The sequence below is a fragment of the Geodermatophilus tzadiensis genome, from assembly GCF_003002915.1.
Taxonomy (GTDB): Bacteria; Actinomycetota; Actinomycetes; order Mycobacteriales; family Geodermatophilaceae; genus Geodermatophilus; species Geodermatophilus tzadiensis.
Genome location: NZ_PVTG01000005.1, coordinates 1 through 57268, shown reverse-complemented (window position 1 = coordinate 57268; position 57268 = coordinate 1). Strand labels below are relative to the sequence as shown.

The following is a 57268-nucleotide window of genomic DNA, read 5'->3' as shown; positions in this document are numbered from 1 at the left end:
GAAGGCCCGCCGGTGGTGCGGCACGTTGTCGTAGGCGTGCCGCAGCGACCACTGCAGCCGCTCCAGCTGCAGCGCGCGCAGCTCGTCGACGGACAGGCGCTCCGCCGGGTCGAGGATCGCCGGGTCGGGCGCCGTCCCCAGGCGCCGGGTGGTCTCGCTGGTCGCAGCCGTCATGGCCGGTGCCTCCGTGGTGCAGCGTCGTCGCCGGGCGGTCGGCGCGGGCGTCCCACCCAAATACCGACCAGATGGTCAGGTAATCAACTCCTCCGCGCGGGCCCTGTCAAGCCCCTTCGGGAACCCCCGCCCCGGGCTTGTGCTGTGGGGTCGTGTCGTGCACACTCATTACCGACCATCCGGTCAGTAAATGGCTCGAGTCGCACACCGAGGGAACGAGATGTCGGCACCCACACTGGAACGACCTGCCCCCGACGAAACCGCACTGCAGCAGCGGTTCGACGCCACCATCGCCGCCGACCGGCGCATCGAGCCGCGCGACTGGATGCCCGAGGGCTACCGCAGGACGCTGGTGCGCCAGATCGCCCAGCACGCGCACTCGGAGATCATCGGGATGCAGCCCGAGGGCGACTGGCTGCTGGCCGCCCCGAGCCTGCGCCGCAAGGCGATCCTGCTGGCCAAGGTGCAGGACGAGGCCGGCCACGGCATGTACCTCTACTCCGCCGCGGAGACGCTCGGCGCCGACCGCGCCGACCTGACCGACAAGCTCATCGAGTCCAAGCAGAAGTACAGCTCGATCTTCAACTACCCCACGCTGACCTACGCCGACGTCGGCGTCATCGGCTGGCTGGTCGACGGCGCGGCGATCTGCAACCAGGTGCCGCTGTGCCGCTCCTCCTACGGGCCCTACGCCCGGGCGATGATCCGCATCTGCAAGGAGGAGTCCTTCCACCAGCGGCAGGGCTACGAGCTGCTGATGACGATGATGCGCGGCACGCCTGCGCAGCGGGCGATGGTGCAGGACGCCGTCGACCGGTGGTGGTGGCCCTCGCTGATGATGTTCGGCCCGCCCGATGACGACAGCCCCAACTCCGCGCAGTCGATGGCCTGGGGCATCAAGCGGCACAGCAACGACGAGCTGCGGCAGCGCTACGTGGACATGAGCGTCCCGCAGGCGCAGTTCCTCGGCGTCACGCTGCCCGACCCCGACCTGCGCTTCGACGAGGAGTCCGGGCACTGGCGGTTCGGGGCGATCGACTGGGAGGAGTTCAAGCGGGTCGTGTCGGGCCACGGGCCGGCCAACGCCGAGCGCCTCCGCCGCCGCCGCGCCGCCCGCGACGACAACGCCTGGGTCACCGAGGCCGCCACCGCCTACGCCGCCAAGCACGCCGGGACCGCCGCGGGGAGCGCCGCGTGAGCACCGACGTCACCGCCGAGGGCGGGCACGGCGCGATCCCGACCGGGCCGGAGGTGCCGGTGGCCCCGAAGCCGGCCGTCACCCGGCGGGACTGGCCGCTGTACGAGGTGTTCGTGCGCGGCAAGCGCGGGCTCAACCACGTGCACGTCGGCTCGCTGCACGCCCCCGACGACGAGATGGCCGTGCACGCCGCCCGCGACGTCTACACCCGGCGCAACGAGGGCGTGAGCATCTGGGTGGTCAAGGCCGCCGACATCACCGCCTCCAGCCCCGACGAGAAGGACCCGATGTTCGCCCCCAGCGGCGACAAGGTCTACCGCCACCCCACGTTCTACGAGATCCCCGAGAACGTCCCCCACATGTGAGCCGGGCGCCTCGGTAGCGCCATCGGCATCTCAGGAGAGGCAGTGATCTTGCACGAGGAAACCGTCTACGAGGCCCTGGACCACGCGCACGGGGGCGAGGGCCACTGGGCGTTCGGCACCGGCTTCGACGAGCCGTTGGCCGGCGTCGACACCACCGTCCCCGAGGGCATCGACCCGGCCGACCTGGGCGCCTACTGCCTGATGCTCGGTGACGACGCCCTGGTGCTGGCCCAGCGGCTGACCCAGTGGGTCACCGCCGCGCCGGAGCTGGAGGAGGAGGTCGCGATCGGCAACACCGCGCTGGACCTGCTCGGCCAGGCGCGGCTGCTGCTGGCCCGCGCCGGGTCGGTCGGCGTCCTCGGCCGCTCCCGGACGCTCGCGACCGACTCCATCCCCGACGAGGACGCGCTGGCCTACTTCCGCGACCCCGACGAGTTCCGCAACACCGGCCTGGTCGCGGCGGAGAACGGCGACTTCGGGCAGACGGTGGTCCGGCTGCTGGTGGCCTCCACCGTGCGGCTGGCGGTGTTCGCCCGGCTGCGGGAGTCGCGCGACCCGGTGCTCGCCGCGATCGCGGCCAAGGGCGTCAACGAGCTGGCCTACCACCGCGACCACGCCGCCCGCTGGGTGCTGCGGCTCGGCGACGGCACCGCGGAGTCGCACCGCCGGGTGCAGGCCGGCGTCGACGCGGTGTGGCCCCACCTGGCCGACCTGTTCACCGCCACCGACGTCGAGCGGCGACTCACCGAGGCCGGCGTCGCGGTAGACCCCGCCGACGTCCGCGAGGAGGTCGTGTCCGTGCTGACGCAGGTGCTCGACCAGGCGACGCTGCGGGTGCCCGAGTGGCCGGCCGACACCCCGCCGCGGAGCCGGACCGGCGAGCACGGGCCGGAGCTCAGCGCGCTGCTGGAGACCCTGCAGGGCCTGGCCCGCCGGCACCCGGCGGCCACCTGGTGACCGGCGTGCTCACCGACCCCCGCGCCGTGGCCGAGACCGTCACCGACCCCGAGCTGCCGATGCTCACGCTCGCCGACCTCGGCGTGCTGCGCGACGTGCGGACCGAGGACGACGGCACGGTGATCGTGGACATCACCCCGACCTACAGCGGCTGCCCGGCGATGGGCGTCATGCGCGCCGACCTGCTGCACGCGCTGCACTCGGCCGGCTTCGACGACGTCGAGGTGCGCACCGTGCTCTCCCCCGCCTGGTCCACCGACTGGATCAGCGAGGCGGGCCGCCGCAAGCTCGCCGCGGCCGGCATCGCCCCGCCCGGCAAGGCGCCGGTCCGCCCCGCCGGGCCCGTGCCGCTGCAGCTGGGCCCCTCCCGCCGCACCGCGGCCTGCCCGCTGTGCGGCTCGGCCGACACCGTGGAGCAGAGCGAGTTCGGCGCCACCGCCTGCAAGGCCCTCCGCCGCTGCCGCAGCTGCGGCGAGCCGTTCGAGCACGTCAAGGAGATCTGAGCGTGAGCGTTCCGACCAGCACCCGGCGCCGGCCGCAGTTCCACCCGCTGAAAGTGGCCAAGGTCGAGCAGCTCACCGACGACGCCGTCGCGGTCACCTTCGACGTCCCCACAGAGCTCGCCGAGGACTACGCCTTCCGGCCCGGCCAGGCGCTCACCCTGCGCCGGGTCGACGGCGACCGCGACGAGCGGCGCTCCTACTCCATCTGCGCGCCGGTCGGCGAACCACCGCGGGTCGGCGTCCGCGAGGTCCCCGGCGGCTTCTTCTCCTCCTACCTCGTGCACGAGGTGCGGCCCGGTGACGAGATCGAGGTGCTGCCCCCCTCGGGCACCTTCACCGCCGACCTCTCGACCCCGGCCGACCACGTCTTCGTCGTCGCCGGCTCCGGCATCACCCCGGCGATCAGCCTCGCCGGGAGCGTGCTGCGCGACGGCGAGTCGACCGTCACCGTCTTCTACGGCAACCGGCGCACCAACACCGTCATGTTCGCCGACGAGCTCGCCGATCTGAAGGACGCCTACGGCACCCGCCTGCAGCTGGTGCACGTGCTCTCCCGCGAGCCCCGCGACGCCGAACTGACCAGCGGCCGCCTCGACGCCGAGCGGCTGCGCACCCTGGTCGGCACCTTCACCGACCCGGAGCACGTCGACCACTGGTGGCTGTGCGGACCGCACGGCATGGTCACCGAGGCGCAGGAACTGCTCACGGGGCTGGGGGTGCCGCGCGAGAAGGTGCACCAGGAGCTGTTCTACGTCGACGACGTCCCACCCCAGCCGGTGCGCGGGGACGACCAGACCGTCGACGGGCCGAGCAGCCAGGTCACCGTCGTCCTCGACGGCCGCTCCACCACCCTGGCCCTCCCCAAGGACGAGACCGTCCTGGACTCGGCGCAGCGGGTGCGCTCCGACCTGCCCTTCGCCTGCAAGGGCGGCGTCTGCGGCACCTGCCGCGCCCGCGTCACCGACGGCGAGGTCGAGATGCGCCGCAACTACGCCCTGGAGGAGAAGGAGGTCGCGGCCGGCTACGTGCTCACCTGCCAGACCCTGCCGCTCTCCGACGCCGTCACCGTCGACTTCGACGCCTGACGCCCGTGAGCGACCGGGTGCTGCAGGTCGACGTGCGACACGGGGTCGCCACCCTGACCCTCGACTCCCCCGCCAACCGCAACGCCCTCTCGCGGGCGTTGCGTGCCCAGCTGCGATCGGCACTGACCGAGGCGCTCGCCGACGACGCCGTCCGGGTGATCGTCCTCGACCACACGGGCCGGGTGTTCTGCTCCGGCATGGACCTGGCCGAGGCCGCCGGCGGTGCTGCGGAGGACCAGGGCGTCAACGAGTTCCCCGCCCTGCTGGAGCAGATCTGGGACTCCCCCAAGCCGGTGGTGGCAGCCGTCCGCGGCCCTGCGCGCGCCGGCGGCCTGGGCCTCCTGGCCGCCTGCGACGTCGTCGTCGCGGCGGCCACGGCCACGTTCGCGTTCACCGAGGTGCGCATCGGCATCGTGCCGGCCGTGATCTCCGCAGTGGTGCTCCCGCGGATGGTGCCCAACGTGGCGCACCGGCTGCTGTTGACCGGCGAGGTGTTCGATGCACAGGAGGCCCTGGCCGGGGGCCTGGTCGACGTCGTCGTGCCCGCCGACGACGTCGACGCCTGCGTCCGGGAGCAGGTCGTCGCGTTGGGCAAGGGAGCACCGCTCGCCCTGGGGGAGACCAAGCGCCTGCTGCGCGCAGCGCGCTCGGGTCCACTGACCGAGCAGTTCCCGGACCTGCTGACGGTCTCGGCCCGGTTCTTCGCCAGCGAGGAGGGGCAGGAGGGGATCGCTGCCTTCCGGGAGAAGCGGCCGGCCCGCTGGGTCCCCGCGTGATCCCCGTCCCGGTCGGGGCCGAGGCTGAACTGGACGTGGTGGTGACGACGGAGATGACCGTCCGGTTCGACGAGCTCGGACCCGTCCACCCGGTGTATGCGACCTACTCGATGGCCAAGCACTTCGAGGAGGCCGGCCGCAAGCTCCTGCTCCGGCACCTCGAGCCGGGTGAGGCCGGCATCGGGCGCTCGGTGTCGGTCGAGCACCTCGGCCCGAGCTGGGTCGGTGACGCCCTCCGGGTGAGGGCCCGCTGCGTGGAGGTGCGGGGCAATCGGCTCACCTGCGCGTGCAGCGCCGTGGCCACCGACGGTCGGGAACTCGGCCGCGGTACCACCGTTCAGGTCGTCCTCTCCGCGGAGGCCCTGCAGGCCCGCATCGGCGCGCAGGTAGAAGGCGCCACCGACCCGCGGGACCCCGGGGACCCCGGGGACCCCGGCCCCAACACTCCCTGACCCGGCCCCCGGGAACGGACGCTCGACCCGGCCCTCCGGGACGGAGGCGGCGGACACCGGAGGGATGCCTGCCGTCCCTGAGCGCGCGGTAGGCGGTCAGCGCGGAGCCCGGCCGAGGAACGCGGACAGGCGAGCGTAGGCGTCGGCGCCGTCCGGCACCGCTTGCGGGGCGGCGAAGGCCGACCCGGTACCCCGGAGCGTGGTCGGGAGGAGCCGCTCGGTGATGCGCAGAGCCGCCGTGGCGAGCCGCTGGTCGAGGGGGTCGGGGTAGTCGGTGCTGAGGGCCAGGTCATGGGTGTGCACGACCAGCTCGAGGACGAACCCCGACAGTCCGACGGGTCCGGGCAGCATGCCCCAGGGAGCGACGACGTCGGCCGGTGCGGCCGCGTCCCAGGCGTGCCGCGCCTTCGCCGTGGCTGCCCGGAACCGCGAGGCCCAACCGCCGCGAGGATCGACCGCCGCCACCTGCGGCACGGACTCGACCGACCGCCCGCCAGCCACCCGCTCGGCTCGCCGGACCGTGGCCAGCAGATGCCCGAGCAGCGCCTGTACGTCCCACTCGGTGCAGGGCGTGGACAGCGGGAACTGGTCCCGCCCGACCCGCCCGACGACCCGCTCGGCCTGCTGCAGCGCATCGACGAACAGCTGGTGGACGTCTGCGGTCGGAGTCGGCTCCTCACCGGGGCGCGGACCGGCGAGTCCGAACAGGCGTCGGGTGTTGTCCTGCAGCAGGGCCCGCAGCGTCGGCGCGGGGAGCTGCCGGGCCAGCACCAGCAGGCTCTCGTTGTAGTTCTCGGTCATCTCGATGTTCGGCGGCGAGCGGACGAAGTGCACGGGCCCGTCCGTGGCCGCGTCGGACCCGAAGAGGACCCGCTCGGCACCGACCTCGTCGATCAGGCGCCGGACCTCGGCCGAGCGACACCACGACGTCTCGAGGTGCAGGTTCGGCAGCTGCTGGGCGTGGCGCGCCGCGCGCCGGCGCCCTTCCTCGGGTCCGAGGAAGGTGTGGTAGAGCACGAAGGGCACCTGAGGGAACCGCTCGGCCAGCCGGCGGACGAGGTCGGGATCGGAGGGTCCCGGCGCGGTGTGCACCGCCACCGGCACCCCGGCGTCCGCCGCCGCCTGCAGGAAGGGATCGAGCCCGGGGGCGTCCGCGGGGTACTCGTCATAGGTGGGGTGCAGCTTCAGGCCGACAGCACCGCCGGACAGACGACGGCGGACGTCGTCGGGCCCGGGGCCGCCCGGACTGACCCACACCAGCCTGGTGAGCCACGGGACACCGGCGGTCACCTCGTCGATGAAGGCGTTGTCCTGCCACGACACGAGCGCGTGGGTCATGCCTCCCGAGGCCAGGGCCGTCCGGAGGCTCTGGAAGCCCATGCTGTCGGAGCCGCGGGTGCGGGCGTGCACGTGGGCGTCCACCGGATCCAGACCGATCCACAGCCGGAAGTCAGCCCCGCCGTTGTTGTCCCAGTCGTCCTCGGCGGTGGAGACCGCGCAGTCGAGCAGGATGTGGCCGTCGGTGTCGGGGACCTCAGCGGTCCAGCTGCCGTCCTCCTCACGCTCCATGGCGACGTCGAGGAAGGGCGGCTCCGAGCCGTCGAACCCCAGGTGCAGGCTCAGCGGACGGTCGGCCGCAGCAAGGGAACCGCGGTAGCGCACTCGGCCGCTCGGTGTCCGCTCCCCCGCGGGCGACACCCACTCCAGGGGGAGGCCGGCGTTCGTGGAGGCAGGCATGACCAGTCCAATCCCGTGCTGGTGGGCAACTCGTCGAGGCGTCCTGGCCGGGGGCGCCCTCGACCACTACAGCGTCAAGACCCATCCGCTGCCGTCGGCGTAGTCCCAGGTCTCGGTGTCGTCCTCGGGACGCGGACTGCCGGCCCGGACCAGGTGGAAGACATAGCGCAGCTCGGATCCCCGCGGCCCCCACACCAGGCCGCGGAAGACGTGCGGGAGCGGCTGGGCCCGGACGAACTCGTGGATCGGCGCCGGTTCCGGTGGTGCTCCCGCTCCGGCGTCCTCGAACGTCAGGCCGTCCATGGCCGCAGCCGTGTAGTTGGGGGCCGGGGGCTCCGGATCTCCGGGGGTCACTCCCCAACCGATCCCCACGTGGGTCCAGCGCCCGGACTCGTCCGTGTAGGTGACCTCGCGCGCGACGATCTCCTCCGTGACGATCGGCGAGGTGCTCGTCTCGGCGCCACCGACCGCGAAGAAGAAGTGGTGCAGGTGGTAGTCACGGCTCCCGCCGAGCTGCCGCGGGACCTCGATGACCGCCGTCCGCAGTCCCGGTGAGTGCCGACTCGGGGTCAGGACGCGGCGGTCGCCGGCATCCCAGTCCGGTTCCTCACCCGGCCGGGTCCACGCGTAGTGCAGTTGCACCATCTCCAGGCCCGGGGCGGGATCGACCCAGGTCTTGAGGAGGCTGACGAGCTGCTCCGTCTCCGCCCGACGGGCACCGGAGACGGCGGTCGACAGTTCGCTCACGTTCACCTCGCATCCATGGGGGACCAGTGGGGTGGCGCTCGGGTACCTATAGGTGGTGCACCCACCAGTTGGCGCCGGGAGCCGCCCGCCCGTCCGGCCCCAGCCAGAACTCGTCCTTCTCCTCCGGCGGGAACATGCGTCCGACGTGGTACTGCTGGACCAGCGTCGCTCCGCGGGGGCCGTACATGCGCGACTGCCACCGGTGTGGCCGTCCGAGGGCCTGGAGCATGTGGAACTTCTCGCGGTGGAACCGCTCCTTGTCCCAGTACGAGTAGTACTTGGTGGACCGGAACTCCGAGTCGCCGGGGAAGCGGGGATCCTCCATCGGGCTGTAGACCGGAGCACTCCAGTCCCCCACCGACCAGTAGATGCAGATGTTCGTCGCCCACCCGTGGTCGTCGACGTACTCGAGGTCGCGGTAGACGATGTCCTCGCTGAACAGGTCAGTCGTCCACCGGTGACCGTCCTGGAAGACCTCGAAGTAGTAGTGGAACCGGTACTCCGGGGTCGATCGCCCGTGCTCGAGGTCCCACACCGTGCGGGGCATCCGCAGCACCTTCAGCCGGTTCCGCGGGTGCCCGCCCCGATCCTCGAGGACGCGTGACTCGTGGCCCCAGGACCAGTCGGGCCACTGGCCGGGCGGGGTGCAGGCGTAGTGGATGACCACCTGCTCGACGCCGTCCTCCTGATCGGTCCAGCCCTTGGGGTAGTACCAGCTCACCGTCGCCCCCCGACCCGGGCCCCGCTCGTGTCCGGATCGTCTCCCGTCCACCCGGCAGCACCGTCACCGTCGCCGATCACCTGATAGGTGCGGACGCTCGGGCTGCCCATCAGCAGTTCCGGGAGTGCCCGGTAGAACTCCTGGGTGACCTCCTGGTCGAGGTAGCCCTGCATGTCCTCAGCGCTCCGCCAGCTCGACACCGCAAGCACCTGGTCACCGCTGCGGAGGGCCTGGGCGAACAAGGCGCCGGGCGCGGATCCGACGACCTCGTCGTTCTGCCGCACGAGCAGCTCGGCCAGGCGGTCGATGGCGCCCGGACGGGCTTTCGCTTCGAGGATCCGGAAGACGGCCATGGGGCTCTCCAGGTCGGACGTCGACGGGTGAGGACACGGTATGGGTCGTGATCGCCGCCACGCAGGTCGGCGGGGCAGCGCAGATCGCCGGCACCACCGCAGCCCCGAGGCCGGGGGACGGCTTCCGTCCCCCTCCGGCGCCGGGCGGACGGATGCCGAGCCGTCGGGACGACGGATCACTCGGTGCCGAGTGGTCCCCGCCCCTGTCGTCGCAGCGTGCAGGGAGGAGGGCGCCGGGGAGCCGGCGACCGCGCAGGCCCACTGGCCGATCAGGTCGCCTGCGCCGCCGGATGCGGCTCGGCGGAGAACATCGTGACCAGCTCCATGCCACCCCAGGCGGCGAGGTCCTTGCCTCCCGCTGCCCACTCCGGCGTCCGGAAGGCGGCCTTCATCGCCTCGGCCGACTCGAAGACCAGCTCGGCGAGGAGGAAGTACGCCGGCTCCCCGACGAACTGACGGGTCACCCGGTGCACCTTGTTCTCGAGCAGTCCCGGCGTCTTCTCGATCAGCGGCACGTGGCTGCCGAAGTAGTGCGCTTCGAAATCGGCCGGGTCCTCCGGCGTCCGGTACAGCGCGAAGTAGCTGACGGTCATGGTCCGTTCTACCGCCCCGGGCCGACGGGACGACCGGCCACCTCCCCGGTCGGGCGTCCAGGCACAAGGATCGAGCGCCAGGAGACAAGAGCCTCGTCACCTGCGGCCAGCAGTCTGTGCCCTTCGGAGGACCGGTCCGCACCGCTTCGACGGCCACACGGATGGAGTTGGACCCTTGACTGATCTGAGGCTTCACGACGCGCGCGTGATCGTGAGCGGGGGTGCCTCCGGCATCGGCCTGGCGTGCGCCCGGGCCATGCTGGACCAAGGTGCTCGGGTCGGTGTGATCAGCCGGAGCGAGGCGGCGATCCAGAGCGCCCTGTCCAGAGCGCTCACCGGCCACGACGGCCAGGTCTTCACCGCGGTCGCCGACGTCAGGGACGAGACCGCGGTGGCTGGCGCCGTCGGCGATCTCGCGCATCAGCTGGGCGGCCTCGACCACGTCGTGGCCTCCGCCGGCGTGGAGGGCGAGATGGGAGCACCGCTGGAGGAGGTCACCAGCCAGGGCTTTCGCGACACCCTGGACGCCAACGTCCTGGGCACGTTCCTGCTCGTCAAGCACGCGACTCCCCATCTGAAGCAAGGGTCGGCGGCGTCGGTGACGATCATCGGGTCGGACTCGGGTTTCGTCGCGGCCCCGGGCATGCTGGCGTACAACGCGTCCAAGGGCGCGATCGTGCAGCTGACGCGGGCGCTGTCGTTCGAGCTCTACGAGGACTTCGGCATCCGGGTGAACAGCGTCTGCCCGTCGATCACCGACACCCCGATGGCGCGCCGCGGCATGGGTGTCGAGTCCTTCGACGACGTGCCGTTCCCGGTCAACACGCCCGAGGACATCGCGTGGTCGGTCCTCTTCCTGAGCTCCCCGCTGTCGCGCGCCATCAACGGGGTCTCGCTGCTGAGCGACTTCGGGTACAGCAGCCGGTCGTCCTTTCCCGCATAGCCGGGACCGGAGCACGGCCTCGCGGGTCGTGACGGAGCCCATCCGGTACCCCCGGCGCCGTTGCAGGAGGTCTCGGGCGCACTGGGAGATGCAGGGGTCGAGCCGTTGCGTCGGTCCACTCCACACCTCGGTCACGCCGCGCTCCCGGGGCAAGCCCGATGCGCAGGCGTGGCGCGAACGGTCCCGCGGGACGATGCTGCCGAACGCGGTCCTGGCGGGGAACAGCCGCGGCCACCCCGGCCGCCGGCTGCAGTCCAGGAGGAGGAACCGGGTTGGGGACCGCGCATCGACCGGGGCGGCACAGCTGCCCGAGCCCCACTTCAGCCCATGATGCCGGCCTCCGCGGAGACCGTCGTGTCGTCGCCGTGCCCGGTGTGCACGACGGTGTCGCCGTGCAGGGTCAGCAACTCGCTGCGGATGGACCGCACGATCGTGGGGTGGTCGCCGAAGGAGCGGCCGGTGGCGCCCGAGCCGCCGCCGGTGACGATGGCGGTCCGATGGTCTGCGTTCACGAGCTCCGTGGCTGCTCTCCTCGCTGCCGGTCCGGCTGTTCCACCAGATGGGCCGTGTCGTTGAAGGTGCGCAGGCGCCACCTGCCCTCGTCGGTGCGGAGCAGCGTCGTGATCGATGCGTTCTCGACGTGGACGAAGGCGAACCGGTCGCTGCCGGTCACCTGGTGGCAGAGCTCGGCGACGACGCCACCGTGGACGATGGCCACGGCGGCCGCGTCCGGTCCGACCACGTCGGCGACCCGCTTCAGGCCGCGGCTGACCCGTTGGGCGAAGGAGTGCATCGACTCGGCCCCGGGGATGACGTCCCACCGCTGCTCGGCGAAGGCACGCGCCAGTACGGGGTCACCGGCCTGACGGCGCCGCTCGAACTCGTCACCCTCCAACTCGCCCAGCGAGATCTCGCGGAGGTCGGCGACGACCTCCGGCTCGAGCCCGAGCGCCTCGGCCAGCGGCGCGGCGGTCTGCTGGGTGCGACGGAGGGAGGTCACGAAGACGCCGTCGACCGCCATCTGCCCCAGCCGCCGTGCCACGGCCTCCGCCTGGGCCGCACCGGCCGGCGTCAGCGGCGGATCTGCCTGACCCTCGAGCACGTCCGGGCCGTCGGGCGAGGTGAGGCCCTGATGAGCCGCCGACCCGTGGCGGACGAGCAGCACCTCCGTCGCGCCGGCTGGCCGGGTGAACGGCGCCTGCAGGTCACCGGGGAGGTGGGAGCGGAGGTCACGGGTCACTGGAGGGCTCAGCGCCGTGCCCGCTGCAGCAGATCACCGAAGTCGTCGGCATCCAGAGCAGCTCGCAGTCGCCTGCGACTGCTCGCCAGCTCGCCCGCGTAATCGTAGTCGTCGTTGGTGTCGGCCATCGAGAGCGCGACCTTCCACAGCCCCACCGACGCCCAGTTGGCCGCGATGGCGCACAGCCGCGTCCGTGCCACGGTCCGCTCGTCGACCGCCCCGACGTAGGACTCGCACAGCCGGTTGATCTGGTCGAGGTCCATCTCACCGTAGGCGGACGCGAAACCGAGGTCGTAACAGCGGTCCCCCATGCCCGAGAGGTCGTAGTCGATCAGCCGGAGTGCGCCACCGCTCTCGAGGATGTTGGCGCCGTAGAGGTCGTTGTGGCAGGGCACGAACTCGTTGACCCGGAGGTCGAGGACCTGTTCGACGCGAGCGATCTCACGCTCCAGGTCGGGGAAGTCGTCGGGGGAACCGACTCCGCGATGGTGGGCGACCGCGAACATCTTCCGGCTCTCCGCGAAGGGGTTGTAGTCGTTCGCGAACCGCACGCCCGAGTCGTGCAGTTCGCGGGCCTTGGCCGCGAGCCGCGGGATCCAGTTGTCGCCGCTCTGGTCCATGACCTGGCCCGGCAGGAAGTCGATGACCAGTGCCAGTGGCTCCTGGATGACGGCCACCACGGGGGCTCCCACGCCCACATCCCCGGCGAGCCTCGTATTGTGGAACACGATGGGCGCCGGCGGGACGACCGCGACCCCCTCCCACATCCGGTTCCAGAGCTTCACGACCACCTGCTCGCCACCGGCCCTGACGAGGAAGTTCTTGTGCGCCCCTCCCCCGCTGAGCCACCTCCAGACCGTGTCCGGCCCGTCGAAGCCGGGCAGCTGCGCCAGGACCGCGCGGATGTCCGATTGGGCCTGGAGTTCCTCGGCAGAGGCCTCGCCCACCGTGCCGGACGGGGCCGCGACCTCGTCCGGCGTCGGAGGGGTCAGGGTCGCGTGGTCCATGGGCTTCTCCTGTGCGTCCACGGTGGTGAGGGGTGGGCTGCCGGCGGTCAGGCGGTGACCGGGGTGATCTCGAAGCGGGTCGACTCGAACAGGGCGAGGTCGGGGCGAGTGATCCCCTCGGAGAGGTCGGCGAGGACCTGGCCGACCACGGGGGCGTAGCGGAAGCCGCGTCCGTTGCAGGCAGCCGCGTACGTCACCCGCTCGCTGTCGGGATAGCGGCCGATGAGCCAGTGCCCGTCGGTCGCCTCCGTCCACATGCAGACCGTCGTCCGGAGCGGTTCACCGGTGATCTCCGGGACGCGGTCACGGAGCACGGCCAGCACCCGGTCGAGGTCGGCGGACGTCACGTCCTGGGACAGGTCCTGCGGCTCGATCACGTCGCCCTTGCCCACGACGCTGAACTTGAAGGTCCCGTCGGGCTCGGGGCAGCCGTAGCTGGGCGCGGAGTCGTCCCCGGGGGGCGCCGCGAAGTACATCGACGGGAGGCGCGGGGCGCCCGGGTCGACGGCGAAGTTGGCGAGCACCTGCCGCTCCACGCTGGTGGGCAGGTCGAGACCGAGCAACGTGGTGGAGAAGGCCCCCGCGGTCACGACGAGCTGCTCGGCGCGGTACGTGCCCTGTTCGGTCCGGACGGTCACGCCCGACTCGTCGGCCGACCAGTCGACCACCGGCTCGTCGAAGCGGAACTCGGCGCCGGCCTCCCGAGCGAGCTGCTGCATCGCGCGCAGCGCGGCCGGCACCTGCCCCACGGAGCCGCGGGGCTCCCACACCGCCAGCTCGCCGTCGCCGATGCGCAGCCTCGGGAAGCGGCTCCGGGCCTCCGCCGTCTGGAAGACCTCGTGCTCGAAGGGCGAGGCCGCGAGGTTGGCCAGCGTGTTGTCGAACCAACGCGACCCCGGCGCGCCGACGAACACGTTCCCGGTCTCGATCATGACCTGTTCACCGGTGCGGGCAGCGATGCGGTCCCACAGCTCGAAGGCCTGCCGGGTGAGCTCGACGTACTCCGGTCCGGTGCTGTTGGACTGGCGGACCAGGCGGGTCGCCCCGCCGTGGGATCCGTGCTCGTGCGGCGGCCGGAAGGCGTCGATGGCCAGGACCCGTCGCCCTCGCTCGGCGAGGTGCCAGGCGGTCGAACCTCCCCAGGTCCCGGCTCCGATGATGATGACGTCGTACGAGTTCACGTGGGCTTCCCCTCCATCGAGCGTCGATCAGTGGGAGGTAGGGGCACCCGGGGGCCGCCACCGGGTGCCCCTACCGGCTCCGGTCAGGTGATCTTCTGCCGGCCGATCCGCGCGTAGGTCTCCGGTCGCTTCGACCGGTAGTAGAGCGCGACCCCGATCCCCACGAGGAACACTCCCCAGATGACGACCTGCAGGGCGATCGCCGTGCCGCGGTCGCCGCCGGTCAGCAGGACGAAGTTGGTGGCCGCCAGGTACAGCGCGGTGCCGAGGGCCACCATCGCCAGCACCGGGGCGATCAGCGTGTGCCAGATCGTCGAGTCGTCGACGTCCGCCCGGGACCTGCGGAAGAAGACGACCACGGCCACGCTCGTCAGGAACATGAGCAGCAGCAGCGGGAAGCCTCCGGCCCCCGCCAGCCAGGCGTAGGCGACGCCCGGGTCGCTTCCGGAGAAGGCGAGCACACCGAGCAGGAAGACGACGGTGAGGACGATCGAGCTGACGTAGGGCGAGCCGTGTCGCGGGTGCACGCGCCCCAGCGCAGACGGCAGGGCCCTGTCCGATCCGAGCGAGTAGCCGTAGCGCGCGATGATGTTCTGGCAGGAGAGCACGGCGGCGAACGAAGAGGTCAGGAACAGCACGGAGAGCACGTCCCGGGCCCACACGCCGACGAACTGGTCCATGGCGTCGGGGAACATGGTGGGCGCACTCGCAGCCGCGACATCGGGAGCGGCTGAGGGACCGTAGGCGATGATGATCAGCCAGACCGCGACGATGTAGAACACCCCGATGAACGCGACCGAGACGTAGGTCGCCCTCGGCACCGTCCGGCGGGGGTCCCTGGTCTCCTCCCGGAAGATCGCGGTGGCCTCGAAGCCGATGAACGTGATAACGGCGAAGAGCACCGCGACGCCGACCGATGCTCCGGAGAAGTTGCTCAAGGCGAAGGGCGCCACCGAGAGACCTTCCGGCCCTCCATCTGCGGCGACGGCGACGTCGAAGACCAGCACGACCGCGATCTCGAGCACCATGACAAGGGAGAGCACCTTCGCCGACAGCTCGATGTGGAAGAAGGCGAGGCTCCCCACGACCACGATGAGCAGCAGGGAGTACAGCCACCAGGGCACCGCGGGACCGCCGAACGTGGTGGCGACCAGGTCCGATGCGGCGAGGCCGAAGAAGAGGGTGATCCCCAGCCCGATCATCGTGTAGCCGAGGATGGCGAGGAAGCTCGCCGCCAACCCGAGCGTCTTGGTCAGGCCGGCGCTGATGTAGGCGTAGAAGGCGCCGGGGTTCGGCAGGTACCGGCTCATCGTGGTGTAGCCCACGGCGAAGAGCAGCAGCATGACCGTCGCTGCCACGAACGCCAGCGGTGCCCCCACACCGGCGAAGATGATCACCAGGGGAAGCACCGCCACCACGCTCGCGAGCGGCGCCGCGAAGGCGAGGACGGTGAGCGCTAGTTCGATCACGCCCATCCGGCCGCGGAGCTGCGGTCCGGCTCCCTCGTGGGCGCCCGACCCCGGCGCTGCGCCGGCGGCGTGCACGGCTGTTCTCTCACTCATGTCGGATCCTGTCTCGCGGGTTGGAGGTGGATGGGGCACGGGCTCTGCGGTGCAGCCCTCGGGGAGGAGGGACCAGCGCGGGGATCCGGCTGGGGTGGTCCAGGGGTCAGACCTGTTCGGTCGTCCCGGCCAGGAACTCGCGGGCGAGCGCGACCACGACCGGCGTCACGTGCTCGGCGATGAACTCGGCGGTCTCGTCGCCGCGACGCTCCGCCGCCCAGCCCAGGTAGGTGAGGCCACGTGCGAGGAGCATCCCGGTCCACAGGCGCAGCTGGTCCTCGCCCAGGGGGCGGCGGGACCGGTAGCCGGCGATGGCGGCCTCGGCGTACTCGGTGAACCGGGGGTGTGGGCGGTAGAAGAACAGGATCGTGGCGAGCTCGAACAGGTGCCAGCCCTCGCCGAAGTCGTCGAAGTCGATCAGCACGAGCTCCTCACCGCGCACGAGGATGTTCTCGGGGGTGAAGTCGGCGTGGATCACGCCGTACACCTCCGGTCCGGTGCCCAGTGCAGCGAGTTCCGCCCTCAGCACGGTGATGGCCTCCCGCAGGACTCCGCGGTCCCCGGCAGACATCCCCTCGAGCGCCAGGGGGTCACCCCACAGGGCCCCCTCGCCGAAGAGGCCCTCGAGGTCCCAGGCGCCACGACTGAACCCCGGCAGCCTGCCCAGCTCCTGCATGTGGCCGTGCAGGTCGCCCGCCAGTCGTCCCAGGCGGTGGAAGTCCGCCGGCTCCAGGGGACTGCTGCCGTCGAAGGCCGCCCCGATGTCGCCCAGCGGCGCAGCCCCGTCGACCCAGCGCTGCACGTCGACCTGGTGCTCGGCGCCGGTCTCGTCCTCGACCAGGCAGACGACCTCGCCGGACACGGTCGTGATCGCCTGGGACACCGGGAAGCCCCGCTCCCCCAGCGCGACCAGGTAGTCCAGCTCCGTCCGCACTTCGGCCGTGGAGTGCACACCGCGGCGGTGCAGCCGGACCGCGAAGGACTCGTTCCCCTGCTCGGCTCGGAAGACGTAGTTCTCCCGGTACTTCACGAAGTGGAGCTCGGCACCGTCCAGGCCGTACGCGCGCAGCGCCGTCTGCGCCATCCCGCGGGCCGCGGTTTCGTCGATGAGCGCCACGTGATCCTCCCGTGCCGGCCGCAGCCGGTCCGCGTCGTTGTGATGACCGAGGACGTCGAGACGGTGTGCCCGGCGTCACTTGACGCGAGAAGACTGACAGCGCATGAACGACTCGTCAATAGTCTGGACGTGGCGTTCACAGGAGGCATCGGGATCTGCGAGCACGGCGCCCCGGCGACACTCCCTCAGCTCCGGCGGCGGCAGGAGTGAGCCACGGCCGATGACGTCGGCGACTGCACCGGCGCGGTCATCGACGGGCCGGCTCCGGTCACCGGTGCGGACGACGTCCGCGGCCGCCCACAGCGGCGCACGGCGGACCCGCCGAACCGCCCGCACGGCAGCGGCCAAGAGCCGTGACGACGTGCCTCGCCCGCGAGTGGCAGATGCCGATCAGCGGGGCCACGCAGGCACGACGCCGTCACGCAGGTACGGCACACCACCGCGGCGGAACCGCCCGGGCACGCCCGAGGTCAGCCCGACGAGCAGCCCGGGAGCCGTCGGGTCAGTCGATGCGGCGGAGCAAGCCCGCCGCCAGCGCGGCGATCCCCGTGAGGAGCCGCTCGGCCGCGGTGGGATCGGTGGCGACCGCCGCCAGGCCTGCGCGCATCGCACCCACCAGCAGCACGGCCATGGTCTCCGGCTGCACCGCGGTGTCGACGACGCCCGCGGCACGCGCCTCGGCGATGTCCGCGGCGAGGAGCTCGACGTAGACCCGCGAGGCGTGCCCGCGGACCGGCACCAGCGCAGCTTCCGCCGTGGGGTCGCTGTTGGCGTAGAACTGGCCGATCAGCGGCCGGGCGCCGATGTCGAGGAGCGGCCTGGTCAGGGCGACCACCCGGTCGACCAGTCCGGAGGCTGCGGTGTGCCCGGCCCTCGCGAGCTCGATCAGCTCCTGGCTGATCTCCTCGTAGAGCTCGCGGAAGAGGTCGTCACGCCCCGCCGGGAAGTAGGCGTAGAGGGTGACCTTCGAGGCCCCGGCCGCGCCGGCGATGGCTTCGACCGCGGCCCCGGCGAACCCCTTCTCGGCGAAGACCTTCAAGGCGGCGTCGAGCAGTTCCCGTCGGGTGCGGAGTCGGTTGCGCTCTCGCAGCGAGAGGGGAGCGTCCGCCTGACGCAGCGCCTGCGGGTCCGTCATCCGGTCGACTCCCTCGGTGGTGCCAGGAACGGGCGCCGGTCGCCGCGCACGGCGGAGGACGAACCGGGTCCGGGCGTCGCCGGGACCCGCTCATCGTACGAACCCGGGAGCTGCCACCGTGCAGCACGGTGGCAGCCCCCCGGGCGCGCCGGATGCCTAGAGCACGATCGTGACGACCTTCTCCTCCGTGTTGGCCAGGATGCCGCTCCAGCCCAGCTCCCGGCCGACGCCGCTGGTCTTCACGCCACCCCAGGGCAGCGCCGGGTTGATCGCGGCCCAGCCGTTCACCCAGACCGCTCCGGCGCGGACCTCGTGCGCCAGGGTGTGAGCCAGACTCACGTCGCGGGTCCAGATGGTCGCCGCGAGGCCGTACTCGGTCTCGTTGGCGATCTCGATGGCCTCCTCGACGTCGTCGAAGGGGATGACCGCGCCGACCGGGCCGAAGATCTCCTCCCGGGCGATCGTGGCGTCGCGGGCGACGTCGGCGAAGACGGTGGGCTGGATGAAGTACCCCTCACCACGCGGTCGGCCGCCGCCGGCAACGAGTCGAGCACCCTCGTCCTTCGCCCGGTCCACGTAGGACAGGACGCGGTCCAGGTGCTCCTGGCTGACGAGGGCACCCATCGTGGTCTGCGGGTCGAAGGGGTCACCCACCACCTGACCGTTCGCAGCGCCTGCCAGCGCCTCGACGACCTGGTCGTACAGGGACCGGTGCACCAGCACCCGGGTTCCCGCGGCACAGACCTCACCCTGGTTGAAGAACAACCCCAGGGCGATGCCCTGGACCGCCGCCTCGACGTCGGCGTCCGCCAGCACGATCTGCGGGCTCTTCCCGCCCAGCTCGAGCGTGACGCGCTTAAAGGACTCCGCGGCGACCCTCCCGATCTGCCGCCCCACTTCCGGGGACCCGGTGAAGCTGATCTTGTCCACCTCGGGGTGGCGGACGAGAGCCGCTCCCGCCTCCTCCCCCAGGCCCGGGATCACGTTGACCACGCCCGCCGGCACGCCGGCCTCCTGCACGAGCTCGGCCAGGGCGAGGATCGACAGCGGCGCATCCTCCGCGGGCTTGACGACGACCGTGTTGCCGGTGGCGAGCGCCGGGGCGAGCTTCCACGCGGCGATCATCAGCGGCGTGTTCCACGGGATGATCGCCGCCACGACGCCGATCGGCTCGCGGACGGTGTAGCTGTGCGTGGGCCGGCCGAAGTAGCCGTCGGTCGGGATCGCACTGCCGGTGATCTTGTCGGCCCATCCGGCGAAGTGGCGGAAGGTGGCCGCGGCGTTGGGGACGTCCAGCATCGCCGGCTGGCCCACCGGCTTGCCGATGTCCAGGGCCTCGAGCCGGGCGAGCCTGTCCGCGTCGCGCTCGATCAGGTCGGCGATGCGGTGGAGCACGGCAGCCCGGGCGGTTCCCGCAGCCTGGCCCCACTCGCCGTCGAACGCCCGGCGGGCGGACCGCACGGCGTCGTCCACGTCCGACTCGTCGGCCGCCGTGACGCGGGTCAGCAGGCTGCCGTCGGCGGGATTGAGGACGTCGAAGGTCCGGGACCCGGAGCGCCAGCGACCGTCGATGAACAGGCCGGTGCTGACCCCGATGTCCGGTGTCCCCGCGCTCGCCCCTGCCACGTCGGGGGCGGCGCTGCCGGACCGGAGTCCTCCGCGGGCCTCGACCTGCTCGAGCTCGTCGAGGCTCGCCGTGAGCCGGTCGACCAGCAGGTCCAGGTGCTCGTGCTCGAACACCATGGGTGGCCGGATCTTGAGCACGTTCTCGCGCGGACCGATCTTGCTGATGAGCACCCCCCTGCGGAGCATGTCCTCCACGACCCACTTGGCGCGCGCGGCGCCGGCCCCACCGTCGTCGTCGACGAACTCCAGGCCGAAGAAGAGGCCGCTCCCACGGACCGCGCGCACGCTCGGCCGCTCGGCCGCCAGCTTGTCCAGCACCTCCCGGGCGTGCCGGCCGAGTTCGGCGGCGCGGCTCTGCAGCTCCCGCGACGCCGTCTCGCGGAGGACGGCCATCCCGGCGGCTGCGGAGACGGGGTTGCCGGCGAAGGTGTTGAAGTACAGGTTGGCGCTGCCGAACTCCTCGAGGAGCGCGGTCGTGGTCACGACCCCGCCGAGGGGGTGCCCGTTGCCCAGGGGCTTGCCCATCGTGACCAGATCGGGGCGGATGCCGTGGACCTCGTGACCCCAGAAGTGCGAGCCGGAGCGGCCGAGGCCGGACTGCACCTCGTCGGCGATCACCAGCCCGCCGGCCCCGTGGACCAGCGCCACCAGACCCTCGACGTAGCCGGCCGGCGGCTGGAGCAGGCCCTCGGTGGAGAAGAGCGGGTCGAACAGCAGCGCCGAGACGCCGTGGCCGGCCGCCCGCAGCGACGCGATCGCCGCTGCCGCCGCCTCCAGCGCCTCCGCGAGGACGACGTGCTCAGGACGCGAGTCGGCCACCACGTCCGGGATGCGCAGCGCGCGGACGTGCTGCCCCAGCGGCTCCTTCACCGGCAGGCCCGTGGTGAGCTCCGCGAGAGCGGTCGTGTTGCCGTGATAGCTGAAGTCGGTGACCAGCACACCTGTCGCCCCGGTGTGCTGACGCGCGATGCGGAGGGCCAGCTCGTTGGCCTCCGAGCCGCTGTTGGTGAGGAAGACCTTGTCCAGGTACGGCGCGAACGTCGCCAGCAGCATCTCGGCGTACTCGACCACGGGCTCGTGCAGGTAGCGCGTGTGCACGTTCAGCTTGGCCGCCTGCTCGGAGATGGCACGGACGACCTCGGGGTTGCAGTGCCCCACGTGCGGCACGTTGTTGTACGCGTCGAGGTACTCGACCCCGTCGGAGCCGGTCAGCCACACGTCGTGGCCGGAGACGACGTGCAACGGCTCGTCGTAGAACATGGGCGAGTACGGCCCGATCACCGCCGCACGTCGGGCGCGCAGCGCCCGGGCTTCCCACACGCTGCTGGTCGACATGACGCCTCCTGTCACCGAGCGAGCCTCCACGTGGCGGAGACCACCATCTCTCTGAACGCAGAGTACAGATTTCCTACGGCTGGTCAACGGTTCCGGCCTGCCTCGCACACCCGGAGGGGCGAGGCGACCCGGCTCGGCGCGGGAGGCCGTCCGCCCGTTCCGCTGCGCGTCGACGTACCCCGAGTGCTCCCCCGCTGCTGACGAGTCGGTCGGGTCAGTTGCGGGACGCTGCCATCTCCGGCCTTGTGGCCCGGGACACACATCGCTATCGTCGCACCGGCAGCCGAGACGATTGCTCCATTACCGAGCGAGCCGCCCGAACACCAACCGCCTCACGACCACAGGGCGGGGCCGCGCGACCGAGCCCCGCCCGACTCCTGTGGACGTCACGGTTCCTCCCTCCATTCGACCGCCTCGTCGCACGAGTCTTTTCGTCTACGTGCGTAGACCTTCTGGGAGCAGGCATGACCACGACCGAACGCCTCCGAGTGACCCATCCACTGGACCCGGTGACGGCCGAGGAGATCGGCGAGGTGCGGCGGATCACCGGCGAGGCCGGCCTCGTCGCCGACAGCACCCGGTTCGTGTACGTCGGGCTGCACGAGCCGGACAAGCAGGAGGTCCTGCGGCACCGGGCCGACCAGCCGGTGACCCGGCGCTTCCGGGTCCTGCTCCTGGACCTGGAGTCCCAGGTGTCCCGGGACGTCGTGGTCGACGTCACCGCCGGCGAGGTCGTGTCCGACGTCCGGCTGGACACGGCGACCTCCGGTCAGCTGCCGGTGCTGGACGAGGAGTTCGAGCTCGTCGAGCAGCTGTTGTCGACCGACGAGCGGTGGCTGGCCGCGCTGGCAGCCCGCGATCTGGACGTGGCCCAGGTCCGGGTGGCTCCGCTGTCGGCGGGGGCCTACGAGGAGTACCCCGACGAGGCGGGCCGGCGGGTGCTGCGCGGCCTCGCCTTCCTGCAGCCGACGCCCACCGACTCCGCCTGGGCGCACCCGATCGACGGTCTGGTGGCCTACGTGGACACCATCAACAAGGTCGTCGACCAGGTCATCGACACCGGCGCCGTCCCGGTGCCCTCCGGCTCGGGCAACTACGACGACCCCGCGGTCAGCGGCCCGCCCCGGACCACCCAGAAGCCGATCGAGATCACCCAGCCCCAGGGGTCGAGCCTCACGCTCGAGGGCAACCTGCTGACCTGGGAGAAGTGGTCGCTGCGGGTCGGGTTCGACTCCCGCGAGGGCCTCGTACTGCACCAGATCGGATTCGACGAGGGCACCGGCGTGCGTCCGATCGTCTACCGGGCCTCGATCGCCGAGATGGTCGTGCCCTACGCCGACCCCTCCCCCGTGCGCTCCTGGCAGAACTACTTCGACACCGGCGAGTACCTCGTGGGCCGCTACGCCAACGCCCTCGAGCTCGGCTGCGACTGCCTCGGCGACATCACCTACCTGGACGCCGTGATCGCCGACGAGCAGGGCAACCCGCGCACGCTGCGGAACGCGGTCTGCATCCACGAGGAGGACTACGGGATCCTCTGGAAGCACACCGACCTGTGGAGCGGCTCGCAGCAGACCCGGCGGCAGCGGCGGCTGGTGGTCTCCTTCTTCACGACCGTCGGCAACTACGACTACGGCTTCTACTGGTACCTCTACCTCGACGGCACGATCGAGTTCGAGGCCAAGGCCAGCGGCGTCGTCTTCACCTCCGCCCACGCCGGGGGCGACTACCCCTACGCCTCGCAGATCGCGCCCGGCCTCGGCGCGCCCCTGCACCAGCACCTGTTCAGCGCCCGGCTGGACATGACGGTCGACGGCACGACCAACCGGGTCGACGAGGTCGAGGTCGTCCGCGTGCCGATGGGGCCGGAGAACCGTCGCGGCAACGCCTTCACCACCTCCTGCACCACCCTGGCCACCGAGTCGGCGGCCCAGCGGGACGCCTCACCCGCCACCAACCGGGTGTGGCACATCGTCAACCCCGAGCGGCGCAACCACGTCGGCCAGCCCGTCGGCTACGCCCTGTTCCCCGAGGGGCTGCCCACCCTGCTGTCGGACCCCGGATCCTCCATCGCCCGCCGCGCCGCGTTCGCCACCAAGCACCTCTGGGTCACCCGCTACGACCCCGCGCAGCGCTACTCGGCCGGGGACTTCGTCAACCAGCACAGCGGCGGCTCCGGGCTCCCCGCGTACGCCGCCGCCGACCGCGACATCGACGGCCAGGACATCGTCGTCTGGCACACCTTCGGGCTCACCCACGTCCCCCGGCCCGAGGACTGGCCGATCATGCCGGTCGACTACACCGGCTTCACGCTCAAGCCGGTCGGCTTCTTCGACCGGAACCCCACCTTGGACGTGCCCGCATCGACCTCCGCGCACTGCGCCGGCACGGCCGCCGGGGAGGGCTCCCACTGCGGGACGACGGCCTCCGATGAGTGAGCGCAGCAGGTCGACGGTCGGCGGCGCGTCAGCCGCCGTCCACCCGGGTCCGGAGACCGGCTGGACGCTGGTCGTCCGACCGTTCGCGTTCTTCCCCGTCGGGCTGGTGAGGGGCACCGCCCTCGCGCGGCGCCGGAGCAGCCGGCGGGAGGCCCTCCAGGAGATCGTGGGCTGACCGGTGACCACACACCTCGCGATCTGCGGGGCGGGTGCCGCCCTGGCGATGGCCGGCCACTTCCCCGGGCGGCCGGCGCTGTGGGTGCCGCACGCCCTCGGACTCGTGGCCATGCTGCTGGCCTGGCTCCCGGCCGCGCAGCCGATGGGCGAGCCCGTCGCCCTCCTGGGGCTGGCTGCGGTGCTGGTGTGGCAGCTGTCGTCCGGGCGGGCCGCCGCAGGCCGCTGGTCCGGGGTCGCGGACACCATCGCCATGGCCGCGCTCATCGCGCTCGCCGGTGCCGACACGGCAACGACGGCGGCGGCCGGTGCGCATGGCATGCACCACAGCCATGCCGAGGGCACGCTGCCCTACACCCTGGCCGTCCTCGTGGCCTGGCTCGCGGTGCGACACCAGGCTCGCGAGGGCGCGCTCCGCGCCCCTCACCTCGTCGGGGACGACGACACCCCGGAGCAGCGCCCGGAGGCGGGCAAGGTGCTGGCTGCCCTGCGCTGCAGCGGAGGGCTGGTGGTGCTGACGTCGATGACCGCGATGCTCGCCTGAACCCGCTCGACCACGCCCCGAGGACTCCTGTGCCGAAGATCGTCGACCATGCCGCCCGCCGCACCGAGATCATCGAGGCGGTGTGGTCCCTGATCGTCCGCAAGGGCTTCACGGCGGTCACCATGCGCGAGCTGGCCACCGAGGCCGGGTACGCCAACGGTGCGCTGGCCCGCTACTTCCCCGACAAGGAGTCGGTGCTGCGGGCGGCCTTCCAGCGGGCGTTCGATGCCACCAACGAACGCGCCCGGGCGGCCATCGGTGACCAGGGCGGCCTGACCGCCTTCCGGCTGCTCTGCCTGGAGATCATGCCGCTGGACGAGGTCCGGCTGGCCGAGGCCCGCGTGGTCATCGGCTTCTGGGACTACGCCGCCGGACAGCCCGCCCTGGTCGAGTTCTTCGACCAGTCCATGGAGACCTGGCGCCAGGAGATGTGCATGTACCTGGGGCAGGCCCGGGCCGCCGGTGAGGTGGACGCCGACCGACCCGACGACCGCGTCATCGACGCGGTGCTCGCGCTGACCATGGGGCTGCAGATCAACGCCTGCTTCTCCCCCCGCCACAACACGCCGCAACGACAGACGGCCGTGCTCGACGACTTCCTCGCCGGGCTCCGCGTCCGTGCCCTCTCCTCCTGACCCGAAAGGCACGCCATGACGACCGGTTACCTCTGGGATGAGATCTTCGGCTGGCACGACACCGGCAGCGGCGCGCTGTTCCCGGCCGACCCGACCGCCGGGCACCAGCCCCTCGGCCACCACGTCGCCCATCCGGACACCAAGCGCCGCATGCACGAGCTCATCTGTGTCTCCGGCCTGATCGACCACCTCACACGGATCCAGCCCCGAACGGCGACCGAGGCCGAACTCACCCGTGTGCACACAGCCGAGCACGTCGGGCGCATCCGGCGGGACAGCGAACTGCCCAAGGGCGGCGACGCCGGCGACGGGATCTCCCCCTTCGGCAAGGGCGCCTACCGGATCGCCGCACTCGGCGCAGGGAGCGCGATCGCCATGACCGAGGCCGTGGTCGACGGCACCGTCGACAACGGCTACGCGCTGGTCAACCCGGCCGGACACCACGCCCTGCCGGAGACGGGCATGGGCTTCTGCATCTTCAACAACGTCGCCATCGCTGCCCGGCACGCCCAGGCCGCGCTCGGCATCGAGCGGATCGCCATCGTCGACTGGGACGTCCACCACGGCAACGGCGCCCAAGCGATCTTCGCCGACGACCCCTCGGTGCTCACCGTCTCGCTGCACCAGGACCGGTGCTTCCCGCCGAACTCCGGGCTGGTCACCGAGCGGGGTACCGGGGCCGGGCACGGCTACAACATCAACATCCCGATGCCCGTGGGCACCGGCGACGGCGGCTACCAGTACGCCGCCGAGACCGTGATCGGCCCGGCACTGGAGGCCTTCGCCCCCGAGTTGGTCCTGGTCGCCTCGGGCTTCGACCCCAACGCGATGGACCCGCTCGCCCGCCAGCTCGTCACCAGCCGCGGCTTCATCTCCCTCACCGAGACGGTGATGGCCGCGGCCGACCGTTCCGCGCATGGCCGCCTGGTGCTCCTCCAGGAGGGTGGGTACAGCCCCGTGTACGTGCCGTTCTGTGGCCTGGCGACGATCGAGACCCTCGCAGGCGTCCACGTCCTGGACGACGCCATCCTCCCCGTCGTCGGTGGCATGGGCGGCCACGATCTCGAGCCGCACCAGAAGGCCCTCGTCGACCAGGTGGCCGAGCTCATCGCCGACGTGCACCGGCCCTGAGGCGACGGCGCCCCGGCACCCGCACGGGCTCCCCCACACGCGGCCAGTTCCGCACGTCCTCCCACCGCCAGGCGCCGCCCCTGAGGTACTGCAGAACCACCAAGATCAACAGGGACACACCTCACGCACTCGGCGCACGGGAACTCGTCGGGACGGGTTGCCGGAGGTCGCGACGGACGCTGCTCACATGCCGAGCGGACGGAGCACCAGCAACCGAGCCCAACGATGAGACGCCGAGCGACGACGGCGGGAGCGGACGGAACGGCGAGCCACCACCGACCCCTCCGCACGGGTCGACGCGCCACAGCGCGCATCCTCCGACGCCCGTGCCCGGCGCCGGGCAGCCGGGTCCTGCGCCTGGTGTGGCAGTGCGGTGACGCCTCGATCCCGAGGGCCCATCCCGAAGTGGTGCTCGGTCAACTGGCGGCGCCGCGCCTGGGAGCAGGGCCGCGCGGCGGCATCGGGCCGATCAGCTGTCGAGGTGGTCGAGCGCCGGGTGGAGGTCCCGACGCCAATGGCGCCGACCCGTCGAGACTGGGGACCACTCCTCGGGGAGCTGGCTCGCCAACTGGAGGATGGTCGGGTCTACGAGCGTGACCTCACGGCACTCGGCGTCGCCCTGGCCACCGTCCTGGAGGCCTACCGCCGTCGGCCGTCTGTCCGGGACCGGTCGCACATGGCAGGTCTCCCCTACCTGCCGTGAGATCCCATCGGTCCGGCGCGTTCGTCGGCTCCCCGGCCGACGGCTGTCTCCGGTCGTCCTCCAGTGCAGGCACGTAGTGGGAGAGCCGGTGGCCAGCGGACAACGATGGCCGCGGTGAGAGCCACTGCGGAAGCCGAGACCTCCGTTCTCCAGTCGACGGAGGCTGCGTCACCGGAGGCCGGCTGGAGACACGACCGCACCCTCGGTCCCATCTCGGCCGACCGCTCGCTCATCGCGCGCCTCGCCGCGCACGAGTCCTGGGCAAGGACCGCCGACCCCAGCGCCCGCACGGAGCCGGCACGCCGCGCGATGCTCGACCGTTTCGAGCGTCAGGTCGACCCCGAGGGCGTGCTGTCACCGGAGGAACGGGCCCGCCGTGCGGGGCATGCGCGCAAGGCCTACTCCACCCGCCTCGCACTGCGATCGGCCCAGGCTCGACGCAACTCCCCGTCGACCTGCGCCGACGAGTACCACATCGAGGAGACGTCACGACACCACCGCGCACTGTCGTCGCGGCGACTTCCCGCGCTGACGACGGGCCGACATCGCCCTGTGCGGCAGCCTGTCCCCTACCGTTGACCCGGTCGTGGTGGCGAGGAGACCGCCGGTTCTTGCGCCCTTCCGGGCGCGGGAACTCGCCTGATGACCCACCCACTTGCGCTCACGCTCGACCTGCGGTTCTGCCGCTCTGAACAGCGCTCTCGGGTTTCGCTCCCCCGAAGATGCCGGGCGAGCCGATGCGGGTACGGCCCAGCCGCGCCAAGCGTCCTACCAGCGAAGACGAGTGATTCGGCGCCTCTCGGAGGGAGCGCTGACTCGCCCGATCGTCTTCCGCGAACGGCGATCCGGCTCAAGGACCTGCTGGCGTCCTCCCGGCGGGACTCAGCTCATCCCGGACGCTGCGAGCGGGTCGTAACCACTGCTGGTCAGCAGGGCGTGCATCTGGCGGCGGCGGACGCCGATGTTGGAACCCTCGATGACGGGATAGGCCAGCGCCTCGTCGAGGTGGCGCTTGAGCGGGAAGTCGTTGTCGTAGGCCGAGATCCCGACCACGCCGACCAGGTCGTTGATCACCTCGACCGCAGTCTCGGACCCGAAGACCTTCGCGTGCAGCGCCCACTCGAGCGCCTGGGGGTCCCCCGACAATGCCGCATCCAGCGCGCGCCAGGACAGCAGCCGAGTCGCCTCGATCCGCGCCTTGGCATCGGCCAGGACGTCCGCGACCGCCTGGTGCTCGATGATCGGGACCGCGCCGCCACGGTGCTCGGTGAGCGCGAAGCGGTAGGCGGCGTCGAAGGCCTGGCGCATCGCGGCCACCGAGAAGGTCCCGATCGAGGCACCGCTGCCGATGAAGGCGTTGCGCGTCAGCTCGACACCTTGGCCCTCCTGACCGAGCAGGTTGGCCTTGGGGACACGAACGTCGACCAGGCCGATCCGCGCCGTGAGGCAACCCCTGAGAGCGGGCAGATCGTAGAGGTGCTCGACCTCGATGTGCCCGGCAAGCTGCTCGCGCTTCGCGACCACCAGCGACACGCCTCCGGGCGCGCGGCACACGATCGTCATGACGTCGGGACCGTCCCCGTCCCAGCCGGGCAGGTGCGAGGCCCAGGCTTTGCGACCGTTGATGACGTACTCGTCGCCGTCCGGGACGGCGGTGGTCCGTACCCCCTCCGCCGGCGGCGCGGCTGCGAAGTTCGCGCTGCCGCCGGGTTCGGAGTAGGCCATGGCCGCCACCGGGGCTCCGCCGTCGGCCAGGAAAGGGGCGACGAACTGTCGGATCTGCTCCGGCGTGCCCACCTGGTAGACGGGCACGAGCGCGATCAGCGGACCGGCAATCGAGATCACGAAATCCGGGCTGTAGGACGCCCACTCCTCGATCAGGATGGCCGCGTCGACGCCGCTGCCCGCCGCCCCGCCGAAGGGCACGGGGATCAGTCCTTTGAGGAAACCGGCCTCGACGGCCTTCTCGAAGGCCGGCCGAGCGAGGTCCGCTCGGCGGGCGGGGTCGGCTTCGTGCCGCACCGCTTCGGCCAGATCACGGAGATGGGCCTCGGCGAACTGCCGGGCCACCTGCTTGAGCTGCTCCTGCTGCGGAGACAGCGAGAACGACACAGCCATCGGGCACCTCCGCCATCGGTCCTGGATCGACGGAGAGCGTCGCCGGGGAGCCGGCGGATGTCTGTTCAGTGTGCGCGCACTTCCTGTCCACCTCGCGCAGGAGCGCGCCGGAGGTCGGTCGGCGAGCGGCCGAACTGCCGGCGGAAGGCGCGGCTGAACGAGGACGGGCCGTCGAACCCGACCGACGCCGCGATGTCGGTGACCGCCAGCCCCGTTCCGGCGTCGGCGAGGAGGACCGCGGCACGCTCCAGGCGCCGGCGCCGCACCATCGCCGCGAAGGTCACCCCGCCGGAGCTCACCACGGTGTGCAACGTGCGCGGCGAGATGCCGACTCGCCGGCTGACGGTCGCGACGCAGAGCGCCGGATCGGACAGCTCGGCGTCCACCACGCGTTCGATCTCCGCGCGCAGGATCGCCCGCCGGTCGGATACGGCGCCGGCCCGCTCCCCCGCGACAGCGCCCAGCGCCGACACCATGGCCAGTTCCGCGTCCGGCGCGCCGAGGCCGTTGTCGAGCTCCCACAGGGAGGACATCACGGCCGCGACGACTCCACCGGCTCCGCGTGCGTCGATGGCCCGGGCGGTCAGCCGGCGCATACCGTCCAGCCGGCCTCCGAGCAGAGGGTGCGGGATGCGGTAGGACACCATCCGCCACGGCAGGTCGAACTGGAACCTGTACGGCTCGGCCGTGTCGACGACGGTGAACTGCCCCGGCTGGACCAGGGCATGGCGCCCGCCCTGCTCCACTGCGCAGGTGCCGGCCGTCTGCAGGTTGACGAAGAGGTAGGCGCCGTCGGTCCGCGCGACCTCCCCCTTGCCGTGCGAGGTCCGCTGTGGTTGCGAGGTGAGCCGCGCCCGGACGAGATGCGCCAGCGGGCGCGTCTCCACGCGGCTGCGGAAGTCGTCGGCGTCGCCGATCCGGGACGGCGTGAGGGGCACGAACGCCTCGCAGATGACCTCTCGCCAGTACCCGAACTGCTCATGCGGCGGGCGGCTGGCCACGTCCCACACCGCCATGCTCCGCCTCCGCGCCCTGGCCCGCTCGTCCGGCCCCCGTCTGGGCACAGGGTCGCCGGTGCGCGAGGTCACGTCAACGCGCCGGCGCCCGGCCGGCAGCGCCCAGCGTCGTGCCGGCGGCCCGCCGGACGTCCGGCGCGCTGCCGGTCAGGTGACAGTGGCGCTGGAGGACTCGCGGTAGGCCGTCGGGCTCATCCCGTACTTTCCCTTGAACGCCCGGTTGAGATGCGAGGCATCGCAGAAGCCCCAGCGATTCGCCACGTCCGTCACGGTGACGTGCGGACCTCCGGTCTCCAGCTGACGGGCCGCCCGCTGGAGGCGCAGGTCGCGGACGGTGGCGCCGAACGTGGTCTCGTGTCCGTCGTACAGCTGGTGGAGCTTGCGGACGGAGATTCCGACGTGCCGCGCCGCTTCGACGGCGAGCACCTGCCCGTGCGGCAGCCGTTCGTGCACGAAGCGGGCGATGGACGCCCGCGTCGCGTCGTCGACGGAGCTGCGGTCGTCACCCTCCTTCTCGAAGGCCCCGAGCGCGGTGGCGATCACCTCGGTGCAGGCGTGGTCGAGGGCGAGACGTGCGGCGGCACTCAGCTGCGCGCGCGAGCGCCACACGCTCGTCATCATGTCGGCCGCGACGACGCCGGCCCCGGACCGGGCATCGACGGTGCGCGCGGTGCGCAGGGTCGGCTGCGGGATCAGCGCCAGCATCTGGTCCCGCGGGATCTTGAAGGACAGGACCCGCCACGGGGAGCCGTCGGGCGACTCGTCGAACTCCAGCACGTAGGGCCGCGTCGTGTCGAACACCGCGAACGACCCCGGCGGCACGACGCACCTGCGTCCGTCCTGCTCGCCGCGACCCGTTCCGTCCAGCTGCAGGTTCACGAAGATCTGCTCGTCTCGGCCGCGCCGGACCTCGGCCGGCCCGTGGGTCAGCCGCTGGGTGCACGAGACGACCTCGGTCGGGGTCGAGTCCGCCAGCCGTTCGGCCCGGACCCAGCCGGTCAGCCCCTCACCCCAACGGCTCCGGGTGAGGTGCTGCCGGGTGCGCACAGGCGCCAGCGGCGCGCACGCCTCGCAGACGACGTCGGCCCAGTAGGCGAACTGGTCCTCGGGCGCCAGGCCTTCGGTCGACCAGGTCAGTTCCATCGCTCACCCCAACCGCGCTCGTGCGGACGCACTATCCCGCGCACGCGGCCGTCCGTCACCACACGCCGGTGGTGGAGCCTCCGTCGACGGTCAGCACGGCACCGGTCACGTAGTCCGAGCCCGTGAGGTACAGGACGGCGTCGACGACGTCCTGGGGCACACCGGTCTTCCCGTTCGGGGCGAGCGTCCGGAAGAACGCCCAGTTCTCCTCACCGCGCGGCAGGAGCGGGGTGTCGATGACGCCAGGAGCGACCGCGTTCACGTGGACCCCCGACCCGGCGAGCTCCAACGCCAGAGCCCTGACCGCGTGGTCCAGAGCACCCTTGGTGACGGCGGTCATGAAGCACGGCAGCTTGACGTTGGGCTGCAGCGCGATGCACGCGGTGACAGCGAGGATGTGGCCGGACCCGTTCGCCGTCATGTGTCGGGCGGCCTCCTGGGCCGGGTAGACGAAGCCCTTGACGTTGGTGTCGAGCATGGCCTCGACGTCGTCCACGGAGAAGTCGACGACCGGCTTCGCCATGAAGATGCCCGCGTTGGCGATCAGGATGTCGACCCTGCCGAACTGCTCGACAGCCTGCGCGAACACCGTGGTGGCCGTCTCCGGCCTGCTGATGTCGCCCTCGACGAGGAGGAAGTTGGCGGGGTTGCCGAGGGCGGCCGCGGCGTCCTCCAGCCTGGCCAGCGTGCGGGCGTTGCCGACCACGTTGTAGCCGAGCTTCAGGTACGCCTCGGCGACGGCGAAGCCCAGGCCGCTCGAGGCTCCCGTCACGATCGCTGTCTTGGTGGATGTCATCGCGCTTCCCATCTCGAGGGGTAGGTGTGGCCGGCCTGCGGGCCGCCCGTCCGGAGCGGCGAGGTTCAGGGAACGTCGGACGACGTGAGCGGGTCGTACTCCGCGCTCTGGATCAAGGCGTGCAGCGCACGTCGGCGCACGCCGAGGTTTCCCCCGCCGAAGACAGGGAGGGCGAGAGCGTCCTGCAGCAGCCCGTTGAGCGGGTTGGAGAGGTCGTAGCTCTCGACGCCGACGACTCGTGTGAGGTCGGTGATGACGCTGACGGCGGTCTCGGAACTGAAGATCTTCGCGCAGTTCGCGAGCTCGGCGGCCGCGACGCTCCCCGCGTCGATGGCCCGGCAGGCACGCCAGGTGAGGGACCGGCAGGCCTCCATCCGCGCCTTGGCGTTCACCAGCTCGTACCCGACCGCCTGATGGTCGATGATCGGCACCGCGCCGCCACGCCGCTCCGACTTGGCGAACTGCAGGACATGGACGAAGGCCGCCCGCATCAGGGCCACCCCCATGACACCGACGAGTGCGGACGCCTCGGCGAAGGACTCGGAGACCAGGCGGAGGCCTGCCCCCTCCCGGCCGATCAGGTTCCGGCGGGAGCTCCGCACGCCTCGGAAGGTGAAGTCAGGCAGGAAGTGCGCGCGGAACCCGGGTGAGTCGATGATGCCCTCGAGGACCAATCCGTCGACGGGGCCCTCGACGGCGAGGACGGACACCCCCCCAGCAGGAGGGACCGACGGATCGGTGCGGGCGACGACGCACAGCAGGTCCGCACCGCTGCCGTCCCAACCGGTGGCCGACGAGACCCACCGCTTGCGCCCGTTGATGATCCAGTCGTCGCCGTCGACGCGGGCGGCGGTGCGCACGCCCTCCCCAGGGGGTGGCGACCCGGCGTTCGCGCTGCCACCAGGCTCGGAGGAGCAGAACCCCGCGAGCGGTGCGCCGTGCCCGGTGAGGAACGGTGCCAGCAGGCGCGACTGCTGCTCCCGGGTTCCCCCGACGACCACCGGCTGCAGGCCGAGCACGGTCCCGACCAGAGTGAGAGCGACGCCGGGACTGCCGCAGAACAGTTCCTCGGTGAGGAGGGCCACGTCGGTGAGGCACGATCTGTCGCCGCCGGCGGTCTCCCGGATGCACGCCCGGAGGAAGCCGCCGGAGACCAGCCGCTCGTACGCCGGCTTCGTCGCGGCGAACCGCTCAGCGGGAGTGGACAGCTGTTCCGCACTCGCCTTGACGTCGCGCAGCACGTCCTCGGCGAAGCGCCGCGCCTTCGTGCGCAACTCGCCCTGACGCGCGGTGGGAGTGGGAGCGAGCGGCATCCTGCATCAGGCCTTTCCCGTTCTCCGCGTGGCGCTCAATGCCTGGGGACGACGACGGTCGTGGTCGGCGAAGAAGTCGCTGGCACCGACGTTGGCCGTCGCGGCATGGTGTGCCGACGGCTGGGGCTCTGACGTGGAGATCCGCGCACTGCGACGTGGACGTGCGTGCACGCTCATCTTCGGTGGGCAGGATGGGCGTCCGGCAGCACCTGGTGTCGTGTTGCTCCCCTCGCACCGCGGTCCGATGGCGTGCTGCCGTTGCAACTGCACGGGGAGCGATGTCCTCACGCCCTCGGACGACGTGGAACTCGCCCGACAACCCACCGATCTTCGCTCATCCGGGACCTGCGGTCACAGCGTTCTGAACAGCGCTTTCGTGGATCGCTCCCCGAAGATGCCGGGCGAGCCCATGCGCGTGCAGCGAAGCCGCGTCAGGCGTCCGACCAGCGAGAACGCCTGATCTCGCGCGCCTACAGGCCCGGGTACGGAGCCCAGTCGCCCGGCAACTCCCGCAGCAGGCGATGCGGTCGTCCTTCCGCCGTGGCACCCAGGCGGCGCCCCAGGCCGGACGAGCGCCAGGCGCTCCGAAGGAGCTGCTCGCCGACATTCCGGGCGGCTGGCTGCGGATCCGCACCGCGTCGGGAAGCCGCTGCGCTTCGATCTCGAGGGCCATTGGTCCGCGCGACGGGGCCAGTACCGCGTCGTCTACTCGATCCACGACGATGAGGTCCTCGTCCGGGTCGTCCGCATCTCGCACCGCGCCGACGTCTACGGCTGACCGGTACCTCCGGCACCGGCATCTGCGGAAGCGCTGTGTTCCTCCCCCTCCGACACAGCAGGGAAGCCCGTGGCCGGTGCCCGCCTCCCCGCCCTCCGCGAGACCGATGAGCGGCCGGCTCGACGGCGCGCCAGGGTCAGGACCGGCCGGCTTGTCAGCTCACCCCGACCGGACCGTCAGACGCGCGACGACCGGTGGTCACTCGGCTGCGGCCAGGATGCGTTCGACGTTGTCCGGTGCGAAGAAGTCCGCCGGTGACTCGACTCCCGCGTTGACCCGCGCGAACTGGTCCATCGCCTCCTGGTTGCCATGGGCGGCCGTGAGCAGGCGCAGCAGCTCAGGCGGCGGCGGCTCCAGAGCCGCGAGTTCCAGCGTGAACTCGTACATCGGGAGGACGCGTTCATCCCGTCGCGACTGGTACTCGCCCAAGGCGGCGTCCAAGGAACGTCCTCCCGAGAAGCTCTCGTGCAACGCGACGGCGCACAGCTCCGCGTCCTGGAAGGCGTCCTGGATGCCCTGCGCCGTCACGAAGTCCTTGTTGTGACCGGCGTCGCCCACCAGGACCCAGCCGGGCCCGTAGGGCTTGCGGAAGAAGTTGGGCACGACAGCGCCGACGAGGCGGGCTTCGCGGGTGGCCGAGCGGAGCCGCTCGGCGAACGGCGGAGCCGATTCGAGCGTCTGCAGGTAGTGACCCTCGAGGTCCTTCTTGTTGACCTCGAACTCCCGGTAGGGCCACCCGGCGATGACCAACGTCAGGTCGTCGTTCGTGGGCCATGCGGCGAAGGCTCGATCCGGCCGGTCATACGCCTCCCATCGGCCGTCCATCGGCAGGCCGCTCCAGTAGGTGTAGTAGCCGCACAGCAACGGCGGGTGCTCGTGGTACCGCTCCGGTCGCACGAGGCGGGCCACGAGCGAGTGCAGGCCATCCGCGCCGACGACCACCCCGGCGCGCTCCTCGACGGTGTGGCGGTCGTTCCTGCCGTGACCGCGGATCCCGACGACCGCGCCGTCCTCAGTGACCAGTTCACCGACCGTGAAGCCCTCACGGATCTCGGCGCCCGCGTCGGCCGCTGCCTCGACCAGCAGCTCGTCCAGCACCGTCCGCCGCGGGGCGTACGCGACGGGGGACTCCGGGGCTGCCGGTGAACCGGAGAGGGTGAAGGGTCCGAAGTCGAATGCGTACGTGTCGATCGGCGGACATCCCGTGGCGATGACACGGTCGAGGAGGCCCCAGCGCTGCAGCGCCGCGATCCCTGGGGGGTGGATCAGGTGGGTGGAGATCGTGTCGCTGGGGAAGGTCGAACGGTCGACGACCAGGACCCGGTGGCCGTCGCGGGCCAGCAGCATCGCGGTGGAGGAGCCGGCACACCGGGCGCCGACGACGATCACGTCGTACTGGTTCTCGTGCACGTCGCACCGCCCAGACGGTGGAGCTGGCGACCGCGGACCTCGCGGGTCCAGCGTGTGGAGGTGTGGTGCCGGATCGCCGCGGAGCCAATCTGGTCACGGCGCCCGGCAGGACGGGAACATCCGACTCCGGGCCCATGGGGAGCGACCGAGAGGTCTTGCGGTCCGCCGCGAGGGCGCGTCCTCACCGGTCCTCCGGACAGGTACCGGCCCGGGTCCGGCACCCGCCGTCACTCACCGGCGCTCAGCCGCAGTCGCAGTCACACGAGTCGTCGCAGTCGGGGTCGCAGACGCAGGTCAGCACGAACACGTGGGGTCACCTCCCTCCATCGACGGGCACCAGGTACCGGGGCTCGGCGGAGGGCATCCGGTGACCGGCAACGCGGCGGCCATCGCGGCCATCTCCGTCCTGAGCGCGGTGAGTCGGGCGATCTCTGCATCGACCTCCGCGAGCCGGCGCCGGAGGAGGTGCTCGGCGGGTTCACAGGGGCAGATCCCCGTGTCCCGGACCGCCAGCAGGTGTCGGATGTCCACGAGGCGCAGCCCGAGCCGTTGCGCGCCTCGGATGAAGCGGAGGCGGTCGACGGCGGTGGCGTCGTAGGCCCGGTAGCCACTCGGGGTGCGGTTCGGAGGCGGCAGGAGGCCCACCCGCTCGTAGTAGCGGATGGTGTCGGGCCGCACCCCGACGACCGAACCCAGTTCCGACACGCGCAGCGCTCGTGCGACGGTGGGAAGCACGGCGGGAACGCTAGACCTTGGAGGAGGGTCCAAGGTCAAGCCCGAGCCAGCTCGCCGCATCCTCCGGACCTCGACCGGCCCGCGCGCCTGGCCGTGGGCCGCACTCGGCAACAGCCCCGGATGCTCTCGCTGCGAGTGCTGATCTCAGAGCACGCACCGGTCCCAGGACGGGCGCCCTGCGGTCTGCGTCGCGGGTAGCCGGCTGACATCCTGCACGGGTCGCCAACTGACAGGAGACCCAGGTGACCGGCAACTTCAACCTCCCGAAGCCGGAGTTCGACCTCGAGGCGACCGTCGAGCGCGCGATGGCGTTGATCAACCGGACCTTGCAGCCCTCGCTCGAGGATGCCCAGAAGGTCGTCGACAAGGTGCGGGCGGGCAAGCCGCTGGTCGCGCCAGGAGACCTGGTCGACCAGGTGACGCGCGGGAACCGGATGAGGGCGGCTCGAGCCGTCTCCTTCTCCCTGCCGTCGATCCTGCCGGGCGTGGGAACGGCGATCTCCGCTGCCGCGGTCCCGGTCGCGCTGAGGGAGGTCCTGAAGGAGGCGGTCAGCGCGGCGATCAAGGTCGGACTGCTGTTCGACAGGGACCTGGAGGACCCCGAACTGACCCGCGTCGCCGTCCTGCTGGTCCTCACGGAGGGCGCCGTCAGGCTCGACAAGACCGGGAGGATCCGTCCCGACGCCATCCTGGGACGCCACGCCGCACTGCTGGGGAGGACAGCGTCGTACGACGCCCTGGCGGCCCTCACGACGACGGAGCGCCAGGAGATCGCCGCCTCCCAGTCGGAGATCCTGCGGGCATGGGCGCTGGCGGTCGGTCCGCCGCTCCTGGCCGGACTGCTGCCCTTCGGCTTGGGGCCCATGGCCGCTGCGAACTACGTGCAGTACGTCCTCAAGGGCACGATCACGTCCGCCACCAGGGTCTTCGGACCGGCTGGGACCACGCCGGTGGCCGTCGACGAGATCCCCGGACGTGAGGTCCAGGAAGACGTCCCGGGGTCCTGATCCGGCGCGGCCCTCGAGGCGACCCTGCGCCCGAGGACCCGTCGGGAACCGGTGGTGGGGCCACCCGCCCGGCCGCACGTGGCTGCGGGGTCGGGTGCACCGCTGCGCCATCGTGCCGACGCGGTGTCAGGCCCTCGCGTGGGGAGGCGGTGGGGTCAGCGCGAGCAGCGCGAGCGCAGCGGGGATCAACGGCACGGCGAGCACCAGCACCAGGTCGGCACGTTGGCCGCCGGCGGTGAGTGCTCCCCCGACGACCGGTGCCGCCAGGCCTGCGCAGCCCCAGGCGGTGAAGACCCGGCCGTAGGCCCGGGGGAAGGCGCAGGCTCCGACCCGGTCCGCCGTGGCAGCGGGCACCAGGGCGGACACCGCCCCGTAGGCCAGGCCGGTGCCGGCGAAGGAGCCGAGCACGACCCCGGGCGCGACCGGACCGGCGAGCCCCCCGACCAACGCCGCGGCGACGGCCAGCGCTGCGGTCAGGGCGAGGCGGCAGCCGACCCGGTCGGACCACCAACCGGCGACCAGTCGTCCGGCGAGGTTGCCCCCCGCCAGCAGTGAGACGGCTGCACCGGCTGTCGCGGGGCCCAGCCCACGACCGGCAGCGAGCGGAGCCGCGGAGGCGAAGACGAACAGGCCCGGCGCCGCCCCGCCGGCGAAGACCACCCACAGCAGGACCACGGCGCGGCGGTCCGCCGGCTCCGCACCTGCGGGACCCCACCGTGACGTCCGTTCCGCCGGGGCCAGGGCCGCCCCGGCGGCGAGCAGACCCGTCACGGCCACCGCCAGGCCGGCCGCGCAGGCCCGCCACCCGAGGAGCGGCACGACCCGCGGGGCCAGGAGCCCCAGGACCACGGGGCCGGCGGCGAAGGCAGCGACGACGAGGCCGGTCGCGGCTCCCCGGCGCGGGGCGGGGACCCGGGCGGCGAGCGCGACCGAGACGCCGTAACCCACACCACTGGCCGCGCCGAACGCGAGCCCGATGCCGCACCAGAGGGCCGACGGGTGCTGTCCGGTCGCGGCCACCCCGATGCCTGCGCCCGCGGCGACGGCGGCTCCCCCCAGCAGCCGTCGGGGCCCCAGGACGTGCAACCCGAGCCGCACGCCCAGCAGCGCCACAGCGAAGACCCCGATCGCGACGGCGAAGACCGCAGTGGCAGCGGGAGCCGGCGCGCCGACGTCCCGGCTCGCTTCGGGGGCCACGAGGCTCCAACCGAACAAGGTGCCGCCCGCGAGGTTCGCCAGCACGCCGGACAGCACGAGCCTCGCCACTCCGGGCCTCCTGTCTCGCGCACGGGCGGACACGGCCACCGCCGGACGAGGATCCCGCGTCGCGCACGGCATCGAGGCGCCGGCCACCGCGCGAGCAGGGGCAGCAGCGCGAAACGAGACAGAAACGTCGCTGTGACGTGCACGACACACGGGAGGCCAGTCGGCCGACGGTCACGACGCGCCGCGGACGGAGCGGGCCGGGCCCGGGCTCGGGGTCGACGGAGGGGCAGCGCTCTTGACCCGCCCGGTGCACCGGCGAAGGGTCCGCCTGCACCGGGGGCCACCCGCCTCGAGGCAGCCGGAGGTGCGACATCGCCGTCTACGTCTACCGCTGCCCCGAGCACGGACCGATCGAGACCAGCTGCGCGATCGGTACGGCGTCAGCTGTCGTCACGTGTCCTTCGTGTGGGGCGGTGTCGGCACGGGTCTTCACCGCGCCCCGGCTGTCGCTGGGCCCACCGACCCGACGCGCGCTGATCGAGCGCACCGAGCGCAGCAGCGAGCGACCCGACGTCGTCGCCGCCCCACCGTCCGCGCGGGACACCCGGCGGCGCGCCGACGTCCCGCGCAACCCGGCCCTGGGCCGGCTGCCGCGTCCGTGACCGGACCGCGGCGCACGCGTCTCGACACGGGGACCTGATCGGCTGCACACCGGGAGAGGTGAGCGAGATGGCCAGCGTCGGGCTGTTGTACGTCGGAGCGGTCCTGATCGTGAACGGGCTGATGCTGCTCGGCCGCGTCGACGCCCGGGCGGCGGCACCGCTGAACCTCTTCGTCGGCGCGCTGCAGGTGGTCACCCCCACGTACCTCCTCTTCACGGCCGGAGGGGACCCGGACACGATCCTCGGGGCCTCCGGGCTGTACCTGTTCGGGTTCACCTACCTGTACGTCGGCCTCAACCTGCTCGGTGGTCTCGACGGCACCGGACTGGGCTGGTTCTCCGCGTTCGTGGCGGGGTGTGCGCTCGTCTACGCCGGACTGAACTTCGGCCGGCTCGACGATCCGGCCTTCGGCGTGATCTGGCTGTACTGGGCAGTGCTGTGGGCGCTGTTCTTCCTGGTGCTCGGGCTCAAGCGGGAGGAACTCACCCGCTTCACCGGGGCGATCGCGATCGTCGCGGGCGTGCTGACCTGCGCCGTCCCGGCCTTTCTGCTGCTGACCGGGGTGTGGCAGGACAACCGGAGGACGGCGGCGATCGTGCTCGCCGCGCTCCTCGTGCTGTCGTTGGGCCTGTACCCGGCCCTCCGCGGACCCGGCGTGACGGCAGGAGGAGAACCGGCGCCCGAACTGCGCGAGGGCGGGCCGGCCGCAGGGGGTCCCGCGACCGTGACCGACCGGATCCGCGGCGACGTCGGCGACCCGCAGCCGACGCAGGCGTCACCCCACCAGCCGTCCTCCCGGCGGAGGTGACCCGTCCAGCAACCGAGCCGCCCCACCGCCCGGCACCGACCCAGGAGGCAGTCCATGCCCGACGTCGTCTTCCCCCTCGACTCCGGCAAGAAGTTCACCGACCAGAAGTACCTCGGCCACAACCGCTGGCACCCCGACATCCCGACCCAGGTGACCGTCCGCCCCGACGACACCTTCCGGGTGCACTGCCGGGAGTGGTTCGACGGGGCGATCCACAACGACGACTCCGCCGACGACGTCCGCGATGCACCGCTCTCCACGGTGCACGTGCTCAGCGGCCCGATCGCGGTGGAGGGGGCCGAGCCCGGTGACCTGCTGATCGTCGACATCCTCGACGTCGGGCCCATCCCGCAGGAGGACAGCGGTCCGCTCGCCGGCCAGGGCTGGGGCTACACGGGCATCTTCGCCACCCAGAACGGCGGCGGCTTCCTGACCGAGCAGTTCCCCGACGCCTACAAGGTGATCTGGGACTTCTCCGGGCAGACCGCCACCTCCCGGCACGTCCCCGGTGTCTCCTTCACCGGGATCGTGCACCCCGGCCTCATGGGGACCGCGCCGTCTGCCGACCTGCTGGCCCGCTGGAACCGCAGGGAGGCCGCCCTCATCGCGACCGACCCCGACCGGGTCCCACCACTGGCGCTGCCGCCACTCCCCCAGGACGCGATCCTCGGCGGCCTGACGGGCGCCGAGTTCGAGCGGGTGGCCGGTGAAGCGGCACGCACGGCCCCGCCCCGGGAGAACGGCGGGAACCAGGACATCAAGAACCTGACCAAGGGCAGCCGGGTGTTCTACCCGGTCTTCGTCCCAGGCGCGAAGCTCTCGATGGGTGACCTGCACTTCTCCCAGGGCGACGGGGAGATCACCTTCTGCGGTGCCATCGAGATGGGCGGGTTCATGGACCTGCACGTCGACGTCATCAAGGGCGGCATGGAGACCTACGGGGTGAGCGAGAACGCCGTCTTCATGCCCGGCAACGTCGACCCCCGCTACGAGCGGTGGCTGGCCTTCTCCGGCACGTCGGTGACCCTGGACGACGAACAGCACTACCTGGACTCACACCTGTCCTACCAGCGGGCCTGCCTGCACGCGATCGACTACCTGACCAGGTTCGGCTACACCCCGGAGCAGGCCTACATGATCCTGGGCGCTGCACCGATCGAGGGGCGGCTGTCCGGCGTCGTCGACATCCCCAACTCGTGCTCGACCGTGTACATCCCCACCGGGATCTTCGACTTCGACGTGACCCCGTCGGCATCCGGTCCGACCCGGATCGACCCCGGCGCCGGCGTGCCCAGGTCCAGCTTCTGAGCGCGACGACGCACGGACGCCGGAGAGCGACCGGCGTCCGCACGACCGGGAGGAGGCCGCGCCCCCGTCCCTCGCCGCACCGTCCCGTCCGTCCCGCCGTGCTTCCCCCCGAGGAGTTCCTGTGCCCGACGTCATCTTCGAGATCAACCGCGACCTGAGCGTGTCGATGCGCGACCAGACGGTTCCCGGCCACAACCGCTGGCACCCCGACATCCCGCCGGCCAACACGGTGGCCCCCGGCGCGACGTACCGGATCGAGTGCAAGGACTGGACCGACGACCAGGTCCGCAACAGCGACGACGCCGACGACATCCGGGACATGAACATCGACCCGTGCCACATGTTGAGCGGCCCGTTCGCGATCGAGGGCGCCGAGCCCGGCGACCTGCTCGTCGTGGACATCGTCGACATCGGTCCCTTCGACGTGCAGCCGTGGGGCTACACCGGGATCTTCGCCAAGGAGAACGGCGGCGGCTTCCTCACCGACCACTCCCCACAGGCGTCCAAGGCGATCTGGGACCTCGACGGGATCTGGACGACCAGCAGGCACGTCCCCGGCGTGCGGTTCATCGGGAACTCCCACCCGGGGCTGTTCGGTTGCGCGCCGTCCCACGACCTGCTCGCCGAGTGGAACCGGCGGGAACAGGCGCTCATCGACCAGAACCCCGACCGGATCACCGGCGACGTCCCCGCACACGGCGGTGACACGCCGGGGACCCCGCAGGTACCCGCTCTCGCACTCCCCCCGCTGCCCCACGACGCGCTGCTGGGCACGCTGAGCGGGGCGGACCTCGAGCGGGCCGCCGCCGAGGCCTGCCGCACGATCCCGCCCCGGGAGCACGGCGGCAACGTCGACATCAAGGACCTCGGTGTCGGCAGCCGGGTGTACATGCCGGTCTTCGTCCCCGGCGGCCTGTTCTCCGTCGGGGATCTGCACTTCGCCCAGGGCGACGGGGAGATCACCTTCTGCGGTGCCATCGAGATGCCCGGCTTCATCGACCTCCACTTCGACCTGGTCAAGGGGGGGATGGACCGCTACAAGCAGTCGATGCCGTTCTTCAAGCCCGGCCGGGTCGGCCCCAACTACTCGGAGTTCCTGACCTTCGAGGGGATCAGCGTCGAGGACGGCCGCAACTACTACATGAACGCGACGGTCGCCTACCGACAGGCCTGCCTCAACGCCATCAACTACCTGATGCCGGCGATGGACTGGACCTTCGAGCAGGCCTACCTGTTCCTCGGAGCGGCACCGATCGACGGCCGCATCGGCGGCGTGGTCGACATCCCCAACAGTGCGGTCTCCCTCAGCATCCCGCTGTCGATCTTCGACCGGAACATCCTCCCCGGTGGAGCCGGCGGAGGCCGCGACCTGCTCGCTGACTGACCGACCGGTGCTCCGGGGCGGGCACGACCGCCCCGGAGCACGCACCGGAGAGGAGCACCGCGTGCCGCTGTACGAGTTCCGCTGTCCCGACTGCGGGTCCTTCGACCTCCGCTGCGACATGCAGGATGCCGCGGCGACGGCGCCGTGCCCGTCCTGCACCCAGCCCGCTCGGCGCCACTACGGCGTGGGAGTGGGGGGACCACCGGGAGGGGGCCTGCGGGACGCGGGCCGCAGCGACCGCAGACGCGTGGATCGAGCGCGCAGCGGCGAGCCGGTGGTCACCGGACCCCCGTCCGGCCGCCGGCTGTCCCGTGCCGGCGGTCACCGGCACTGAGGGGAGCGGGAGTGCACCGGGCACCTCCGTCCGCGCACACCCGGCGTCCTCACGGACGGAGCTCCCCGGGAACGACGTCCCGGAGGACGCCGAGCACCTCACCCACCCCCTCGAGCCTGCGGGAGTCGCCATGCCCATGCCCACCGACCACGAGTTGTTCGACCTCGGCGACGTCGTCCTGCAACGGGGCGCGACCCTGCGGGGAGCGACGCTCGCCTACAAGACCTACGGCACGCTGAACGCCGACAAGTCCAACGTGATCGTCCATCCGACGTGGTACAGCGCCTGGCACGACGCCAACGAGTGGACGATCGGGAAGGGCAGGGCCTGCGACCCGGACGAGTACTTCATCGTCGTCCCGAACCAGCTCAACAACGGCCTGTCGTCCTCGCCCAGCAACACCCCTCCCCCCTACGACGGCCCGAACTTCCCGCCGGTCACCTTCTACGACCAGGTCGAGGTGCAACACCGGCTGCTCACGCAGAAGTGGGGCATCGAGTCCATCGAGCTGGTCCTGGGTTCCTCCATGGGCGCGGCGCAGACGTACCAGTGGGCCGTCAGCCACCCCGAGATGGTGAAGCGGGCCGCGCCCATCGTGGGCGCGCCCGTCACCAGCGAACACAACCAGGTCTTCCTGAAGAGCCTCCGCGCGGCGCTCACCGCCGACCCCGTCTTCAACGGCGGGCGTTACTCCCCCGGCGCACTGCCCACCGTCGGGCTGCGCGCCTTCGCCCGGATCTACGCCGGCTGGGGCCTGTCCCAGGCCTTCTACCGGCAGCGCGAGTACCGCAGGATCGGTTTCTCCTCCCTCGAGGACTTCCTCGTCGGTTTCTGGGAGGGCTTCTGGCTCGACGATCGGGACCCGAACAACCTGCTGGGCATGCTGTGGACGTGGGAGCACGGCGACGTCGTACAGACCCCGGGTCTCGACGGCGACACCGAGGCCGCACTCCGGTCCATACGCTGCCCGCTGCTCGCGATGCCGGGCAAGACGGACCTCTACTTCCCTCCCGAGGACGAGGAGTGGGCATCCCAGTTCATCCCGAACGGGGAGGTCCGGGTCATCCCGAGCATCTACGGGCACTTCGCCGGCCTGGGCAACAACCCGGCCGACAACGACTTCATCGACGGAGCTCTCAAGGAGCTGCTGCACCGACCCGCCTGAGCGGGCCGGGGGTGTGGTCAGCCGCGCGCGGCCTCGACGGGCGCTGAGGCGGCGGGAACACGCTGGTGGCGCTCCGGCCGGACCACCAGCACGGGGCACGGCGCGTGCACCACGCAGTGCAGGGCGACCGGACCGAGAGCCCGGCCCGCTCTGCGGCTGCCGACGACGAGGAGGCCGGCGCCGGCGGCCCGGCGCACGAACACGTCGCCCGGCGCGCCGGTCTCGGCCACCACCTCACCCGTCCGGGTGCGGCCCGGGACCGAGGACGGCGGCCACGGCGTCCTCGGCGCGCTGCCGGACCGATCCCGCTGCCGGTCGGCATCGGGGACCCGGCGGCCGGGTCACCGGAAGACGACGGTGCTGTGCCCGTTGAGGAGCACCCGCTGCTCGCTGTGCCACCGGACGGCCCGCGACAGTGCCAGCGCCTCGGCGTCCTGGCCGACCGTGGCCAGCGCACGAGGGTCGTAGGTGTGGTCGATCCGGATGACCTCCTGCTCGATGATCGGGCCCTCGTCCAGGTCGGCGGTGACGTAGTGGGCCGTCGCGCCGACCAGCTTCACGCCGCGGTCGAAGGCCTGGTGGTAGGGCTTGGCGCCCTTGAACCCCGGCAGGAAGGAGTGGTGGATGTTGATCGCCCGGCCGTACAGGGCCGCGCACGTCTCGTCGGAGAGGATCTGCATGTAGCGGGCCAGCACGACCAGGTCGGCCCGGTACTCCTCGACCAGCTCGAGCAGCCGGGCCTCGGCCTCGCGCTTGGTCGCCGGCGTCACCGGCAGGTGGACGAACGGGAGGCCGGCCGCCTCCGCCATCGGGCGCAGGTCCTCGTGGTTGGAGACCACGGCGACGAGCTCGGCGCCGAGGTTGCCGGCCCGCCACCGGAAGACCAGGTCGTTCAGGCAGTGACCGAGCTTGGACACCATGACCACGACTCGCTGCGGCCGCTCCCCGGAGACCTGGAAGGTCATCCCGAACTCCTCGGCCACCGACGAGAAGTCCGCCGAGAGGCGGGCGCAGTCGGTGTCCTCGGCGCAGACGAACTCGGTGCGCAGGAACAGCTGCCCGCGCACCGCGTCGTCGAACTGCTGGTGCTCGACGATGTCGCAGCCGTGCCGGAACAGGAACGAGGTCACCGCGTGCACGATGCCCGGCCGCTCGGGGCAGCTGAGCGTGAGGATGAACGGGTGGGACACGGGTGCCTCCTCAGCACTCGACGATGTTGAGGGCCAGCCCGCCACGGGCGGTCTCCTTGTACTTGTCCTTCATGTCCGCACCCGTCTCGCGCATGGTCTTGATCGCCTTGTCCAGCGAGACGTGGTGCCGGCCGTCCCCGCGCACGGCCATGCGGGCGGCGGTGATGGCCTTGACCGAGCCCACGGCGTTGCGCTCGATGCACGGGATCTGCACCAGCCCGCCCACCGGGTCGCAGGTGAGGCCGAGGTTGTGCTCGATGCCGATCTCGGCGGCGTTCTCCACCTGCTCCGGCGTTCCGCCGAGCACCTCGGCGAGGCCGGCCGCGGCCATCGAGCAGGCCGAGCCCACCTCGCCCTGGCACCCGACCTCGGCGCCGGAGATGGAGGCGTTCTCCTTGAACAGCAGCCCGATCGCGGCGGCGGTGAGCAGGAACCGCACGACGCCGTCCTCGTCGTAGGAGTCGACGAAGTCGCGGTAGTAGTGCAGGACGGCCGGCACGATGCCGGCGGCGCCGTTGGTCGGTGCGGTCACCACCCGGCCCCCGGCGGCGTTCTCCTCGTTGACCGCCAGCGCGTAGAGGGTGACCCAGTCCATCGCTCGGAGCGGGTCGGTCTCGTCCGGGGAGCTCTCCAGCTGGGCGTGCAGCGCGGCCGCGCGCCGGCGGACCCTCAGCCCGCCGGGCAGGACGCCGGTGGTCCGGGTGCCGCGCTCCACGCACTCCTGCATCACCGACCAGACGTGCAGCAGGCCGGCGCGGACCTCCCCCTCGCTGCGCCAGGCCAGCTCGTTGGCCAGCATCACGTCGCTGATCCGCAGGCCCGTCTCCCGGGTGCGGGCGAGCAGCTCCTCACCGGTCCGGAACGGGTACCGGACGGGTGTGGGGTCCTCGACGACGGCCGGGTTGCCGGCGTCGTCCTCGTCGAGCACGAACCCGCCGCCCACCGAGTAGTACTCGCGCCGGTCGACCTCCTCCCCCCGGGCGTCCAGGGCGCGGAAGAGCATGCCGTTGCTGTGGAAGTCCAGCCGCTTGCGACGGTGCAGCACGACGTCGTCGTCGACCGAGAACGCGATGGGGTGCTCGCCGGCCAGGAGGAGCTTGCCCTCGCGGCGGACGGCGTCGACGCGCGGCTCGGCCGCGACCGGGTCGACCAGGTCGGGCTGCTCCCCCTCGAGGCCCAGGACGACGGCCTTGACGCTGCCGTGCCCGTGCCCGGTCGCCCCCAGCGACCCGAACAGCTCGCAGCGCACCCCCGCGACCCGTCCCAGCAGGCCCTCGTCCCGGAGGCGGGAGGCGAAGGCGCAGGCCGCGCGCATGGGGCCGACGGTGTGCGAGCTCGACGGGCCGATGCCGACCTTGAACAGGTCGAAGGCGCTGATGGTCACCCGTGCCTCCTCCGCCCGGTGTGCCGATCCCCACTGCGGAATTGGTACACAGTTGGTATATCAGCTGTATCGTCACGGTATGTCGATCCCCCTGACGAGGCAAGGCCCGGCGGTGACCAAGCTCTACGATCCGTCCGTGAGCGCTGCGCCCCTGGACCTCGACTCGTCCACCGTCGCGTCCCTGGCGGACAAGGCCTACGTGGCGATCCGGGACCGGCTGATCATGCTCGACATCCGCCCGGGCGACCCGATCGACGACGACGAGCTGGCCAAGGACCTCGGTGTGGGCCGGACACCGGTCCGTGAGGCGCTGAAGCGCCTGGAGGGGGACCGGCTCGTGGTGTCCTACCCCCGGCGCGGGACCTTCGCGACCGGCATGGACATCTCCGACCTGGCGCACATCTCCGACATCCGCGCCCAGCTCGAGCCGCTGGCGGCGCGCCGCGCCGCCGAGCGCGCCGTCCGCACGTCGTTCGCCGAGCTCGAGGAGCTGGCCGCGAGCATCGAGCACCTGGACGTCGCCCGGACCGATCGAACCGAGCTGATGCGCTGGGACCTCGCCGTGCACCGGGCCATCTACCGGGCCGGCGGCAACCCCCACCTGGAGGACGTCCTGATCCGCTACGACAACCTGGCGACGCGGATCTTCTGCCTGTTCCTGGACCGGCTGCCCACGGTCGACGAGCACGTCGGGGAGCACGTCGAGCTGCTGCGCGCCATCGCCGCCGGCGACGCCGACCGGGCCGACGAGCTCGCCCGTGAGCACGTGCTCGGCTTCGAGAAGGCGATCCGCGCGGTCATCTAGGAGCGCACCCCTGCCCCCGGGGCTGCGGGGGCAGGGGACGGCCCCCTTGCAGGGTCCCGCCCCGAGCTTGCGAGGGGTGGGGGGCAAGGGGGTCCTTTCTCAGCCGCGGATGCGGGTCATCTCCGGGTCGACGAGCGGCTCGGCGGCGACGGTCGCGCGGATGCGGGCGCCGAAGTACTCGATCTCGACGCTCGTGCCGACGGTCGCCGAGGCCGGCAGCCAGGCGTAGGCGATCGGCCGGCCGACGGTGTGCCCGAAGGCCGCGCTCGTCACGTAGCCCGCCGGCCGCCCGTCGACGAACACCGGCTCGTGGCCGAGGACGACGCTGCGGCCGTCGTCGATCGTCAGGCAGGACAGCCGGCGGCTGACCGTGTCGGCGCTGCGCCCGGCGAGGGCCTCCTGGCCCACGTAGCCCTGCTTCTGCTTCCGCACGGCGAAGCCGAGACCGGCCTCGTAGGGGTCGTGCTCGGTGGTCATGTCGTGGCCCCAGGCGCGGTAGCCCTTCTCCAGCCGCAGGCTGCCGAACGCCGCCCGGCCCGCGGCGACGACACCGAGGTCCTGGCCGGCCCGCCACAGCGCGTCCCACAGCCGCTGTCCGGAGTCGGCGCTGGCGTAGAGCTCCCAGCCGAGCTCCCCGACGTAGGACAGCCGCATCGCCGTCACCGGCACTCCCCCGATCCGGGCCCGCTTGGCGCGGAAGTACCTCAGCCCGTCGTCGGTGAAGTCGTCGGCACTGACCCGCTGCACCAGGTCGCGGGCCCGCGGGCCCCACAGCCCGATGCAGCAGGTGCCGCCGGTGACGTCCCGGACCTGCACGCTGCCGTCGTCGGGCGCCTCGCGCAGCAGGAGGTCGTGGTCGAGGGGGCCGTTGGCGCCGACCTGGAAGAGCTGCTCGCCGAGCCGGGCGACGGTGAGGTCGCTGCGGATGCCGCCGGCCGCGTCGAGGGCGAGCGTGTAGGTCACCGACCCGACGGACTTGTCCATCTCCCCGGTCGTGAGCCGCTGCAGGAGCGCGAGGGCGCCGGGACCGCTGACCTCGAGCCGCTTGAGCGGGGTCATGTCGTACAGCGCGACGGCGGTGCGGGTCCTCCACGCCTCGGCCGCCGCGACCGGGGACCAGAACTGCCCTGCCCACGCGTCGCGCTCCGGCGGCACCCACTCCGCGGGCAGCTCGTCCAGCAGGTGCGCGTTGGCCTCGTACCAGTGCGGCCGCTCCCAGCCGCCGGCCTCCAGGAAGACCGCACCCAGCTCCTGCTGCCGGGCGTGGAAGGGGCTGACCCGCAGGTCGCGCGGCGACAGCCGGGGCTGCAGCGGGTGGAGGACGTCGTAGACCTCGACGAAGTTCTGCTGCGAGGTCTCGCGCACGTACTCCGGCGTGAGCTGGACGTCCTCGAAGCGGTGCACGTCGCAGCCGTGCAGGTCCACCTCGCTGCGGCCGTCGACGAGCAGCTGGGCCACCGACCGGGCCACGCCGGCCGAGTGCGTCACCCAGACCGCCTCGGCGATCCAGAAGCCCGCCACGTCCCGCGACTCCCCGATCAGCGGGCCGCCGTCCGGGGTGAAGGAGAAGACCCCGTTGAAGCCGGAGTCGATCTTCGAGGACCGCAGCGAGGGCAGCAGCAGACGGCTCTCCTCCCACTGGGCGGCGAAGTCCTCCTCGGTGAAGGGCAGCATCGAGGGCATCGACTCCTCCCCGACGCCGTCCCCCTGCGGCAGCTCGCGCAGGTCGACCGGCATCGGCCGGTGCGCGTAGGAGCCGATGCCGAGGCGGTCGGCGCGCTCCCGGTAGTAGAGGTCCTGGTCCTGGTGGCGCAGGATCGGCAGGCTCGCCTCGCTGCGCTCGTCGTTGCGGCCGACCAGGTCGGGCACCTGGCCGGTCCAGACGAACTGGTGGGCCAGGGGCAGCAGCGGCACGGTCATCCCGACCATCGCGCCGAGCTCCTGGCCCCAGAAGCCGGCGCAGGAGACCACGACGTCGGCGGGCAGAACGCCGTCCGGGGTCCGGACGCCGGTCACGCGCCCACCGCTCTGCTCGATGCCGGTCACCCGCGTCGAGCCCTGGAAGCGGGCGCCCCGCGCCTCGGCGCGGCGGGCCAGCGCGACCACCGCCCGGGAGGCCTTGGCCAGGCCGTCGGAGGGGATGTGCAGGCCGCCGAGGATGCGCTCACGGTCGACGAGCGGGTGCAGCCGCACGCACTCGTCGGCGTCGACCACCTGCGCCTCGACGCCCCAGGAGGTGGCCCAGCCCTGCTTGCGGTGCAGGTCGGCGAGCCGCTCCGGCGTCGTGGCGACCTCGAGGCCGCCGACCGGGTTGAAGCACCAGGCGCCGTCGACGTCGATGTCGGTGAACTTCTCCACCGTGTAGCGGGCGAACGCCGTCATGGTCTTGGAGGCGTTGGTCTGGAAGACCAGGCCCGGCGCGTGCGACGTGGAGCCCCCGGTCAGCGGCAGGGGCCCCTGGTCGACGACGGTGACGCGGTCCCAGCCACGGGCGGTCAGCTCGTCGGCCAGGTTGGCACCGACGATCCCCGCTCCGATGACGACCACACGAGGGGTGGTGGACATTGCTCAGCTCCTGACTGACGGCCGGTCAGCGGTCGTGGGTGGGGGTGGTCGTGAACTCGAGGGCCGCGTCGAGCAGCCAGTCGGCCAGGTAGCCGGCGAACGACGACCGGACGAGCACGAGGAAGTCGTCGGCGGCGTCGGAGAGGGCCAGCAGGACGACGCCGGCCTGGCCGAGCGTCGTCTGCGCGCTGCTCCCCCGGCCGAACACCCGCGGGTGCAGGTCGATCGAGCAGCCCGTGGCCAGGACGTCGCGCACCCGCGCACCCGTCAGCCGCAGGCCGATCCGCTGCGCGGAGACGTCGGTCGCGGACCCGCCCAGCGGCAGGACGGCGGCGCGGACCCGGGCCTCGAACTCCTCCGGCGTCTCCGTGCTGCTGGTGAGCAGCCACTCGTCGGGGCCCAGCCAGACGGCCCGCCCCGTGCCGGCGGGCACCCAGGTGTTGGGCGCCGTCGGCAGGTCGACGCCCAGCGCCGCCGACGCCTCCGGGCCGACGGTGCCGAGCCGGACGTCGACCGTCGCGACGAACGGTTCGGCGGTGATGCCGACGGGATCCGGCAGGCGGGCGAAGGTGTCGGTCCACGCCTGGAGCGGGGAGGTGCGCAGCAGCTCAGCCATCGCGACGGGCTCCTTCGGGGTCGACGAGCACCGAGCCGGTGACCTCCACCGGGACGAGCGTGCCGTCGACGGGGACGTGGACGGTCTCGCCGATGCGCTCCCGGCCGCCCTTGACCAGGGCCAGGGCGAAGGGGCGGGCGAGCTCGGCGCTGCGGTAGCTGGAGGTGACGTGGCCGAGCATCGGCACCGGCGGCGCCGGCAGCCGTCCGTCGGTGCGGTACTCGACGATCTGCGAGCCCTCCGGCAGGACGGTCTGCCGGTCCACGGGCAGCAGCCCGACCAGGTGCTTGCGCAGCGGGTTGTGGTTCTCCGGGCGGGCGAAGGAGCGCTTGCCGACGAAGTCGGGCTTCTTCTTCGAGACCGCCCAGGCCATGCCGAGGTCGTGCGGGGTGACGGTGCCGTCGGTGTCCTGCCCGATGATCGGGTAGCCCTTCTCGGCGCGCAGGACGTGCATGGTCTCGGTGCCGTACGGCGTGATGCCGTGCGGGCGGCCGGCGTCGAGCAGCCGCTGCCACACCGCGACCGCGTACCAGGGGTTGACGTAGACCTCGTAGGCCAGCTCGCCGGAGAAGCTGATCCGGGCCAGCCGGACCGGCACCCCGTCGAGGGTGGTGTCCCGCCAGGTCATGAACGGGAAGGCCTCGTTCGAGACGTCCACGCCGGGGAAGACCGCGCCGACGACGTCGCGGGAGCGCGGGCCGACGACCGGGAAGGTGCACCACTGCTCGGTGACCGAGGTGCAGTGGACCCGCAGGTCCGGCCACTCGGTCTGGATCCACTCCTCCATCCAGTCGAGGACCTTCGCCGCGCCGCCGGTGGTGGTGAGGACCAGGAAGCGGTCCTCGGCCAGCCGCAGCACCGTGCCGTCGTCGATCACCATGCCGTCGACGCCGCACATGACCCCGTAGCGGACCGAGCCGACCTTCAGGCTGCTCATCAGGTTCGTGTACAGCCGGTCCAGGAGGACGGCGGCGTCCGGGCCCTGGACGTCGATCTTGCCGAGGGTGGAGCCGTCGAGGATCCCGACGCCGGTGCGGGCCGCGGCGCACTCGCGGAGGACCGCGGCCTCCATGTCCTCGCCGGGCCGCGGGTAGTGGCGGGGACGCTTCCACTGCCCGACGTCCTCGAAGACCGCCCCCGCCGCCACGTGCCACTCGTGCAGGGCGGTGACCCGCTCGGGGTCGAACAGCCGCCCACGGTCACGGCCGGCCAGCGCGGCGAAGGCGACCGGGGTGTAGGGCGGCCGGAACGTGGTCGTCCCGGTGTCCTGCACCGGGACCCCCAGCAGCTCGGCGACGATCCCCGAGGTGAGCACGCCGGAGGTCTTGCCCTGGTCGTGCGCCGTCCCGATCGTCGTGTAGCGCTTGACGTGCTCGATGGAGCGCAGCCCGGCGCCCACCGCGCGGGCGATGTCGGCGACCGTCGCGTCGCGCTGCAGGTCGACGAACGAGGTGCTGCCCTCGGCACCGGAGGGATCCGGCACCCGCCACAGCACCAGGGGCGCGGTGGGGACGACGGGCTCCGGGGCGGTGGGCAGCCGGTCGTCGGCCGCCGACGGGACGGCCGGCACGCCGAGCGCGGCGCGGGCCACGCGCTGCCCGTCGGCCAGGCAGCCGGCCAGGTCGGGCACGCCGGCGGCCGAACCGGCGACGGCCACACCGTCGAGCTCCTCCCCCGGGAGGAAGGCGCCGAGGGTCGCGTCGTAGCGCAGCCGGCCGCGGGCCTGGCTGAACAGGTGCACGGCGGGGTTCCAGCCCCCGCTGACCAGGAGCAGGTCGCAGGCGATCGCGCTGCCCGCGCCGACCTCGCCGTCCAGGAACGGGGCGACGAGGGCGTGCGTGACCCGCTCGACGCCCTGCGTGCCGGTCACCACGGCGCCGGACAGGACGCGGATGCCGGCGCCCTCGCACTCCGCACGGCGCTGCGGCGAGCCCTCCGGCCGGGCGTCGACCACGGCCTGCACGCGCACACCCGCGCGGAACAGGTCGAGGGCGGCGTCGTAGGCGCTGTCGTTCGTGGTGAACACGACGGCCTCGCGACCGGGCAGCACGCCGTAGCGGTGCAGGAACGTCCGGGCGGCGCCGGCGAGCATGGTCCCCGGCCGGTCGTTGTCGGCGAACACGACCGGGCGCTCGTGCGCCCCCGTCGCGACGACGACCGAGCGTGCCCGGATGCGCCACACCCGCTGGCGGGAGACGTGCTTGGGCGCGGCGGCGCCGAGGTGGTCGGTGCGCCGCTCCAGCGCGAGCACGAAGCCGTCGTCGTAGAGCCCGAAGGCCGTCGTCCGCTGCAGGTGCAGGACGTCGGGGGTCGCGGCCAGCTCGGCGACCGCCGCCGCCACCCAGTCCACGGCGGGCGCGCCGTCGAGCTCGTCGTCGGTGCCGAGCAGCGCGCCGCCGGCCTCGGACTGCTCGTCGACCAGCGCCACCCGCGCGCCGGACCGGGATGCGGTGAGCGCGGCGGCCAGCCCCGCGGGCCCGGCGCCGACGACCAGCACGTCGACGTGGGAGTGGACCGCGTCGTAGCGGGCCGAGTCGGGGACGTCGGCGAGGCGGCCCTGCCCCGGCAGGCCGGAGGCGGCCAGCCCGTCGTACAGCTCGACGGTGGTGGCCAGCAGCATGGGCTCCGGGAAGGGCTCCTCGATCTGCACCAGGCCGCCCGGGTCCTCGGCCCAGGCGGCGGCGATGCCGCGGGGGCGGCCGAACTTGACGCTCGTGGCGACCTGGTGCCGGCCGTTGGCGAGCAGCGCCGAGGCCAGGGTGTCGCCGGGGTGACCGCGGAGGACCTGCCCGTCGAAGGTGAACTCGACGGTGGCGCTGCGGTCGATGCGGCCGCCCTCGGGGGTGCGGAACGGACTGGTCACGGGGTCACCGGCTTGGGGTCATCGAGGCGGTAGACGCGCTCGAAGCGGTAGGTGGCGGTGTCGCGGATCGCGTTGAACCAGCGGCGGCAGCCGGCGCTGTGGTTCCAGCGCTCGGCGAAGCGGCCCTTGGGGTTGTCGCGGAAGAAGACGTAGTGCGCCCACTCCTCGTCGGAGAGCTCGGCGGGGCTGTCCGGGTAGGGGACGTGGGCCTGCCCTCCGTAGGAGAACTCGACCTCCTCGCGGGGGCCGCACCACGGGCACGCGATGAGTTGCACGGGAGACTCCTGGGTGGCTGGGCGAGGACGTCAGTGGGCCACGGCGGCCGCGCCGTGCTCGTCGACGAGGGCGCCGGTGACGAAGCGGTCGAGGGTGAACGGCGCCACGTACGGGTGGGGCTCGTCGTGGGCGATGGTGTGCGCCAGGGCCGAGCCGATGCCGGGCGTGGCCTTGAACCCGCCGGTGCCCCAGCCACAGTTGAGGTAGACGTTGTCGTAGGGGGTCCGCCCCACGATCGGCGAGGCGTCGGGGCTGACGTCGACGATGCCGCCCCAGGTGCGCAGCAGGTGCGCCCGCGCGAACACCGGGAAGAGCTCGACGGCGGCGGCCATCTGGCGCTCGATGACGTGGAAGGCGCCGCGCTGGCCGTAGCCGTTGTAGGAGTCGACGCCGGCGCCCATGACCAGCTCGCCCTTGTGCGCCTGGGAGACGTACACGTGCACGGCGTTGGACATGACCACCGTGGGGTGCACCGGCTCGAGGAGCTCGGAGACCAGCGCCTGCAGCGGGTGGCTCTGCACCGGCACGCGGATGCCGAGCATGTCGGTGAGCACGGAGGTGTGGCCGGCCGCGCAGAGGGCCACCGTGCCGGCGGCGATGGTGCCGCGGGTGGTCTGCACCCCGGTGACCCGGTCGCCGTCGGTGGTGAACCCGGTGACCTCGCAGTCCTGGACGAGGTCGATCCCGGCCTCGTCCGCGCGGCGGGCGAAGCCCCAGGCCACGTAGTCGTGCTTGGCGATGCCCGCGCGCGGCTGGTACGTGGCCCCCAGGACCGGGTAGCGGATGTCGGTCGAGGTGTTGACGACCGGGCAGACCTTGCGGACCTCGTCCGGCTCCAGCCACTCCGCGTCGACGCCGTTGAGCTTGTTGGCCTCGACCCGGCGCACGCTGTCGCGGACGTCCTGCAGGGTGTGGGCGAGGTTGAGCACGCCGCGCTGACTGAACAGGATCGGGTAGCCGAGGTCCTCCTCGAGCCCCTCCCAGAGCTTCAGCGCGTGCTCGTAGATGGCCGAGCTCTCGTCCCACAGGTAGTTGGACCGGATGATCGTGGTGTTGCGGGCCATGTTGCCGCCGGCCAGCCAGCCCTTCTCCAGCACCGCGACGTTCGTGATGCCGTGGTCCTTGGCCAGGTAGTGCGCGGTGGCCAGACCGTGTCCACCGCCTCCGACGATCACCACGTCGTAGGAGCGCTTCGGCTCCGTGTCGCGCCAGAGGAGGTCGGGGTGATCGGGCAGGTCCGCGCCGGGAGTGCGGGGGCTCATCGGGGGACCTCCGTCAGGTCGGGGTAGAGCGGGTGGCGGTCGGCCAGGTCGGTGACCCGCGCGCGGAGCCGAGCCAGTTCCCGGTCCCCGGTGGCGGGCCGGAGGGCGGTGGCGATCACGTCGGAGACCTCCGCGAAGTCGGCCCGGTCGAAGCCGCGCGCGGCCAGGGCGGGGGTGCCGATGCGGACGCCGGAGCTGACCATGGGCGGGCGGGGGTCGAACGGCACCGCGTTGCGGTTGACGGTGATGCCGATCGCGTGCAGCCGGTCCTCGGCCTGCCGGCCGTCGAGCTCCGACCCCCGCAGGTCGACCAGGACGAGGTGGACGTCGGTGCCGCCGCTGACCACGTCGATGCCCGCCTCCCGGGAGTCCGGTGCCAGCAGCCGGTCGGCCAGGATCCGGGCGCCGGCGAGCGTCCGCTCCTGGCGCTCGCGGAACGCGGGCTCACCGGCCAGCTTGAACGCCACCGCCTTGGCGGCGATCACGTGCTCCAGGGGCCCGCCCTGCTGACCGGGGAAGACCGACGAGTTGAACCTCTTCGCGAGGTCGGCCGTGGCCAGGATGACGCCGCCGCGCGGACCGCCGAGGGTCTTGTGGGTGGTCGAGGTGACGACGTGGGCGTGCGGGACGGGCGAGGGGTGCAGCCCGGCGGCGACCAGCCCGGCGAAGTGGGCCATGTCGACCATCAGGTAGGCGCCGACCTCGTCGGCGATCCGCCGGAACTCGGCGAAGTCCAGCTGCCGCGGGTAGGCCGACCAGCCGGCGACGATGAGCCGGGGCCGCCGCTCGTGGGCCAGCCGCTCGACCTCGGCCATGTCGACGCGGTGGTCGTCGGGCCGCACGTGGTAGGCGGCGACGTCGTAGAGCTTGCCGGAGAAGTTGAGCTTCATCCCGTGGGTCAGGTGGCCGCCGTGGGCCAGGTCGAGCCCCAGGATGGTGTCCCCGGGCTGCAGGAGCGCCGCCATCGCCGCCGCGTTGGCCTGCGCGCCGGAGTGCGGCTGCACGTTCGCGTACTCGGCGCCAAACAGCGCCGTCAGCCGGTCGATGGCCAGCTGCTCGACGACGTCGACGTGCTCGCAGCCGCCGTAGTAGCGCCGGCCCGGGTAGCCCTCGGCGTACTTGTTGGTCAGCACCGACCCCTGCGCCTGCATCACCGCAACCGGAGCGGAGTTCTCGCTGGCGATCATCTCCAGCGTGGTCTGCTGCCGGGTCAGCTCCGCGGAGATCGCCTGGGAGACCTCCGGGTCCGTGTCCGCCAGTGACCGGTCGAGCCAGCGGCCGGGAGCGGTCGGCGGAGCCTCGCCGAGCTGGACGACCATGCCGGGATCCCCTCTGCCAGGAAGTCGTGACGAGGACTGGTATATCAGTCGTCGAACAACATAGGGTGGCGCCGGGCAGGGGTCAAGGGGCGGCTGGACCGCCGTCCGGCAGCGCCACCGCACCGGACGCCCGTCCCCACCGGCGCGACGCGGTCGCGCATCTCCAGGAGAGGAGCTCCACCGTCATGACCTACGAGGTGAAGGGCGTGGTCGCCCGCGGCAAGGGTGCCCCGGTGACCGTCGAGACGGTCCTCGTGCCGGACCCGGGGCCCGGTGAGGCGATCGTCGACGTGCAGGCCTGCGGCGTCTGCGCCACCGACCTGCACTACCGCGAGGGCAACATCAACGACGAGTTCCCGTTCCTGCTCGGCCACGAGGCCGCCGGGGTCGTGGCCGCGGTCGGCGAGGGCGTGACGGACGTGGCGGTCGGGGACTTCGTGGTCCTCAACTGGCGGGCGGTGTGCGGGCAGTGCCGCGCCTGCCTCAAGGGGCAGCCGCAGTACTGCTTCGCCACGCACAACGCCGCGCAGAAGATGACCCTGGCCGACGGCACCGAGCTGTCCCCGGCACTGGGGATCGGCGCGTTCGTGGAGAAGACCCTGGTGCACTCCGGGCAGTGCACCAAGGTCGACCCCGCCACCCCGGCCACCGCGGCCGGGCTGCTCGGCTGCGGCGTCATGGCCGGCGCCGGCGCCGCGATGCACACCGGCGCGGTCGGGCGGGGTGAGAGCGTGGCCGTCTTCGGCTGCGGCGGGGTGGGGAACGCCGCCATCGCGGGCGCGACGCTGGCCGGGGCGACCACGATCGTCGCCGTCGACGTCGAGGACCGGAAGCTGGAGTGGGCGCGGAGGTTCGGCGCCACCCACACGGTCAACTCCCGGGAGACCGACCCGGTGGAGGCGATCAGGGCCCTGACCGGAGGCTTCGGGGTGGACGTCGCGATCGACGCCGTCGGGCACCCGAAGGTGTTCGAGCAGGCCTTCTACGCCCGTGACCTCGCCGGCCGCGTCGTCATGGTCGGCGTGCCCGCCCCGGACGTGCGCATCGAGCTGCCGGCCATCGACGTCTTCGGCCGCGGTGGGGCGATCAGGTCCTCCTGGTACGGCGACTGCCTGCCCTCCCGCGACTTCCCGATGCTCGCCGACCTGTACCTGCAGGGCCGCTTCCCCCTCGACGAGTTCGTCACCGAGACGATCGGGCTGGACGACGTCGAGGAGGCCTTCGAGAACCTGCGCCGGGGTGACGTGCTGCGCTCGGTCGTGGTGCTGGACAAGTGAGCGCCCGCATCGAGAAGGCCGTCGTTCCCGGGGTGTTCAGCCTCGACGGGGCCGACTTCGACGTCGACAACAACGTCTGGCTCGTCGGCGACGACG

Annotated in this window: 53 protein-coding genes and 1 pseudogene (1 of these 54 cut by a window edge); 23 read left to right on the top strand and 31 right to left on the bottom strand. The window is 72.2% G+C overall.

All coding sequences use genetic code 11. From position 1 onward, the window contains the following. On the bottom strand, positions 1-174 hold the 5' portion of the coding sequence (gene paaK, locus LY71_RS08670) for a phenylacetate--CoA ligase PaaK (protein ID WP_106276582.1). Its footprint begins 1167 nt before the window's first position; 174 of the gene's 1341 nt are visible here — the first part of the coding sequence; it begins with the start codon at positions 172-174; its stop codon lies off the left edge, out of view. Positions 175-394: 220 nt separating this feature from the next. On the opposite strand from paaK, the gene paaA reads away from it, so the two are divergent. From paaA to LY71_RS08635, 7 genes are read left to right on the top strand one after another with little or no spacing between them, the layout of a single operon-like run. Further along, a complete protein-coding gene (gene paaA, locus LY71_RS08665; RefSeq protein WP_106276581.1) occupies positions 395-1372 on the top strand; it encodes a 1,2-phenylacetyl-CoA epoxidase subunit PaaA in 978 nt (325 codons plus the stop codon). After that, positions 1369-1737, top strand: coding sequence for a 1,2-phenylacetyl-CoA epoxidase subunit PaaB (paaB, locus tag LY71_RS08660; protein ID WP_342748003.1), 369 nt, complete (start codon positions 1369-1371; stop codon positions 1735-1737). The genes paaA and paaB overlap by 4 nt, the downstream gene beginning before the upstream one ends. 42 nt (positions 1738-1779) lie before the next feature. After that, on the top strand, positions 1780-2694 hold the full coding sequence (paaC, locus tag LY71_RS08655; RefSeq protein WP_245887773.1) for a 1,2-phenylacetyl-CoA epoxidase subunit PaaC: 915 nt from the start codon (positions 1780-1782) through the stop codon (positions 2692-2694). Positions 2695-2699: 5 nt separating this feature from the next. Further along, positions 2700-3197 carry a 1,2-phenylacetyl-CoA epoxidase subunit PaaD gene (gene paaD / locus LY71_RS08650; RefSeq protein WP_245887772.1) on the top strand — a complete coding sequence of 166 codons (498 nt, stop codon included), beginning with the start codon at positions 2700-2702 and terminating at the stop codon, positions 3195-3197. A gap of 2 nt (positions 3198-3199) precedes the next feature. Next, positions 3200-4282, top strand: coding sequence for a 1,2-phenylacetyl-CoA epoxidase subunit PaaE (paaE, locus tag LY71_RS08645; RefSeq protein WP_106276579.1), 1083 nt, complete (start codon positions 3200-3202; stop codon positions 4280-4282). A 5-nt stretch (positions 4283-4287) separates the two neighbouring features. Beyond that, positions 4288-5058 (top strand): enoyl-CoA hydratase-related protein, encoded by a 771-nt coding sequence (locus tag LY71_RS08640; RefSeq protein ID WP_106276578.1) that lies wholly within the window; start codon positions 4288-4290, stop codon positions 5056-5058. Continuing rightward, the gene (locus LY71_RS08635; protein ID WP_106276577.1) at positions 5055-5510 is read left to right on the top strand and encodes a thioesterase family protein; all 456 of its coding nucleotides are present in this window, start codon (positions 5055-5057) and stop codon (positions 5508-5510) included. Before LY71_RS08640 ends, LY71_RS08635 begins: the two co-directional genes overlap by 4 nt. A gap of 96 nt (positions 5511-5606) precedes the next feature. On the opposite strand, the gene LY71_RS08630 is transcribed toward LY71_RS08635, so the two are convergent. From LY71_RS08630 to LY71_RS08610, 5 genes are all read right to left on the bottom strand, one after another. Further along, on the bottom strand, positions 5607-7247 hold the full coding sequence (locus tag LY71_RS08630; RefSeq protein ID WP_146146086.1) for a TIGR03086 family metal-binding protein: 1641 nt from the start codon (positions 7245-7247) through the stop codon (positions 5607-5609). A gap of 66 nt (positions 7248-7313) precedes the next feature. Further along, entirely contained in the window at positions 7314-7994 is a 681-nt protein-coding gene (locus LY71_RS08625; RefSeq protein ID WP_146146085.1) for a hypothetical protein, read from the bottom strand. 46 nt (positions 7995-8040) lie between these two features. Then, complete coding sequence (locus tag LY71_RS08620; RefSeq protein ID WP_106276574.1) at positions 8041-8715, bottom strand: hypothetical protein; 675 nt, start codon at positions 8713-8715, stop codon at positions 8041-8043. Further along, the gene (locus LY71_RS08615) at positions 8712-9068 is read right to left on the bottom strand and encodes a putative quinol monooxygenase (RefSeq protein WP_106276573.1); all 357 of its coding nucleotides are present in this window, start codon (positions 9066-9068) and stop codon (positions 8712-8714) included. The genes LY71_RS08620 and LY71_RS08615 overlap by 4 nt, the downstream gene beginning before the upstream one ends. A 269-nt stretch (positions 9069-9337) precedes the next feature. Beyond that, entirely contained in the window at positions 9338-9661 is a 324-nt protein-coding gene (locus tag LY71_RS08610) for an EthD family reductase (RefSeq protein ID WP_106276572.1), read from the bottom strand. On the opposite strand from LY71_RS08610, the gene LY71_RS08605 reads away from it, so the two are divergent. Continuing rightward, positions 9660-10604 carry an SDR family NAD(P)-dependent oxidoreductase gene (locus LY71_RS08605; protein ID WP_106276571.1) on the top strand — a complete coding sequence of 315 codons (945 nt, stop codon included), beginning with the start codon at positions 9660-9662 and terminating at the stop codon, positions 10602-10604. The genes LY71_RS08610 and LY71_RS08605 overlap by 2 nt on opposite strands. A 320-nt stretch (positions 10605-10924) precedes the next feature. On the opposite strand, the gene LY71_RS08600 is transcribed toward LY71_RS08605, so the two are convergent. From LY71_RS08600 to styD, 8 genes are all read right to left on the bottom strand, one after another. Next, positions 10925-11116: a hypothetical protein gene (locus LY71_RS08600; RefSeq protein WP_245887771.1), complete on the bottom strand. Its 192-nt coding sequence runs from the start codon at positions 11114-11116 to the stop codon at positions 10925-10927. Continuing rightward, on the bottom strand, positions 11113-11844 hold the full coding sequence (locus tag LY71_RS08595) for a histidine phosphatase family protein (RefSeq protein ID WP_170121281.1): 732 nt from the start codon (positions 11842-11844) through the stop codon (positions 11113-11115). Before LY71_RS08595 ends, LY71_RS08600 begins: the two co-directional genes overlap by 4 nt. A gap of 8 nt (positions 11845-11852) precedes the next feature. Then, a complete protein-coding gene (locus LY71_RS08590) occupies positions 11853-12851 on the bottom strand; it encodes a phosphotransferase family protein (protein ID WP_106276569.1) in 999 nt (332 codons plus the stop codon). 47 nt (positions 12852-12898) lie between these two features. Beyond that, positions 12899-14032 (bottom strand): N-methyl-L-tryptophan oxidase, encoded by a 1134-nt coding sequence (solA, locus tag LY71_RS08585; protein ID WP_106276568.1) that lies wholly within the window; start codon positions 14030-14032, stop codon positions 12899-12901. Between the two features lie 83 nt (positions 14033-14115). Then, positions 14116-15594, bottom strand: coding sequence for an APC family permease (locus LY71_RS08580; protein ID WP_106276567.1), 1479 nt, complete (start codon positions 15592-15594; stop codon positions 14116-14118). A 106-nt stretch (positions 15595-15700) separates the two neighbouring features. Beyond that, positions 15701-16711: a phosphotransferase enzyme family protein gene (locus LY71_RS08575; RefSeq protein WP_106276566.1), complete on the bottom strand. Its 1011-nt coding sequence runs from the start codon at positions 16709-16711 to the stop codon at positions 15701-15703. Between the two features lie 502 nt (positions 16712-17213). Continuing rightward, on the bottom strand, positions 17214-17846 hold the full coding sequence (locus LY71_RS08565) for a TetR/AcrR family transcriptional regulator (RefSeq protein ID WP_106276564.1): 633 nt from the start codon (positions 17844-17846) through the stop codon (positions 17214-17216). Between the two features lie 156 nt (positions 17847-18002). Next, positions 18003-20807, bottom strand: coding sequence for a phenylacetaldehyde dehydrogenase StyD (gene styD / locus LY71_RS24025; protein ID WP_245887770.1), 2805 nt, complete (start codon positions 20805-20807; stop codon positions 18003-18005). Between the two features lie 464 nt (positions 20808-21271). Here styD and LY71_RS08555 point away from each other — a divergent pair, with 464 nt between their 5' ends. From LY71_RS08555 to LY71_RS08535, 5 genes are read left to right on the top strand one after another with little or no spacing between them, the layout of a single operon-like run. Continuing rightward, the gene (locus tag LY71_RS08555; protein ID WP_106276563.1) at positions 21272-23245 is read left to right on the top strand and encodes a primary-amine oxidase; all 1974 of its coding nucleotides are present in this window, start codon (positions 21272-21274) and stop codon (positions 23243-23245) included. Beyond that, positions 23238-23420 carry a hypothetical protein gene (locus LY71_RS08550; protein ID WP_106276562.1) on the top strand — a complete coding sequence of 61 codons (183 nt, stop codon included), beginning with the start codon at positions 23238-23240 and terminating at the stop codon, positions 23418-23420. The genes LY71_RS08555 and LY71_RS08550 overlap by 8 nt, the downstream gene beginning before the upstream one ends. Before the next feature lie 3 nt (positions 23421-23423). Beyond that, positions 23424-23963, top strand: a complete 540-nt coding sequence (locus tag LY71_RS08545; protein ID WP_106276561.1) for a hypothetical protein — start codon at positions 23424-23426, stop codon at positions 23961-23963. Between the two features lie 29 nt (positions 23964-23992). Continuing rightward, complete coding sequence (locus LY71_RS08540; RefSeq protein ID WP_106276560.1) at positions 23993-24598, top strand: TetR/AcrR family transcriptional regulator; 606 nt, start codon at positions 23993-23995, stop codon at positions 24596-24598. A 15-nt stretch (positions 24599-24613) separates the two neighbouring features. After that, on the top strand, positions 24614-25729 hold the full coding sequence (locus LY71_RS08535; protein WP_106276559.1) for a class II histone deacetylase: 1116 nt from the start codon (positions 24614-24616) through the stop codon (positions 25727-25729). 1585 nt (positions 25730-27314) lie between these two features. Here the strand turns inward: LY71_RS08535 and LY71_RS08520 are convergent. The 5 genes from LY71_RS08520 to LY71_RS08500 all read right to left on the bottom strand — a co-directional run bounded on the left by LY71_RS08520 (position 27315) and on the right by LY71_RS08500 (position 32818). Next, complete coding sequence (locus tag LY71_RS08520; protein WP_211297219.1) at positions 27315-28544, bottom strand: acyl-CoA dehydrogenase family protein; 1230 nt, start codon at positions 28542-28544, stop codon at positions 27315-27317. 71 nt (positions 28545-28615) lie between these two features. Further along, the gene (locus LY71_RS08515) at positions 28616-29566 is read right to left on the bottom strand and encodes an AraC-like ligand-binding domain-containing protein (RefSeq protein WP_106276557.1); all 951 of its coding nucleotides are present in this window, start codon (positions 29564-29566) and stop codon (positions 28616-28618) included. A 147-nt stretch (positions 29567-29713) separates the two neighbouring features. Next, complete coding sequence (locus LY71_RS08510; protein WP_106276556.1) at positions 29714-30709, bottom strand: AraC-like ligand-binding domain-containing protein; 996 nt, start codon at positions 30707-30709, stop codon at positions 29714-29716. A gap of 55 nt (positions 30710-30764) precedes the next feature. After that, the gene (locus LY71_RS08505) at positions 30765-31481 is read right to left on the bottom strand and encodes an SDR family NAD(P)-dependent oxidoreductase (protein ID WP_211297218.1); all 717 of its coding nucleotides are present in this window, start codon (positions 31479-31481) and stop codon (positions 30765-30767) included. A gap of 89 nt (positions 31482-31570) precedes the next feature. Further along, on the bottom strand, positions 31571-32818 hold the full coding sequence (locus LY71_RS08500) for an acyl-CoA dehydrogenase family protein (protein WP_106276554.1): 1248 nt from the start codon (positions 32816-32818) through the stop codon (positions 31571-31573). 616 nt (positions 32819-33434) lie between these two features. Here LY71_RS08500 and LY71_RS08495 point away from each other — a divergent pair. Continuing rightward, complete coding sequence (locus LY71_RS08495; RefSeq protein ID WP_245887795.1) at positions 33435-33596, top strand: type II toxin-antitoxin system RelE family toxin; 162 nt, start codon at positions 33435-33437, stop codon at positions 33594-33596. Between the two features lie 198 nt (positions 33597-33794). Here the strand turns inward: LY71_RS08495 and LY71_RS08490 are convergent, their stop codons facing one another. After that, positions 33795-35006 (bottom strand): NAD(P)/FAD-dependent oxidoreductase, encoded by a 1212-nt coding sequence (locus LY71_RS08490; RefSeq protein ID WP_106276553.1) that lies wholly within the window; start codon positions 35004-35006, stop codon positions 33795-33797. 294 nt (positions 35007-35300) lie between these two features. Then, positions 35301-35741, bottom strand: coding sequence for a heavy metal-responsive transcriptional regulator (locus tag LY71_RS08485; RefSeq protein WP_245887769.1), 441 nt, complete (start codon positions 35739-35741; stop codon positions 35301-35303). A 242-nt stretch (positions 35742-35983) separates the two neighbouring features. Here LY71_RS08485 and LY71_RS08480 point away from each other — a divergent pair, with 242 nt between their 5' ends. Further along, positions 35984-36748: a hypothetical protein gene (locus LY71_RS08480; RefSeq protein WP_106276551.1), complete on the top strand. Its 765-nt coding sequence runs from the start codon at positions 35984-35986 to the stop codon at positions 36746-36748. Between the two features lie 126 nt (positions 36749-36874). On the opposite strand, the gene LY71_RS08475 is transcribed toward LY71_RS08480, so the two are convergent. Next, on the bottom strand, positions 36875-38014 hold the full coding sequence (locus LY71_RS08475; RefSeq protein WP_170121280.1) for an MFS transporter: 1140 nt from the start codon (positions 38012-38014) through the stop codon (positions 36875-36877). 413 nt (positions 38015-38427) lie between these two features. Here LY71_RS08475 and LY71_RS24020 point away from each other — a divergent pair, with 413 nt between their 5' ends. The 6 genes from LY71_RS24020 (at position 38428) to LY71_RS08445 (ending at position 43615) form a co-directional block, all read left to right on the top strand. Further along, a complete protein-coding gene (locus LY71_RS24020; RefSeq protein ID WP_245887768.1) occupies positions 38428-38616 on the top strand; it encodes a hypothetical protein in 189 nt (62 codons plus the stop codon). 67 nt (positions 38617-38683) lie between these two features. After that, complete coding sequence (locus LY71_RS08465; RefSeq protein ID WP_106276548.1) at positions 38684-39424, top strand: AmiS/UreI family transporter; 741 nt, start codon at positions 38684-38686, stop codon at positions 39422-39424. Positions 39425-39478: 54 nt separating this feature from the next. Further along, on the top strand, positions 39479-40732 hold the full coding sequence (gene fmdA / locus LY71_RS08460; RefSeq protein ID WP_106276547.1) for a formamidase: 1254 nt from the start codon (positions 39479-39481) through the stop codon (positions 40730-40732). A 121-nt stretch (positions 40733-40853) separates the two neighbouring features. Then, positions 40854-42116, top strand: coding sequence for a formamidase (fmdA, locus tag LY71_RS08455; RefSeq protein WP_106276546.1), 1263 nt, complete (start codon positions 40854-40856; stop codon positions 42114-42116). Further along, positions 42025-42450, top strand: a complete 426-nt coding sequence (locus tag LY71_RS24645; protein WP_425433024.1) for an FmdB family zinc ribbon protein — start codon at positions 42025-42027, stop codon at positions 42448-42450. Before fmdA (LY71_RS08455) ends, LY71_RS24645 begins: the two co-directional genes overlap by 92 nt. 130 nt (positions 42451-42580) lie before the next feature. Continuing rightward, positions 42581-43615, top strand: coding sequence for an alpha/beta fold hydrolase (locus tag LY71_RS08445; protein WP_106276544.1), 1035 nt, complete (start codon positions 42581-42583; stop codon positions 43613-43615). Between the two features lie 17 nt (positions 43616-43632). On the opposite strand, the pseudogene LY71_RS08440 reads toward LY71_RS08445, so the two are convergent. The 3 genes and pseudogenes from LY71_RS08440 to LY71_RS08430 all read right to left on the bottom strand — a co-directional run. Further along, positions 43633-43854 (bottom strand): annotated as a pseudogene (locus LY71_RS08440) (universal stress protein); the annotation flags it as partial. Between the two features lie 102 nt (positions 43855-43956). Beyond that, the gene (purU, locus tag LY71_RS08435; protein ID WP_106276542.1) at positions 43957-44805 is read right to left on the bottom strand and encodes a formyltetrahydrofolate deformylase; all 849 of its coding nucleotides are present in this window, start codon (positions 44803-44805) and stop codon (positions 43957-43959) included. A 10-nt stretch (positions 44806-44815) separates the two neighbouring features. Further along, positions 44816-46189: an L-serine ammonia-lyase gene (locus LY71_RS08430; protein ID WP_106276541.1), complete on the bottom strand. Its 1374-nt coding sequence runs from the start codon at positions 46187-46189 to the stop codon at positions 44816-44818. Between the two features lie 136 nt (positions 46190-46325). On the opposite strand from LY71_RS08430, the gene LY71_RS08425 reads away from it, so the two are divergent. After that, a complete protein-coding gene (locus tag LY71_RS08425) occupies positions 46326-46994 on the top strand; it encodes a GntR family transcriptional regulator (protein WP_245887767.1) in 669 nt (222 codons plus the stop codon). Positions 46995-47093: 99 nt separating this feature from the next. On the opposite strand, the gene LY71_RS08420 is transcribed toward LY71_RS08425, so the two are convergent. From LY71_RS08420 to glyA, 6 genes are read right to left on the bottom strand one after another with little or no spacing between them, the layout of a single operon-like run. Next, positions 47094-49559: a GcvT family protein gene (locus LY71_RS08420; RefSeq protein ID WP_106276539.1), complete on the bottom strand. Its 2466-nt coding sequence runs from the start codon at positions 49557-49559 to the stop codon at positions 47094-47096. Positions 49560-49584: 25 nt separating this feature from the next. Then, positions 49585-50175: a sarcosine oxidase subunit gamma gene (locus LY71_RS08415; RefSeq protein WP_106276538.1), complete on the bottom strand. Its 591-nt coding sequence runs from the start codon at positions 50173-50175 to the stop codon at positions 49585-49587. Beyond that, positions 50168-53038, bottom strand: coding sequence for a 2Fe-2S iron-sulfur cluster-binding protein (locus tag LY71_RS08410; RefSeq protein ID WP_106276537.1), 2871 nt, complete (start codon positions 53036-53038; stop codon positions 50168-50170). The genes LY71_RS08415 and LY71_RS08410 overlap by 8 nt, the downstream gene beginning before the upstream one ends. Next, positions 53035-53313, bottom strand: a complete 279-nt coding sequence (locus LY71_RS08405) for a sarcosine oxidase subunit delta (protein WP_106276536.1) — start codon at positions 53311-53313, stop codon at positions 53035-53037. Before LY71_RS08405 ends, LY71_RS08410 begins: the two co-directional genes overlap by 4 nt. A 30-nt stretch (positions 53314-53343) precedes the next feature. Further along, positions 53344-54576: a sarcosine oxidase subunit beta family protein gene (locus LY71_RS08400; RefSeq protein ID WP_106276535.1), complete on the bottom strand. Its 1233-nt coding sequence runs from the start codon at positions 54574-54576 to the stop codon at positions 53344-53346. Continuing rightward, positions 54573-55895, bottom strand: a complete 1323-nt coding sequence (gene glyA / locus LY71_RS08395; RefSeq protein WP_106276534.1) for a serine hydroxymethyltransferase — start codon at positions 55893-55895, stop codon at positions 54573-54575. The genes LY71_RS08400 and glyA overlap by 4 nt, the downstream gene beginning before the upstream one ends. Before the next feature lie 185 nt (positions 55896-56080). Here glyA and LY71_RS08390 point away from each other — a divergent pair, with 185 nt between their 5' ends. Beyond that, positions 56081-57172, top strand: a complete 1092-nt coding sequence (locus LY71_RS08390) for an S-(hydroxymethyl)mycothiol dehydrogenase (RefSeq protein ID WP_106276533.1) — start codon at positions 56081-56083, stop codon at positions 57170-57172. Positions 57173-57268 lie beyond the last annotated feature (96 nt).

Coding starts and splice junctions, on each gene's coding strand:
- LY71_RS08465 (WP_106276548.1), top strand. CDS start 38,684: ATGGCCAGCGTCGGGCTGTTGTACGTCGGAGCGGTCCTGATCGTGAAC.
- LY71_RS08610 (WP_106276572.1), bottom strand. CDS start 9,661: ATGACCGTCAGCTACTTCGCGCTGTACCGGACGCCGGAGGACCCGGCC.
- LY71_RS08515 (WP_106276557.1), bottom strand. CDS start 29,566: ATGGCGGTGTGGGACGTGGCCAGCCGCCCGCCGCATGAGCAGTTCGGG.
- fmdA (WP_106276547.1), top strand. CDS start 39,479: ATGCCCGACGTCGTCTTCCCCCTCGACTCCGGCAAGAAGTTCACCGAC.
- paaA (WP_106276581.1), top strand. CDS start 395: ATGTCGGCACCCACACTGGAACGACCTGCCCCCGACGAAACCGCACTG.
- LY71_RS08615 (WP_106276573.1), bottom strand. CDS start 9,068: ATGGCCGTCTTCCGGATCCTCGAAGCGAAAGCCCGTCCGGGCGCCATC.
- LY71_RS08420 (WP_106276539.1), bottom strand. CDS start 49,559: ATGTCCACCACCCCTCGTGTGGTCGTCATCGGAGCGGGGATCGTCGGT.
- LY71_RS08555 (WP_106276563.1), top strand. CDS start 21,272: ATGACCACGACCGAACGCCTCCGAGTGACCCATCCACTGGACCCGGTG.
- LY71_RS08605 (WP_106276571.1), top strand. CDS start 9,660: ATGGTCCGTTCTACCGCCCCGGGCCGACGGGACGACCGGCCACCTCCC.
- LY71_RS08565 (WP_106276564.1), bottom strand. CDS start 17,846: ATGACGGACCCGCAGGCGCTGCGTCAGGCGGACGCTCCCCTCTCGCTG.
- LY71_RS08510 (WP_106276556.1), bottom strand. CDS start 30,709: ATGGAACTGACCTGGTCGACCGAAGGCCTGGCGCCCGAGGACCAGTTC.
- LY71_RS08535 (WP_106276559.1), top strand. CDS start 24,614: ATGACGACCGGTTACCTCTGGGATGAGATCTTCGGCTGGCACGACACC.
- LY71_RS08630 (WP_146146086.1), bottom strand. CDS start 7,247: ATGCCTGCCTCCACGAACGCCGGCCTCCCCCTGGAGTGGGTGTCGCCC.
- LY71_RS08550 (WP_106276562.1), top strand. CDS start 23,238: ATGAGTGAGCGCAGCAGGTCGACGGTCGGCGGCGCGTCAGCCGCCGTC.
- LY71_RS08500 (WP_106276554.1), bottom strand. CDS start 32,818: ATGCCGCTCGCTCCCACTCCCACCGCGCGTCAGGGCGAGTTGCGCACG.
- LY71_RS08400 (WP_106276535.1), bottom strand. CDS start 54,576: ATGAGCCCCCGCACTCCCGGCGCGGACCTGCCCGATCACCCCGACCTC.
- styD (WP_245887770.1), bottom strand. CDS start 20,807: ATGTCGACCAGCAGCGTGTGGGAAGCCCGGGCGCTGCGCGCCCGACGT.
- glyA (WP_106276534.1), bottom strand. CDS start 55,895: ATGGTCGTCCAGCTCGGCGAGGCTCCGCCGACCGCTCCCGGCCGCTGG.
- LY71_RS08390 (WP_106276533.1), top strand. CDS start 56,081: ATGACCTACGAGGTGAAGGGCGTGGTCGCCCGCGGCAAGGGTGCCCCG.
- LY71_RS08415 (WP_106276538.1), bottom strand. CDS start 50,175: ATGGCTGAGCTGCTGCGCACCTCCCCGCTCCAGGCGTGGACCGACACC.
- LY71_RS08580 (WP_106276567.1), bottom strand. CDS start 15,594: ATGAGTGAGAGAACAGCCGTGCACGCCGCCGGCGCAGCGCCGGGGTCG.
- LY71_RS08445 (WP_106276544.1), top strand. CDS start 42,581: ATGCCCATGCCCACCGACCACGAGTTGTTCGACCTCGGCGACGTCGTC.
- LY71_RS08590 (WP_106276569.1), bottom strand. CDS start 12,851: ATGGACCACGCGACCCTGACCCCTCCGACGCCGGACGAGGTCGCGGCC.